The 49676-nt window shown below is 35.8% G+C and carries 50 protein-coding genes, 1 tRNA gene and 1 pseudogene; 15 read left to right on the top strand and 37 right to left on the bottom strand.

What is annotated here, in order from left to right:
- The 8 genes from MP478_RS21315 to MP478_RS21280 all read left to right on the top strand — a co-directional run.
- A partial coding sequence (locus MP478_RS21315; protein ID WP_257201593.1) for a T9SS type A sorting domain-containing protein occupies nt 1–872 on the top strand: 872 nt, incomplete at its 5' end.
- Between the two features lie 205 nt (nt 873–1077).
- A complete protein-coding gene (locus tag MP478_RS21310) occupies nt 1078–1536 on the top strand; it encodes a GtrA family protein (RefSeq protein WP_257192018.1) in 459 nt (152 codons plus the stop codon).
- Between the two features lie 3 nt (nt 1537–1539).
- The gene (locus MP478_RS21305; RefSeq protein WP_257192017.1) at nt 1540–2268 is read left to right on the top strand and encodes a lysophospholipid acyltransferase family protein; all 729 of its coding nucleotides are present in this window, start codon (nt 1540–1542) and stop codon (nt 2266–2268) included.
- 40 nt (nt 2269–2308) lie between these two features.
- Nucleotides 2309–4078 carry an MFS transporter gene (locus tag MP478_RS21300; protein ID WP_257201592.1) on the top strand — a complete coding sequence of 590 codons (1770 nt, stop codon included), beginning with the start codon at nt 2309–2311 and terminating at the stop codon, nt 4076–4078.
- Nucleotides 4079–4169: 91 nt separating this feature from the next.
- Complete coding sequence (locus MP478_RS21295) at nt 4170–5126, top strand: DUF3810 domain-containing protein (protein ID WP_306592960.1); 957 nt, start codon at nt 4170–4172, stop codon at nt 5124–5126.
- A 706-nt stretch (nt 5127–5832) separates the two neighbouring features.
- The gene (locus tag MP478_RS21290) at nt 5833–7341 is read left to right on the top strand and encodes a vitamin K epoxide reductase family protein (RefSeq protein WP_257201591.1); all 1509 of its coding nucleotides are present in this window, start codon (nt 5833–5835) and stop codon (nt 7339–7341) included.
- A gap of 345 nt (nt 7342–7686) precedes the next feature.
- Nucleotides 7687–9879, top strand: coding sequence for a peptidase domain-containing ABC transporter (locus MP478_RS21285; RefSeq protein ID WP_257201590.1), 2193 nt, complete (start codon nt 7687–7689; stop codon nt 9877–9879).
- A gap of 54 nt (nt 9880–9933) precedes the next feature.
- Complete coding sequence (locus tag MP478_RS21280; RefSeq protein ID WP_230041062.1) at nt 9934–11232, top strand: HlyD family secretion protein; 1299 nt, start codon at nt 9934–9936, stop codon at nt 11230–11232.
- 61 nt (nt 11233–11293) lie between these two features.
- Here MP478_RS21280 and MP478_RS21275 read toward each other — a convergent pair whose 3' ends face one another.
- From MP478_RS21275 to greA, 9 genes are all read right to left on the bottom strand, one after another.
- Nucleotides 11294–12667: a hypothetical protein gene (locus tag MP478_RS21275; RefSeq protein ID WP_257201589.1), complete on the bottom strand. Its 1374-nt coding sequence runs from the start codon at nt 12665–12667 to the stop codon at nt 11294–11296.
- Entirely contained in the window at nt 12664–14400 is a 1737-nt protein-coding gene (locus MP478_RS21270; protein WP_257201588.1) for a hypothetical protein, read from the bottom strand. Before MP478_RS21270 ends, MP478_RS21275 begins: the two co-directional genes overlap by 4 nt.
- Nucleotides 14401–15277: 877 nt before the next feature.
- A tRNA-Met gene (locus tag MP478_RS21265) sits at nt 15278–15351 on the bottom strand.
- A gap of 44 nt (nt 15352–15395) precedes the next feature.
- Nucleotides 15396–16688 carry a TlpA disulfide reductase family protein gene (locus tag MP478_RS21260; RefSeq protein ID WP_257192011.1) on the bottom strand — a complete coding sequence of 431 codons (1293 nt, stop codon included), beginning with the start codon at nt 16686–16688 and terminating at the stop codon, nt 15396–15398.
- Nucleotides 16689–16749: 61 nt separating this feature from the next.
- Complete coding sequence (locus MP478_RS21255) at nt 16750–16962, bottom strand: signal peptidase (RefSeq protein WP_257192010.1); 213 nt, start codon at nt 16960–16962, stop codon at nt 16750–16752.
- A 5-nt stretch (nt 16963–16967) separates the two neighbouring features.
- Nucleotides 16968–18929 (bottom strand): T9SS type A sorting domain-containing protein, encoded by a 1962-nt coding sequence (locus MP478_RS21250; protein ID WP_257192009.1) that lies wholly within the window; start codon nt 18927–18929, stop codon nt 16968–16970.
- Nucleotides 18930–19002: 73 nt separating this feature from the next.
- Nucleotides 19003–20190: an ATP-dependent Clp protease ATP-binding subunit ClpX gene (clpX, locus tag MP478_RS21245; protein ID WP_209804660.1), complete on the bottom strand. Its 1188-nt coding sequence runs from the start codon at nt 20188–20190 to the stop codon at nt 19003–19005.
- Between the two features lie 64 nt (nt 20191–20254).
- Nucleotides 20255–20644: an HIT family protein gene (locus MP478_RS21240; RefSeq protein WP_257192007.1), complete on the bottom strand. Its 390-nt coding sequence runs from the start codon at nt 20642–20644 to the stop codon at nt 20255–20257.
- Nucleotides 20645–20700: 56 nt separating this feature from the next.
- The gene (gene greA / locus MP478_RS21235) at nt 20701–21171 is read right to left on the bottom strand and encodes a transcription elongation factor GreA (protein WP_230041068.1); all 471 of its coding nucleotides are present in this window, start codon (nt 21169–21171) and stop codon (nt 20701–20703) included.
- A gap of 110 nt (nt 21172–21281) precedes the next feature.
- On the opposite strand from greA, the gene MP478_RS21230 reads away from it, so the two are divergent.
- Nucleotides 21282–21722 carry a hypothetical protein gene (locus MP478_RS21230; RefSeq protein ID WP_230041069.1) on the top strand — a complete coding sequence of 147 codons (441 nt, stop codon included), beginning with the start codon at nt 21282–21284 and terminating at the stop codon, nt 21720–21722.
- 36 nt (nt 21723–21758) lie between these two features.
- Here MP478_RS21230 and MP478_RS21225 read toward each other — a convergent pair whose 3' ends face one another.
- Nucleotides 21759–22595, bottom strand: coding sequence for a GLPGLI family protein (locus tag MP478_RS21225; RefSeq protein WP_257201587.1), 837 nt, complete (start codon nt 22593–22595; stop codon nt 21759–21761).
- 281 nt (nt 22596–22876) lie between these two features.
- Here MP478_RS21225 and dtd point away from each other — a divergent pair, with 281 nt between their 5' ends.
- From dtd to MP478_RS21210, 3 genes are all read left to right on the top strand, one after another.
- Nucleotides 22877–23326, top strand: coding sequence for a D-aminoacyl-tRNA deacylase (gene dtd, locus MP478_RS21220; protein ID WP_257201586.1), 450 nt, complete (start codon nt 22877–22879; stop codon nt 23324–23326).
- 8 nt (nt 23327–23334) lie between these two features.
- Entirely contained in the window at nt 23335–23931 is a 597-nt protein-coding gene (locus MP478_RS21215) for a hypothetical protein (protein WP_257201585.1), read from the top strand.
- Nucleotides 23932–24191: 260 nt separating this feature from the next.
- A complete protein-coding gene (locus tag MP478_RS21210; RefSeq protein WP_257201584.1) occupies nt 24192–25844 on the top strand; it encodes a S8 family peptidase in 1653 nt (550 codons plus the stop codon).
- 57 nt (nt 25845–25901) lie between these two features.
- Here MP478_RS21210 and MP478_RS21205 read toward each other — a convergent pair whose 3' ends face one another.
- The 9 genes from MP478_RS21205 to MP478_RS21165 all read right to left on the bottom strand — a co-directional run bounded on the left by MP478_RS21205 (nt 25902) and on the right by MP478_RS21165 (nt 31305).
- Nucleotides 25902–26414 (bottom strand): hypothetical protein, encoded by a 513-nt coding sequence (locus MP478_RS21205; protein WP_230041074.1) that lies wholly within the window; start codon nt 26412–26414, stop codon nt 25902–25904.
- Nucleotides 26415–26472: 58 nt separating this feature from the next.
- Entirely contained in the window at nt 26473–26994 is a 522-nt protein-coding gene (locus MP478_RS21200) for a hypothetical protein (RefSeq protein WP_257201583.1), read from the bottom strand.
- 79 nt (nt 26995–27073) lie between these two features.
- Nucleotides 27074–27763, bottom strand: coding sequence for a DUF1361 domain-containing protein (locus tag MP478_RS21195; protein WP_257201582.1), 690 nt, complete (start codon nt 27761–27763; stop codon nt 27074–27076).
- Nucleotides 27764–27770: 7 nt separating this feature from the next.
- Nucleotides 27771–29141, bottom strand: a complete 1371-nt coding sequence (locus tag MP478_RS21190; RefSeq protein ID WP_257201581.1) for a DUF4173 domain-containing protein — start codon at nt 29139–29141, stop codon at nt 27771–27773.
- 37 nt (nt 29142–29178) lie between these two features.
- Nucleotides 29179–29472 carry a hypothetical protein gene (locus MP478_RS21185; RefSeq protein WP_230041078.1) on the bottom strand — a complete coding sequence of 98 codons (294 nt, stop codon included), beginning with the start codon at nt 29470–29472 and terminating at the stop codon, nt 29179–29181.
- An 11-nt stretch (nt 29473–29483) separates the two neighbouring features.
- Nucleotides 29484–29969, bottom strand: a complete 486-nt coding sequence (locus MP478_RS21180; protein WP_230041079.1) for a ubiquinone biosynthesis protein COQ4 — start codon at nt 29967–29969, stop codon at nt 29484–29486.
- 14 nt (nt 29970–29983) lie between these two features.
- Nucleotides 29984–30280: a hypothetical protein gene (locus tag MP478_RS21175; RefSeq protein WP_230041080.1), complete on the bottom strand. Its 297-nt coding sequence runs from the start codon at nt 30278–30280 to the stop codon at nt 29984–29986.
- 71 nt (nt 30281–30351) lie between these two features.
- Complete coding sequence (locus MP478_RS21170; RefSeq protein ID WP_257201580.1) at nt 30352–30642, bottom strand: transcriptional regulator; 291 nt, start codon at nt 30640–30642, stop codon at nt 30352–30354.
- Between the two features lie 45 nt (nt 30643–30687).
- Nucleotides 30688–31305: a hypothetical protein gene (locus MP478_RS21165; RefSeq protein WP_257191998.1), complete on the bottom strand. Its 618-nt coding sequence runs from the start codon at nt 31303–31305 to the stop codon at nt 30688–30690.
- Between the two features lie 140 nt (nt 31306–31445).
- Between MP478_RS21165 and MP478_RS21160 the strand changes: the two genes are divergently transcribed.
- Nucleotides 31446–31970, top strand: coding sequence for a hypothetical protein (locus MP478_RS21160; protein ID WP_257201579.1), 525 nt, complete (start codon nt 31446–31448; stop codon nt 31968–31970).
- Nucleotides 31971–32040: 70 nt separating this feature from the next.
- Here MP478_RS21160 and MP478_RS21155 read toward each other — a convergent pair whose 3' ends face one another.
- On the bottom strand, nt 32041–32805 hold the full coding sequence (locus MP478_RS21155; RefSeq protein WP_257201578.1) for an enoyl-CoA hydratase/isomerase family protein: 765 nt from the start codon (nt 32803–32805) through the stop codon (nt 32041–32043).
- 277 nt (nt 32806–33082) lie between these two features.
- Here MP478_RS21155 and MP478_RS21150 point away from each other — a divergent pair, with 277 nt between their 5' ends.
- Together MP478_RS21150 and MP478_RS21145 are read left to right on the top strand one after the other, a co-directional pair.
- Entirely contained in the window at nt 33083–33628 is a 546-nt protein-coding gene (locus MP478_RS21150) for a phage tail protein (RefSeq protein WP_257191996.1), read from the top strand.
- A gap of 19 nt (nt 33629–33647) precedes the next feature.
- A complete protein-coding gene (locus MP478_RS21145; RefSeq protein ID WP_257191995.1) occupies nt 33648–34469 on the top strand; it encodes a T9SS type A sorting domain-containing protein in 822 nt (273 codons plus the stop codon).
- Nucleotides 34470–34549: 80 nt separating this feature from the next.
- On the opposite strand, the gene MP478_RS21140 is transcribed toward MP478_RS21145, so the two are convergent.
- The 17 genes and pseudogenes from MP478_RS21140 to paaA all read right to left on the bottom strand — a co-directional run bounded on the left by MP478_RS21140 (nt 34550) and on the right by paaA (nt 49568).
- On the bottom strand, nt 34550–35236 hold the full coding sequence (locus tag MP478_RS21140) for an SMUG2 DNA glycosylase family protein (RefSeq protein WP_257201577.1): 687 nt from the start codon (nt 35234–35236) through the stop codon (nt 34550–34552).
- Nucleotides 35237–35243: 7 nt separating this feature from the next.
- Nucleotides 35244–36020, bottom strand: coding sequence for a DUF4241 domain-containing protein (locus MP478_RS21135; protein ID WP_257191993.1), 777 nt, complete (start codon nt 36018–36020; stop codon nt 35244–35246).
- 303 nt (nt 36021–36323) lie between these two features.
- The gene (locus tag MP478_RS21130) at nt 36324–36857 is read right to left on the bottom strand and encodes an SMI1/KNR4 family protein (RefSeq protein ID WP_257201576.1); all 534 of its coding nucleotides are present in this window, start codon (nt 36855–36857) and stop codon (nt 36324–36326) included.
- Nucleotides 36858–36933: 76 nt separating this feature from the next.
- Complete coding sequence (locus MP478_RS21125) at nt 36934–37554, bottom strand: transposase (protein ID WP_257201575.1); 621 nt, start codon at nt 37552–37554, stop codon at nt 36934–36936.
- A 136-nt stretch (nt 37555–37690) separates the two neighbouring features.
- Nucleotides 37691–40186: a phenylacetic acid degradation bifunctional protein PaaZ gene (gene paaZ, locus MP478_RS21120; protein WP_257201574.1), complete on the bottom strand. Its 2496-nt coding sequence runs from the start codon at nt 40184–40186 to the stop codon at nt 37691–37693.
- Nucleotides 40187–40325: 139 nt separating this feature from the next.
- Nucleotides 40326–41153, bottom strand: coding sequence for an alpha/beta hydrolase (locus MP478_RS21115; RefSeq protein WP_257201573.1), 828 nt, complete (start codon nt 41151–41153; stop codon nt 40326–40328).
- Between the two features lie 250 nt (nt 41154–41403).
- Nucleotides 41404–41997, bottom strand: coding sequence for a transferase hexapeptide repeat family protein (locus tag MP478_RS21110; protein ID WP_230041093.1), 594 nt, complete (start codon nt 41995–41997; stop codon nt 41404–41406).
- A gap of 178 nt (nt 41998–42175) precedes the next feature.
- Complete coding sequence (gene pcaF / locus MP478_RS21105; RefSeq protein ID WP_257191986.1) at nt 42176–43381, bottom strand: 3-oxoadipyl-CoA thiolase; 1206 nt, start codon at nt 43379–43381, stop codon at nt 42176–42178.
- 109 nt (nt 43382–43490) lie between these two features.
- Nucleotides 43491–43904, bottom strand: a complete 414-nt coding sequence (locus MP478_RS21100; RefSeq protein ID WP_230041095.1) for a PaaI family thioesterase — start codon at nt 43902–43904, stop codon at nt 43491–43493.
- Between the two features lies 1 nt (nt 43905).
- A complete protein-coding gene (locus MP478_RS21095; RefSeq protein ID WP_257191984.1) occupies nt 43906–44217 on the bottom strand; it encodes a hypothetical protein in 312 nt (103 codons plus the stop codon).
- Between the two features lie 73 nt (nt 44218–44290).
- Nucleotides 44291–45421 (bottom strand): 3-hydroxyacyl-CoA dehydrogenase NAD-binding domain-containing protein, encoded by a 1131-nt coding sequence (locus tag MP478_RS21090; RefSeq protein ID WP_257201572.1) that lies wholly within the window; start codon nt 45419–45421, stop codon nt 44291–44293.
- A 41-nt stretch (nt 45422–45462) separates the two neighbouring features.
- Nucleotides 45463–45815: pseudogene (locus MP478_RS21085) on the bottom strand (four helix bundle protein).
- 36 nt (nt 45816–45851) lie between these two features.
- On the bottom strand, nt 45852–46652 hold the full coding sequence (locus MP478_RS21080; protein ID WP_257201571.1) for an enoyl-CoA hydratase/isomerase family protein: 801 nt from the start codon (nt 46650–46652) through the stop codon (nt 45852–45854).
- Nucleotides 46653–46847: 195 nt separating this feature from the next.
- Complete coding sequence (paaD, locus tag MP478_RS21075) at nt 46848–47312, bottom strand: 1,2-phenylacetyl-CoA epoxidase subunit PaaD (protein WP_257191980.1); 465 nt, start codon at nt 47310–47312, stop codon at nt 46848–46850.
- Nucleotides 47313–47412: 100 nt separating this feature from the next.
- Nucleotides 47413–48162 (bottom strand): 1,2-phenylacetyl-CoA epoxidase subunit PaaC, encoded by a 750-nt coding sequence (gene paaC, locus MP478_RS21070; protein ID WP_257201570.1) that lies wholly within the window; start codon nt 48160–48162, stop codon nt 47413–47415.
- 73 nt (nt 48163–48235) lie between these two features.
- Complete coding sequence (gene paaB / locus MP478_RS21065) at nt 48236–48517, bottom strand: 1,2-phenylacetyl-CoA epoxidase subunit PaaB (RefSeq protein ID WP_123945289.1); 282 nt, start codon at nt 48515–48517, stop codon at nt 48236–48238.
- Between the two features lie 112 nt (nt 48518–48629).
- Nucleotides 48630–49568, bottom strand: coding sequence for a 1,2-phenylacetyl-CoA epoxidase subunit PaaA (paaA, locus tag MP478_RS21060; protein ID WP_230041100.1), 939 nt, complete (start codon nt 49566–49568; stop codon nt 48630–48632).
- Nucleotides 49569–49676 lie beyond the last annotated feature (108 nt).

The following is a 49676-nucleotide window of genomic DNA, read 5'->3' as shown; positions in this document are numbered from 1 at the left end:
ATTCTCATCCTGTTTCTGCGGATTATGATGGTGATGGAATAACAGATTTAAGTGTAAAGACAGACACAGGAAATTGGCTTATTGATTATGCTAAAAATGGATTTAACGGTTGGGACTGGACTGGAACACAAAGAGGCAATGTCAATTCTCATCCTGTTTCTGCTGATTATGATGGCGATGGTGCTGCAGATTTAAGTGTTAAAACTGATGATGGAACTTGGCTCATTGACTACGCAAACAATGGATTCGATGGATGGGAATGGACTGGAACATTAAGAGGAGGGTCGGAAGCCCATCCTGTGCCGGCTGATTATGACGGTGATGGCTTGGCAGATCTAAGTGTTAAAACAGACGCTGGAACTTGGCTTATTGATTATGCCAAGAATGGATTTAACGGATGGGACTGGACTGGAACACAAAGAGGAGGAGGTAATGCGCATCCAGCTCCAGCTGACTATGATGGTGATGGCATGACAGATCTGAGTGTAAAAACTGATGATGGAAAATGGTACATTGACTATGCCTATAACGGTTTCGATGGATGGGACTGGACAGGAACAGATAGAGGAGGCCTTGATACTTCAGTTGCTAGAAAAGCTGTGGCAAATAATATAGAGAACAAACTTTATCAAAACACACCTAATCCTTTTAATACTTCTACAACGATAGAATACTTTCTAGTTGACAGTACTAAAACTGCCGAAATAAATGTTTTCAACCAACAGGGAATACCTGTAAAAAAATATACTCTTGATAAAAAAGGAAAGGAAAGTATTAGATTAGAATCTTCCATGCTTCCTTCCGGAATCTATTATTATAATCTCATCGTTGATGGCCAACAATTGGACACTAAAAAAATGATCATACAATAACATGATTAAGTAAATAGGCTGCCTCGTACAGCCTATTTGCTTAAATTTACTGTTATAAATAATATATAGTTCTCATAGTAAGATATTCAGCCAACTATATATAGGCCTAAAAATCAAAACATTACACTAACCCCTTATTTTAAAATAATCTTTTATTCTTACATTATTAACATATAGTTATAAATTTGCAGCTCATATCTATTGAATGAAAGAATTACTCATACGCCAGAAACAGGTTTTGTTTTTTATCATAGCTGGAGGACTCAGTGCAATTGTAGAAATTGGGAGCTTTAAGGTATTCAGCACCTATCTTCCTCAATTTCTTGCCAGAGAGACCAATTTCCATGGCATTCATTATCCTTTAAGTAATATTTTCTCTACCAGCTGTGGAATTATTACCAATTACTTTCTCAGTATATGGTTTGTTTTTGAAAGAGGAAAACATTCCAAGAAAAAAGAGTTTGCCTATTTCATGGTAGTTTCCTTTATCTCCACTTTATTCAGCTTAGGTTTCTTCCAGGTATTTTACAGCTTTGTCTTTAAGGATAATATCAATTTAATTTTTTATACCTTAAGCCCTGAGATGATCAGTAAGATTGCTGCCATTCTGCTGGTTTCTATTCTCAATTATTCTGTAAAAAAGAAAGTAATTTTTAATGGTTAAACTGTGACAAAAATTTTAAATTATCTCTGGAGGTTCTGGTTGCTGTTACTTGCATTTATCCTAACAGTTACGATGGGAATCCCTGTTTATATTTTATCCTTTAATAAAAAGCATTATAAATACGCTTATAAATTTATAAGGATCTGGTGTTTCGGAATGTTCTATGGAATGGGGTTCAGGTATGACCTCATAAAACTTTCTGAACAGAAGAAAGATAAGAATAAACAGTATGTTTTCATTTCCAACCACACTTCTATTATGGATATTATGCTTACCTGCATTCTTTTTCCGGATCATCCGGTTTGTTTTGTAGGAAAAAAAGAGCTTGTAAAGATCCCTATCTTTGGAACCATCTATAAAAGAATATGCGTCATGGTAGATAGAACCAGCGCAAGAAGCAGGGCCGATGTATACAGGAGATGTGCCGAGAAAATGGGAGAAGGAAACAGCATTGCTATCTTTCCTGAAGGCGGAGTGCCTGATGATACCAGTATTATCCTGGATGAATTTAAGGATGGGGCATTTATGTTGTCTTCAAAATACCATTCTCCCATTGCTGTATACACCTTTATAGGACTTAAAGAAATGTTTCCTTTTGACAGTTCTCAGGGCTACCCTGGAAGAGTGAAGGTCTATTTCAATGGAATTATAGAACCCACAAATTCTCCAAAAGACTCAAAAGCAGAGGCTTACCACGAAATTAAAAAAACCTTATTGGAGCATTCTATTTAAAAGAAATAGTTATATTTGTTTGCGAAATTTTCAATAAAATATGTCAAAAACCAATCAGCCGACTAATTACCCGGCGCTGTACACACTTGTACTTGTATTTTTTTTCTGGGGTTTTATTGCTGCCGGCAATAGTATTTTTATCCCTTTCTGTAAAAACTATTTTTCTCTTGACCAATTTCAGTCTCAGTTAATAGATTTTGCATTTTATACAGCTTATTTCCTGGGAGCATTGGTGCTCTTTATATTCAGTACTATAAAAGGGACTGATATAATTGGTAAATGGGGATATAAAAAGAGTATTGTTTATGGGCTTCTGCTTTCTGCCGTAGGTGCTGCCATTATGATCATTGCCGTTAAAAGCAATGTTTATTACGGGATGCTGATAGGGCTTTTTGTAGTTGCATTAGGATTTTCAATTCAGCAGACTGCCGCCAATCCTTTTGCGGTTCTACTGGGAGATCCTAAAACCGGAGCAAGCAGACAAAACCTTGCAGGGGGGATCAATTCCTTTGGAACATCCATAGGACCTATCATTGTAGGGCTGGCCCTGTTCGGAACTACAGCTACTGTAGATGATGACCAGATTAAACATTTGGCTCTTGATAAAGTTATTTTACTGTATACGGCAGTGGGAGCGCTTTTCTTAATTGCTGCTGGAATTTTTTATTTTTCGAAGAAACTTCCTGACGGAATCTCTACAGAACCTATGGAAAAAGCAGGAAAAGCCAGAAAAACACTGGTTGTAATGACTATACTGGTTATTCTTTTCTTTATTCCTGTGTTCAGCAGTTATAATTCTGCAGAAGCTAAAAATATTGAAATACTGGGTAATGAAATCACGGTATTGGATCAGACTTTAGAAAAAGAAACTGATGCTGCAAAAATTACAGCAGTCAAAAAACAGATCGCTGATAAAAAAACAGAACAGGAAACCATCAAACACCCTTTAGAAAAGAAGAGAATGCTTTATCTTGGAGGAGCTTTACTTGCCGTAGTGGTTTCTCTTTTATTTGCTAATAACAGTGCCAAGAAAAATTCTGAAGGCTGGGGAGCCATGAAGTATCCACAGCTTTTATTAGGAATGATTGCTATTCTGGCCTATGTGGGTGTAGAAGTTGCCATAGGAAGTAACCTTGGAGAACTGTTAAGCATGCCTGAGTTTGGCGGACACCAATCTTCTGATCTTGCCCCTTATATTTCTATGTACTGGGGAAGTTTAATGATTGGACGTTGGACCGGTGCCATTGCTGTTTTCAACCTTAATAAACAACAGCAGACTATTGCCACAATCATTGTTCCTTTTATTGCATTTTCAGTGATTATCGGGATCAATACGATTGCACAGAAAGATATGTCCCATTTATACTATTATGCAATTTGTGTAGCCATTCAGGTTATATTATTCCTGATCAGCAAAAATAAACCAGCCGTTACCCTGATTATTTTCGGTTTATTCGGAACTGCGGCTATGATTACCGGATTACTTACAACGGGTAATTTTGCCATCTATGCATTCCTTTCCGGAGGTCTTGCCTGCAGTATTATGTGGCCATCTATTTTCACCTTAGCCATTACAGGTTTAGGAAAATACACGGCTCAGGGTTCCGCGTTCCTGGTCATGATGATTTTAGGTGGAGGTATTATTCCTCCATTACAGGGGAAACTTGCTGATATTATCGGTATTCACAGCTCGTACATTATTCCTGTGTTATGTTTTGTTTACATTACAATATTTGCTTATTTGGCTAAAAAATCTTTATTTAGACAAGGAATTAATGTTGACGTTTTAGAATCCGAAGGTGCTCATTAAGAATATACATACATATAAGAAAAAGAGATTTTGGGCAAGTTTATTACTTGCCCAATTTCTTTTGTTTTACTGTTTTTCAAAATTGAAACTGATGATTTCTCTTTTTGAAGGATTTTTTGAACTTCAAAAGCCTCTTCATCAGGTTCTTTTCAGCTGGCTCCCTTTCTCTGCAGGAGATGTTATTTATATTGCATTAGGTATCTTTTTTCTGTATCACTTCTCTGCATTATTCAGGAAGAAAACGCGGAATAATTCTATCATCCGGATGCTGGGGGTTATTAATATTTTTTATTTTACATACCAGCTATTCTGGGGAATGCTGTACTTCCAGACCCCTATTATTAAAAAGCTATCAAGTCAGGACGCACCGCACCTGAATAAGGCAAAAACACAGGCTTTAAAGTATCTTGAGAAGTGTAAAATAACCCGGCAGCATGTAAAAGAAGATCATAATGGGGTATTTGTGATTACTGATCTGAAATCTATACAACAGGAAATTCTCTTTCAGCAAACCAGGCTCCCAAAATATATTTCGGGTAAAAAAGCTCCGGAGATTCTCACTATTAAACCAAGCTTATTTAAAAATATAATGAGTTTTACAGGGATTCTGGGCTACTACAATCCCTTCACTGCTGAAGCACAGTATAATTCTGAACTGCCCTCTACCTTGATCCCCTTCACAACTGCTCATGAAAGTTCTCATCAACTTGGATTTGCCAGGGAACAGGAAGCTAATTTTGTGGGATATTTAATAGGAACGCAATCTGACAATACTGATTTGCGCTACAGTACTGAATATTTTACTTTAAAAAGCCTTTTAAGATTCATTGCAGAACAGGATCCTGATTTTGTAAAATCTGCTCTTCTGGGCTACTCTCCTGCCATGAAAAGAGACCGGGCTTATGAAAAGGCATTTATTACCAGTCATCAGGGCTGGCTGGATGATTTTTTTGGGTTCACCAACAATCTATTCTTGCAGAGCAATCAACAGGAAGGCTCCGTTACCTATTCCTATTTTATAGATCTCCTTTTAAATTACGAAAAATAATTGTATAAAAAAAAGAATCGTATCAGGCGATACGATTCTAAAAACACAAATGATGAAAAAAAATTTATTACCTTGACTTGTTCCCTCATTCAAGGCGATGTAAAAGTACAATATATTTTATAAATACAAAAACATTTAATCCCTTTTTTAAAACTTTATGAAAACTTTATGATTTTTTAAGTTTTTTTGAGTCCAAACGCTCTTATTATTAACTTTAAAAATTCCCTTATTTAATAAGAAAACATCATTAAAAGTGGCTACAGGCTATAAAAAATCTATGAAATAAAATATTTGTTTAAAGATAAAACATCCGACTTATTCTCTGTTTTTTATGAACAAAAAAATTAGAGTTATCTATCAAAAAATAAAAGTATTTCAAAAAAAATTATGCTATTTATCCTCGAAAATATTAAACGGAAATTTAACTATTTTGACGTTTAATTTCGGAATTCCGACATTATTTGTTCGATGTAATAATTAAAATGATTAGGAAAAAAATTTACTGTCCGGGCCTAAAAATGTTTTGATCTGATAGATAACAGTCATTTTTAAGATCAAAAACAGTGTAATGACTAAGAAGGCAACCGCATCAACAAAATATTGAAAGTCAAACCAAATCCTATAAGATTAAGTTATATCTCACTAATAAAAGAAAAATATTTTTGTATATTTAAAACATCTATGTATTTTAGATGAAAATATTAATATGATTTTCGACAAACTAATTAACTATCTAAAACTTGATAAACAGGAGTTTATTTTCCAGTTCAATTCCCACCCCAATTACCCTTCAGCACTGGCTTTCAGTGATACTTTAAATTTCATGGGGATAAAAAATGATGCTTATGAGCTGGATAAAGAATATTGGGACGAATTGCCGGAAGAATTTATTGCCATAGTTGAAAATTCTTTTTCATTGGTAAAAAAGTCAGGAAATAGTTATGCTGTCTATTCAGAAAAATCAAAAACGATTGATAAAGATGAGCTTTACAAAAACTCTACGGACTTTGTGCTTTTATTTGAAAAAACTGTAGCTGCAGAAAATAAGCTTACGTTTAATTTTAAACCTATTCTCTATTTTATTTTTGCAACAGTTCTTATATATTCTTTCTTGAGTCAGACCATCTACGAAGCATTATTTAATTTACTTTCTCTTGCCGGGGTATATATATCTTTGGAAATCTTTAACCAGAAATTCGGAAATACTTCTGCTGTTATTGGAAGTATCTGCGGTGGAGCATCTACGGTCCAGACCGCAAATTCATGTGATAAGATTATCAAACAGGATAAAACCAGTATTTTTGGGCTAAAATTTTCGGATTTTTCATTAATATACTTTGCTGGGCTTGCGGTATTAGGACTTTTCCTTCCTTCCACGGCTTATATCGTAAAAGGATTTACCTTTGTTTCAGTAATTGCTATAGCTTATTCCCTGTATATACAGGCTTTTGTAGAGAAAACATTTTGCAGGGTTTGCTTATTGATTATTTCTGTACTGATTGGTCAATTGGTGATCAGCAGCCTACTCTTCCAAAATCTGTCTTTTGGAATAGGAGCACTTTTATTAACCGTTATATTATGGGTTCTTATTTTCTCGGCCATTTTATATTTCAATAATCTTCTTGAACAAAAAGAAAATCTTCAAAAATCAAATGCTAAAAATCTTAGGTTCAAAAGAAATTATGAACTTTTTAAAAGTCAGCTACTGGAAAATGAAAAAATAACATTTCAGGATACACAAACTTTTTCGGTAGGGCAAAAAGATTCAAAGCTTCGTATTTCTATAATTTCCAACCCTTATTGTGGTTTTTGTAAAGATGGCCATAAAATAATGGAAAACCTTCTGGAAAAATATCCAAACGATATTTCCGTACAAATGAGGTTTAATTATACCCCTGAAAGAGCCAATGAAAAATATACTCAGCTTATTTCAGACCTCACTCATATTTACAACAACAAATCGGAAAAAGAATTCCTGCATGCAGTAGAAGAATGGTTTGAAAGCAAAGATGAGAATAAGATCAATCTATTATCCGGAGGAGTTCCTACTTCTGAAAATCTGAATCCTTTAATAGCGATGTCCGCAGAAAATAATAATGCAGGGCTGAACTTTACCCCTATTTTCCTTATCAATGGATATCAGTTCCCGGACAAATATGATCGTGAAGATATTTGGTTCTTCATTGATGAATTAATAGAGGATGAAGACTTTTAAACTAAGAAATACAATTGAATTAAAAATTTCACTATCTTAGGAAAACAAAACAGCGTTCTAAAAACTACATGAGAGCGGCAAAATGAAAACTAGTAATATGAAACATATAAAGAATCTTTCAAGAGAGAATCTAATACCTCCAAAACGAGGAATTGCTCCAGACTGTACTTTAATACAGGCTTTAGCATACTATCACGGATCGAAAACAGAACCATCCAAAGAAGGTACTACAGATACATGCAACAAATGGTGCTATTTCTAGTAATCCATTTTATTGAGTTAGAACATTGAATAAAGTAAAAAATGTCGTCACCTTATGACGGCATTTTATAATGAGTATTAGTTTTGAAGAAATTTCCTTTTTATAAGCAACCAGATGCCAAAGACTGCGGCCCTACCTGCCTCAGGATTGTAAGCAAATATTATGGCAAAAGCATATCGTTACAGCAAATTCGTGCCCTTTCTGAAACCACCCGTGAAGGAAGCAGCCTTCTGGGGCTAAGTGATGCCGCAGAAAACTTAGGATTCCGTTCCTTAGGTGTACAAATAGATTTTAATACCCTTACACAGGAAGTTCCATTTCCCTGTATTGCCCATTGGAACAAAAATCACTTCGTAGTTATTTATAAGATTGATAAAAATAACAAGGTTTATATATCCGATCCCAGCTATGGGCTCATCACCTATGACCGTGATGAGTTTATCAAATTCTGGATTGGTGAAAATGCCAATGAAAACACGGAAGAAGGTATTGTTCTTATTCTGGAAACAACACCCACTTTTTTCCAGACTGAATTTGATACTGACCAAAGTAAGGCCAGCTTTTCTTTTCTTTCCAGGTATTTATTTAAATATAAATCATTGGTCATTCAGCTGGCGGTAGGCCTTCTCGCAGGAAGCTTACTATCCCTGATTTTCCCGTTTCTTACCCAGAGTATTGTAGACGTGGGTATTCAAAATCAGGATATTAATTTTATTTATCTTGTACTTACTGCACAGATTATGCTTTTCCTTGGAAGAATGGGAATAGAAATGATCCGAAGCTGGATCCTGCTCCACCTCTCTGCCAGAATTAACATCTCCATTATCTCAGATTTCTTTATCAAACTGATGAGGCTTCCTATAAGCTTCTTCGATACGAGAATGACTGGAGATATCATGCAGAGAATTAATGACCATCACAGGATAGAACAACTTCTTACAAGTTCTTCATTAAATACCCTGTTCTCATTAGTCAATCTTATCATCTTTAGTATCGTTTTACTTTTGTATGACTACAGATTGTTTCTGGTTTATTTTGTAGGAGCTATCTTATACATAGGCTGGATCAGTTTCTTCCTTAAAAAGAGAAAGGAACTTGATTATAAGCGGTTTTCTCAGGTTTCTCAGGAGCAGAGTAAAGTAATTGAGCTTATCAACGGTATGCAGGAGATTAAAATGCATAATGCCGAAAAACAGAAAAGATGGGATTGGGAGTTTTTACAGGTAAAGCTATTTAAAATAAGAATAAAATCTCTCAGCCTTGAACAGTGGCAGTCTGTAGGAGGAAACTTTATCAACCAGATGAAAGATATCCTGGTCAGCTTCCTTTCTGCAAAATTGGTTTTAAGCGGAAACCTTACTCTAGGGATGATGCTTTCTGTACAGTATATCATCGGACAGCTTAACAGCCCACTGCTTCAGTTGATCGATTTTATAAAACAAACCCAGGACGCTAAGATCTCTTTGGAAAGATTAGGTGAAATTCATGATAAAGATGATGAAGAGGATAAAAATGAACAGTATGCTACGGATATTCCTCATAAAGATATTGAAGTAAAGGATATTTCCTTCAGATATATCGGTTCTGATGTTTCCGTTTTTGAAAATTTAAGTCTTCGTATTCCTTTTCAGAAGACTACTGCCATCGTAGGAGCCAGTGGAAGTGGAAAAACAACGCTGCTTAAACTATTAATGAAGTTTTACGATCCTGATCAGGGAGAGATCAGAATAGGAAGTACCAGTCTGAAAAATATCTCACCAAGACACTGGAGAGACCATTGCGGAGTGGTTATGCAGGAGGGTTATGTATTCAATGATACTATTGCCAACAACATTGCTGTAGGAGAAGACCATATTGATAAGAAAAAACTCAGACGTGCGGTAGAAATTGCCAATATCAAAGACTTTATAGAAAGCCTTCCCCTTAGCTATAATACAAAGATAGGAAATGAAGGAGTTGGGGTAAGTGGAGGCCAAAAGCAGAGGCTTTTTATAGCAAGAGCAGTATACAAGTCACCGGAATATATTTTATTTGATGAAGCAACATCAGCACTGGATGCCAATAATGAGAAGATTATTATGGAAAATCTTGAGCAATTCTTCAAAGGTAAAACTGCAGTAGTGATCGCCCACCGTCTTTCAACCGTAAAACATGCCGACAATATCATTGTATTGGATAAAGGAAAAGTTGTGGAAGAAGGCAGCCATGCCGAGCTTGTAGATATGCGGGGAGAATATTACAGACTTGTTAAAAACCAACTGGAATTAGGAAATTAATAAAACCGTAAAAATTGTTTCTCCCGGAACATTGATGAAATTTTACTTTAAAACATGAAAGAAGACATTTTAGACAATATAGAACTCCGCTCAGAAAGCGTACAGGATATCCTTACCCAGCCGCCACATTGGATGATACGCTGGGGAAATACCATTATTTTTGTTATTCTCCTGCTCATTCTTGTGATGAGCTACATTATAAAATATCCGGAATTTGTTCCGGCTCCCATTATTGTAACTTCTCAAAACCCTCCCGAAAAATTAGAGGCAAGAACGAGTTCCAAAATTGAAAAAATATTTATCAAAGATCATCAGGAAGTAAAGAAAAATGACCTTCTGATGGTGATGCAGTCCGCGGCTAATTATAAAGATGTACTGGAGCTGAAAAAGCTGGTAGATTCTACCGCACCTAATCAACTCTACTCTTTTCCTCTTTCCGTAACTTCAAGATTTAAACTTGGAGAACTTCAGGGGGATTATAATAATTTTGCAAAAGCATTTCAGGATGAGGAGCTTTTTACAAGACTTCAGCCTTATGCACCGGAAAACCTGGCTGCTAATCAGAGCATCTTAGAAAACAGAGGAAGAATATCTACCTTAAGACAGCAAAAAAATCTGGAGCTCGCTAAATATGACCTTACGAAGAAAAACTTCCAGAGATCCCAGGAGCTTTTTAATCAAGGAGTAATTTCTTCTTTGGAGCTTGAAAATGAAAAAATAAAATACATCCAGGCTCAGCAGAACATTGAAAACCTTAACATTTCCATCTCTCAGATGGAAGAAGGCATTTCCAATCTTAATAAAACCAAAAGCGGTACGGCCATTAATACAGAAAAAGATAAGATCACCTATTCTTCTCAAACCCTACAATTGTTTGAGCAATTGCGTAAATCTTTAAAACAATGGGAACAGAATTTTCTTGTGATCTCTTCTACAGATGGTATCGCCAGTTTCCAGCAGTTTTTCGGAGAAAATCAGTTTGTAAAAGTAGGAGACCCTATCCTATCTATTCTTCCTGAGAATAAGGAAAAATTAGTTGGCAGAATGTCTGTTCCTACCGTAAACTCCGGAAAGATTATTCCTGGAGAGAAAGTTCTTATTAAACTTGATAATTATCGTTTCCAAGAGTATGGTATCATAGAAGGTAAAGTTCAGAATATCTCACTCATCCCTGATGATAAAGGTAACTATTACGTGGATGTGGTTTTGCCGAAAGGATTAAAGACAAGCTATAATAAAACGCTTACCTTCGATAAAGAGCTTAGAGGAAGTGCTGAAATTGTCACTCAGGATTTAAGGCTTATTGAAAGGTTCTTCTACCAGATCAGAAAATTACTTGGCTACCAAAGCTAAACATAAAAATAAACCCGCAGATTTGCGGGTTTATTTTTTATAGACTTTGTAAATATTAGATTTATTTTTTAGGTTTCACTTTTAAAAAGATAAAACTATAATCTGTAGGGATATTGGTACCAATCACAGGAGCATTTTTATGACAGTCCATACACTGTTTGCTCTGAGCATAGGTTTCCATGGTTGTATTTGAGATCTGGTTGGGCTTTATTCCTCCTTCCATAAGTGGAGTCTGCTTGTTATTATCTTTATCGGCAACCGGATTTTCCGGCCATTGGATATTCACAAGCTGATAATACTGCCATACTGATTTCGGATTACTGGCCCTGATCAGCTGTTGCATCTGGGCATTCAATTTTTGAACACTCTGGCTTATTTTATTTACCCTTACCACCTGAACAGGTTTATTTAAGCTGTCTTTTCCGGGAACCGGAGACTGATTAGCCGGATCTTTACTGTTTGGATTGTAAAAACTGTACTTTACAGAAGGATCAGCAGGTCCGGGTCCGGGGGCATTATTAACGTGTTCGAAGGTCATCCAGTTCAGCTGAGGAGACTGTGGCGTTTTACGGATAATATGTAAACCTACCAGTCCGAGATATTTTTGTGTATATTTCCCATAGATAGGTTTTTTCCCGTTAAACCCTTTAATTTCCGGCACCATAGCCTGGGATATTTTATAATAATTTTTCAGGGAGTCTAATTGATCATCAGGAATTACACGCCATGCTGCTTTTAATTCCATAGATTCATTCGGCAGCCATACTCCATTATTTTTTGTACCAAAAGCTTTCAGGTTATCATAATCATAAAGTTTATTTTGCCGGATAAAATCACTTTCAAGGTTATTGATCTTAATTTCATACCAGACTATATTTCCATTCTGATCAGTAAGCCAGGCTCCTTCAGCCTGCATGATTTCATCTACATTACTACTGCCTACTGCAGCTCTAAGGGTAGCTTTAGGAAGACTTGAAATGATATCCGTAAATTTATTGATCTCATTAATTCTCTTGATATAGCCTGTTTTACTTTTAAGATTCCATGCCAAAGGCGGCTTAGAAGCAAATACATCATCAATACTTAAAAAACTTTCCCATATTGTAGGACTGTAATCTCCGGGCATCCCATAATTGGCAGCTGTTGCTGTAGTATCCGGAATACCGCGCTGCGCAGAAGCAATCCAATTTAAGGCAATAAAATTTTTCCAGGCAAAACAATTCAGCACTTCCTGGGAACTGTGGGCACAGGTAGAATCTGCAGCCAGTTCATAACTTATTGCAGGTGGATTACAATAAGCTCCACAGAAAATTGTTTCACCGGTTACTTTTTTCGAAAAGCCTGTTGCAGAGTTTAGCTTCTTATCCTTTTTACTGGATTCGCATGAGGCTATACTCACTATGGCAAGTGACCATATTAAAATTAAAGCTTTCATTTCAATATTTTTTTAACCTGTTCTATTTGCTGGCTGGAAAGTAATGTACGGTTTGGAGTACGGTCTGCTTTAGGTAACGAACCTGCTGCAACTACTTCCAATACTCCTGATAATGCAAATTTGGGATCCGAAGCATTATTATACAGGGTAAGCGGTTTTTCTCCCAAAGCCACACCAGTGTCCGTTGTTATGTTAATCAGGAAAAGCTGTGTATATTTATCCAGATTCTGAAAATTCGTTACAGTAGCCGTAATTCCCGGGCCAAAATCAAACCCTGTTTGCTGAGTGGCTCCGTTAGCCAGGACTGCAATCCCTTCTGTGGTTGTTCCGGCCTCAACCTGAGTAATACAGGAAGTCAGGTTTGAAAAAGTATTCAGTTTATTATATAGGCTGGCCTGTAGCAAATTGTTATCCAGCAAATATTGTACACTTGGAAGCGTGGTGGCAGGTATTCCCACCGGAGGAAATTTTTCAGGCTGCTGTCCCTGTGCGGGATTCAATCCCGTGCCGGCAAGCTGTACGAAAAAAGTATCTGCAATTTGGGAACCCCATTTCAGAGGTTTTTTATTGACCAATATATCACTCAGCTTAAAGTTCGCATCAGCAGGTACAGAAAATCTTGTATGAAGCAACATATTGTGAGGATAATAGGTAATTCCTTTGTTTTTCAAAGCTCCCCTTACCACAGTATAACAGTCTTCAATCTTATAATTGGCAGAAGCCGGCATTTCAAATTGATCAAAATGAGGAATCTGTCCATATAATGCAATTGGATTTGTTAAAGATACCTGCACATTATGATTATACACCAATGAATTTACGTTCTGCCCGATGCGGGGATCACTGTTTCTATAGATCTGCCCATACTGAGCTGCACAAATCAATGTATTGGCATCGGTTATTACATGTCCGTTTTGCACTCTGAGTATGGTAGCTGCTGCCCCAAGATATATTTCTGCTCCTAATGAGTTGGGAGGACTTGTAAGATGTACGGCCCCACCTCCTGATGGAGTAGCATCCGGTCCGCTGTTCCATTTATTGATTGGATTATAGGCAGGAAGCCCGGTTTCTCTTACAATAACAGGATTTCCATGACTGTCCAGCAGATATAAATCTTCTTTCTGAACATTTTCATTATTAAGAATTTCCTGGTATAATGAAACTACCGTATCCGGAGAGACTTTCCACATGTGGAACCAATATTCCGGATTTTCATGCGTAAAATTAACGGCAATGATATCTCCATTCTCATCCCTTGTTATGGCCCATTCGCAATATTCATCCTGCCACCCTCTGGGGCCTGCAGGTCCGAAAGCTTTCGTTCCCGTATCAGTAGGATCACAGGGGTTTCTTGGAACCGTAAGAGTCATATTATACTTTTGTCCAAAAGCTATGGGACCGATATCTGCCAGTTCGTGTAATTTATCCTCATAATCCAGCTTACCAAACTTTTCGGTAAAAAGAGTAGTAAAATAGTGATTGATTCTGTTGGGAAAAGCATTCCATTGGATAGGAACCGTATTATTTTCATCAGGGATCGAAGGAGTCTCTAATGGGTTATAATACCAGCTTCTGGGATTATCATATGTACTTGACCATGGATTTCCCATTATCGAATTTACCGTACAGTATTTCACATAATTACTCCATGCATTATGAAGCTGTTCTCTCAAATCCGGATTGTCTTTAAAATCTTTTTCTGCCTGATAGGCTGGGGTGTCAAATGTTTTCATGGTGTTAAGTTTTATTATAGTTTTATCTTGAATAAATTATTTTAATCTAACCCATGCAGATAATACATCGGTAAAACCTTGGATAGGTTTTCTGGAGATCAATCAAAATGGTTATTGCTATTTCAAAGCTAGAAATTATCTGTGGGAATAGATTACGTATTTCTACCCATTTTCTCCAATCCGTGAAAAATACGAAACCCTAAAAAAAATAAGCCAGTTTACCTTTTTAAGTAAACTGAAAAACATGTTTGGAATTATTGAGATTAGCGACCGAAATTTACAGTGATAATATTTTTGAAAGTTGTATGGTAAAGAACTCAGTCAAATGATACGTACTCAATAAGTGAATCGGATTTTGCCTGTAAGTTTTATGCCTTTAAAAAATGTAAAGACTATACATATGGTAAGCAACATTTGGATCAGGTTATAAACTTTGGATTAAGCAAAAACCTCTTGTTGGGATAACATTCAGAAACTCATGCTGCATTGAATAAAATATGTGGTTTTTATATTTTGATTTGAAAATAGGGTGGAAATAACATTTTATTTACGCAAGAGAATAGTAATTCGGATGTACTATTGTAAGAAAGCAAAGAAAAGTGACTTTGTCGCCGAATAAGTGATATAAAAAGTTAGTTTCATCAAAATCGATTCTAATCGATTCATTCTTGGCTAATTTAAAATCAAGCATACTAAAATAGAACTTTGCATCAAAGAGAACGTGCATTGATGTAAGTTTATATTACTCCAGCTTTTGCACCTGGCCAACTTTTTGCCTAGCCCCAACTTTTGTATCTGATCCCGAATACTGAGAAAAAAAGAAGAAAGTATATATAAAAGAAAAACGGAAAAGTAATGATTACTTTTCCGTTTATTGTAGCGAAGACGGGAATTGAACCCGTGACCTCAGGGTTATGAATCCTGCGCTCTAACCGACTGAGCTACCTCGCCTTTTTGGTGGTGCAAATATAGAAAATATTTCTTTACCTCCAAAATTATTTTAGCTTAAAATACTCTAAAACATCGCCAACATGGTCTGGTTTGTTGATTATCTTATTGTTAGCATCTAAAATAAAATACGTTGGTGTTGCATGAATATTGTAAGTATCTACATACGTACTGTTCCATCCTCTCAATTCCGTATCGTTGATCCAAGGAAAAGCAGCAATCTTGGTAGCATAAGAATTCTTATCAACATCTAAAGATAGGGCAACAACCTGAATATTTTTTGCTTTAAGCTCATTGTATTTTTCCAACAGCTTCGGAAGTTCACTTTCACAGTGAGAACATGTGGATGACCAGAAGATAATCACTTTTTTATCTGCTTTTACATCATAAAGTGACTTAGCATTGGTGTTAGCCGGTGCCTGGAATTTATAATTAGGGAAAGCAGCTCCTATTTGAACATTAGCATTAGATTTCAGTGTAGAAGCCAGCCTGTCATTAATGGTACATTTAAGGTTCTTGGCAAGGCCCAGATATTTATCCTTAAACTCGTCCATCTGGTATACATCAAAGATATCTATCAATTCCGACAAAACAGTCTGTCCTCTTGGAGTTTCTACCTTTAAGCGGTCTAAAAGCTTGTCTACAGATCCTCCTACATTGGTATTACCTCCTGAATTCAGATAGGCAACCAGTACAGGTCTCAGCAAAGATGAACTTTCAAGCATATCATTCGATTTATCCAGGAAATTGATAATATCATCAGGATTAACCTTTTTAGCAGGATCAGATGAATTGGACAGGAACTTACTATAATTGCTGTTGTAATAAGAAATAAACGGATGGTTTGCTGCATCAATAGAAGATGAAGTACCGGAAAGTCTGCCAATCTCGGCATTTAAAGCTTTTCCAAACTCCGTATTATCTTTATAATATTCTTTAATCTGAGCTAAAGCAGGAAGAATAAGCTCTTTTTTTTGTGAACCTTCCTGTTGTTTGCTCATCAGCTCATTCGCTTCGTCCAGATAGAAAACATCTTTGATTTTATTATTTTGGATATCCAGTTTTACATTGACATTTTTATTTTCAGAAATAAAATTGATTGTATTATTACTACTGGGGAAGTAAACTTTCATCATTCCCATATAGTTACTGGGATATTTAAAAGTCCATGTATTACTCTTACTTTGTTCTTTGGTAACAATAATATCCTTTGAACCGTTTAATGTATATAGAATAGCATCCTGATCTTTAAAATCTGCCGGTGTCTGCACTGTAACAGTAAATTGTGCCTGCAGAGAAAATGCGGCTAAAACCGCAGATAATATATAAATCTTTTTCATATAGTAAAAATAAAAAAACTCTCTGACTAATCAGAGAGTTTAATATTATTTTAATAAAATTTTATGCTTTTTGATTTTTGTACTTTTTTGTAAAGAATACAATAAATGTAATTGCAATAGCAGAAAGTACAAATACATACATATCAATTGGTGAGGATGGTGCTCCTGTACCATTTCCTCCATTTCCTCCTCCTCCTGGTATCGGGGGAGCAGCGTTCACCAACAATATGGTGAAGAGAAAAAAAGCGGATGCTAGTTTACTAATAGTTTTCATATTGATTATTTTAAGATTTTTGTGTTAACAGTTTCACCCTTGTCAGAGACAATTTTTACTATATAAGAATTTTTAATAGAGTTATTAAGCTCGATTACAAAATCCCTAGATGCATCAACCGCTTTTTTAGAGATTACCAGTTTACCGCTCATATCATAAACTTCAATATCTGCTTTTTTCCAGTTTGGATCAAATCTAACAATATAATTTGTAATTGACGGATCGTATACCACCAACGTTCTTGATGGTGATGCCGTTGTTTTCTTATCTTTAATAGCTAAAGTAGCATCATTAGGCTGTCCATAATATAAATTTGCTTCTTCATTGGTAACAGGAACAATATCTCCCTGTTTAGCCTGTAGTATACTTCCGTTTTCTGCTTTATAGTAGAAACCGATACCTGAAGATAACTGGTGCACTCCTGCAGGAATTAATTCTGCATTTTCTCTCACCTCAAATTTATAAAACTTAACTTTATCCTGATAATAGTTTACTAACTTAACATTTTTACCTTTGAAAGTGTCTTCATTAGCTTCATTGATATATAACCAATAATTCGTATTGTTATTATCATACCCTCCATTTATTGATTCTTCAAAAGTACCGATGATGTTCTTACCGGCTGAAGCCTGTACTGTAGTTGCTACAGAAACCTGATGACCCGTTGTAAATTCCGGAGAAACTACATAATAAGTTCTTGCAATTTCTTTTTGATTGGCATCAAGACCAATAACTCCAAGTTGTTTGATAGTTCCTCTGTCGTTAGCATGTCTTGCTGCTGTTACAGTATAATCAGTACCCGCTGCTCTTGCCGTTTCCTTAAATCTCCTTAATGTATTAAAATTTAAAGTCTGAACATTGTTGTTTCTCAACTTTATTTTAAATGACTGCATAGGTTTGATGACCACTAAATCTACATCTCCAATTGCCGGAGCTACACCATCCCCTGTAGGGAAGAAGGTAACTACTCTTGAATCGGTAGAATAGGTAGAGCCAGTAGAAAGAGTATGAACCGTACCTGGATTGTATTCAACACCCCAGATGTTTGTCACAGCATTCCCGTCAGAACCCGTAGGGCTCTCGGTATATCCTATTTTAGATAAGTCAATGTTCGTTAAGAATGGATTTCCGAATTGGTAGAAATTTTTCCCATATGTTCCAGCCCATGGAGCAATAGTATATTCAAATGAGTCGTCCAGATAAGTATTGTACTTCTCATTATATGCATTGTTTGTACTTCCGTTTATTCCGAAGTTCACATTTCCTGCATTTTGAAGCGTTGTAGTACCAGCAAACTGAGCATACGGTACTCCGTTAATGGTGTACACATTCCCTGTTGCCGGGGCACTTGCGCTCCAGTCATTGTTGGTCACTTTCAACATATAGTATCCAGGACCATCAGTGGTAGTGGTAGCTAAGTTGGTGAAGTGATTAGATACAGCTGCGGTATTATCCCATTTCAAAATTGGATTACCGTATCTTGCTGTATTAAAGGTTTTACCAAGTTCAGTAGATAATGTATTCAACGCTTTACCGTAGAAAGGCAACGCTATTTGTTGATAATAACTCGCAGTAGTAGAACCTCCATGGTTTGTTGTTCTATACTCTTTACTTACAACACCTGTAATATTGGATTGGGATAGTCCATCAATGTACAGTTGTCCATAAGTAGAAGTTGCAAAGGAAGCTGGAGTGTTCATTCTTAAAACAATATTTCCACCATCGGTTTTAGCTGCACCTGCAGCATCAATTGTTTTAAAAGCGTCTCCGGTTGCTCCTACAACCATAATATTCCCGTGTACATCCAAAAGGCCATTACCTCTGGTTTGTACACCACCACCGCTATATACTAGGGTGCCTTCGCTCACATACATATTAGCGTTAGTGTCTACGTGACATAAAACATTCTGCGCCTGAACAGAATAGCTAACGGCTAAAAGACCTATAGCAAATAAACTTTTTCTCATTGTATAAATAATTTGTGTGTTAATACAATCTCACCCGCAAAGGTATATTTTTTTTCTTTAAAAAAAAAACATTTTATCTATTAATCAAAATATTATCTCCTGTTAACACAATATTTTTCTCTTCTCCGATTGAGAACATATAGTCCTCCAAAACCTTTTCGGTTGTTCCTCGAAGCCCTCTTGCTCCCAACCCTTTTTCCATGGTTTCTTCTACAATTTTTTCAATTGCGCTTTCTGTGAAAACCAAATCCGTGCCATCCATCTTAAAAAGCTCCACAAATTGATTCACAATTGAATTTTTAGGCTCATTCATGATTCTTACCAACGTTTCTTTTGTGAGTTTATCAAGGTAAGTGATGATTGGAAATCTTCCTAAAAGTTCGGGAATTAATCCGAAAGAACGAAGATCGACAGCATTAATATTTGTTAATACATACTCATCTTCATCTACTTTATTGATTTTTTCAGAGCTGAAGCCTATGGCTTGCTTGTTCATTCTTCTTTCGATAATCTCCTTGATCCCGTCAAAAGCTCCTCCGGCAATAAACAAGATATTCTGGGTATTTACCTGAATATATTTCTGGTCAGGATGCTTTCTTCCTCCCTGTGGCGGAACATTTACAATACTTCCCTCCAGCAGCTTCAGCAATCCCTGCTGTACTCCTTCTCCGGAAACATCTCTTGTGATACTGGGGTTATCTGATTTTCTTGCAATTTTATCAATCTCGTCGATAAATACAATTCCTTTTTCTGCTTTTTCCACATCATAATCTGCTACCATCAGCAGTCTTGATAAGATACTTTCAACATCTTCCCCTACATATCCCGCTTCTGTAAGAATGGTAGCATCTACGATACAAAACGGAACATTAAGTTCTCTCGCAATAGTTTTTGCAAGAAGTGTTTTCCCTGTACCTGTCTCCCCTATCATAATAATATTGGACTTCTCAAGCTCTACTTCTCTGTTTTCATCCTTAGCATGAAGGAGTCTTTTATAATGGTTGTATACCGCAATGGAAAGTTGTTTTTTTGCCTGATCCTGTCCAATTACATACTGATCAAGAAATACTTTGATTTCTTTTGGCTTTTTAAGCTCCTCCATATTATCCGCAGGTGAATATTCTGTTTTGGAAGCACCGTCTTTTACGATAGTGTGTGCCTGCTCTATACAATTTTCACAAATAAAACCGTTCTGCCCAGAAATCAGCATCTGTACTTCATTTCTTTTTCTACCGCAGAAAGAACACTGGTTTGAATTCATAATATATATATAATGTATATGTTAAAGAAAATCGTAAAAAATTTCTTTTTTACGATTTATGTTTTTAAGAATTAATAATTGAGTTTTGAATCTCTGTATATTCTTCGTTCGTTAATTTTAATCTCTCATTTCTAAAGTTCATATCTTCCATCTTATTCAAAGGGATGAGATGGATGTGGGCGTGAGGTACTTCAAGTCCTACTACCGCTACTCCTACTCTTACACATGGAACTGCAGTTTTGATCTTCTTGGCTACCTCCTGGGTAAATCCCCATAGGTTTTTGTATTCTTCACTTTCAAGATCAAAAATTAAGTCCACTTCTTTTTTCGGAACTACTAAAGTATGTCCTTTCACCAAAGGCATTGCGTCTAAGAATGCTATAAAGTTTTCATCCTCAGCAATTTTATAAGAGGGAATTTCGCCGTTGATGATTTTTGTGAAGATAGTGCTCATTTTGTATGAAGTTAGCGTTATATATGAGAAGTTAGAAATAGAAATTTTATATCAGACTATAGAGAAATGTCTAATACTTCAAAAGACAGTTTGTTTCCGTTTGGTAAAGTAATTTCTGCCGTTTCGCCAATCACTTTTCCTAACAGACCTTTTGCAATAGGTGTGTTTACAGAAATTTTCCCTGTTTTAAGATCGCTTTCATTATCAGGCACTAATTTAAATACCTGTTCTTGGTTTGTAGCGTTGTTCTTAAGCTTCACTGTTGTTAAAATGGAAACTTTTGATGTATCTAGTTGACTTTCGTCTATAATTTTAGAACTTGCTACAGCATCTTTCAGCTTTGAAATTCTCATTTCAAGCATTCCCTGCGCTTCTTTAGCCGCATCATATTCAGCATTTTCAGACAAATCTCCTTTATCTCTTGCTTCTGCGATCTGCTGAGTAATTTTTGGTCTTTCCACAGTTTCCAACTGTTCCAGCTCAGCTTTCATTTTCCCTAGTCCCTCCTTGGTTACATAGCTTGCCATAATTTTCGAAATTTAGTTTTAGTATAAAAAAATAATCCGACATTTGCCGGACAATGTTTTACGTGTTATAATCGTTTAACTTTTACAAATATATAAAAATTTAAATTGAAATGAAAAAAACTTTCTCAATAATATCTATTTTCACCTTATTGATTTTCAGTAATTTATCTATAAACTCATGCGGAAGCACCCAAGATACCGTAAGTTGTTTTCCAACAGTTCCAATTGATGTTACCTTACTGCCTAACCACTATAATGACCTTCTTACCAAACAATGGACCTACGTAGATATAGCCGGCGCCGGGACCCGCGGATTAATAGTAGTGAAGGTAAGCAATGGCTATAAAGCCTACGATAGAAATGCTCCTCATATTTGTCCCGGTGAAAATACAACCCTGAAGGTAGAATACCCTTTGGTGATTTGTCCGAAAGACAATGCAAAATGGAATATTTTAAATGGCGGGCCCACCGATGTTGCTCCTTTACCTCTTAAAAGCTATTTCTGTGAAGTTAATCCCGGAACCAATACCATTAGGGTTTATAACTATTAATCATCAAACCCGCAATCATTGTATTGCGGGTTATATTTAATGGTTAGGATATTTAACGGCTTTATCCAATTCTACCGGATTATTAAAAGACCTTATCTTTTCTCTTTCTCTTTTCTCGGCAGGTTTTAATTCTTCTTTGCCTAAGATCGTTCCATCATCCAGTAACAGCTTTTTTCCTTCCGGAATACTCAGTTTTCCGTTAAAAACATATTTAAAAGGGTCCTTATATAATTCTAATTTTAAGTGATCCAGTTTTTTATAATTTGTTTTTATCGCGTTAGTCTTGCGTGTTTTCAAGGTATGGCTTTGGTAATTATCCGCAATTTTCTCACTTTTAATCAGTTGAAAAAAATAATTTTTACGGGTATCGTATATTTCTATAATCAGCCCTGGTAACCCGTTAAATTTATAAGGTCCATAGGACAATGGGATTTCCGGAGTAAACCAGGCAATCCATTTTCTTCCACCAAAGTTCGTTTCTGCCTGTTGTACCTTTAACTCATTGATACGTTTTGTATGATCGGTAATTTTCCAATCAAGGGTAACAGCCTCTTCTATTTTATAAAAATTAACGTCTCCTATGTATTCATAATTTTCATACAAAGGATTATTGAGTTTTTTAGTAAAAAATGAAGTCAGTTTAAATCCTTTAAAACCATCTTTTCCGGTACTTGCGAATACAGAATCATTAATATAATCAATGCGGTTATAATACGTAAGGTCTTCTTTGGTAATATCTAAAATATAATTCTCTCTGGTCATATCCTGAGATGTTGAGTCTTTTTTGTAGTCGACTGCATAAATAAACCTGTCATTCTGGGCATGCAACCAGCATTGATTAACGAATAATACTAATGCAACAATCTTTTTCATAAATAATTAAAATGTTTAAAAAAATTTCACCCTGGTCAATAGTTTTTAATCCACAGGAGTACGACCTGATAATACTTTCTTTGAGTCACCTCTTGCTTTTCCGTCGTAAGATGTATTCCTTAAATTGAGTATGAAAGGCAATGATATGAATAAAATCCAGTATTTTTACAGATAATATAAAAAAAGAAAGAGGGCAGGTTCTCACATACTGACATCTACTCTCGTGATTAAGATCAGGAATGTTTCTTTCCTACTTTTTTTAAAGCACAATTATAATTAAAATGAAGATCGTTATACAAAGAGTTTCTGAAGCCCGTGTAAAAGTAGATGAGAAAACCGTTGGAGAAATCGGGAAAGGATTAATGCTTTTGGTAGGCATTGATGAAAATGATGAAAAAAAAGACGCCGACTGGCTTGTACAGAAAATCTTACATCTCAGGATTTTTGGTGATGAAGAAGACAAACTTAATCTTTCTGTAAAAGATATTTCAGGAGAAATCCTCTGCATCAGCCAGTTTACATTGATTGCAGATTATAAAAAAGGAAACCGTCCTTCTTTTATCAAAGCTGCAAAACCTGATAAAGCTATTCCTTTATTTGATTATTTTAAAGAAGAAGTAGCAAAATCAGGATTAAAAACGGAAAGCGGAATCTTTGGTGCCGATATGAAAGTTTCTCTGATCAACGATGGTCCTGTTACTATTGTTATGGATTCAATCACAAAAAACTAATGACCTTGATGAAAAGTAAACACCTGCCTATTATTTACGTGGCCATTACTGTTTTATTTGTTATTGAAATCATTTTAGGCTGGAAGCAATATAGTTTCGCTGGTTATTATACTGATAAAGTGATTAACTGGGCCTGGCTTGCGATGACTGTATTTATGATCATCAGATTTTGGAAGAGAAAAACTGCAAAAGCTTATTTTACACTGCTCGTTTCTGTCATTATTTTAAGCATACTTCCTATGATGATTCCTTTCTTTGGGATCGTCTATTATTTTTCAACAATCGATGATTATCAGCAGGTGGAACTTAATGATAGCTACAGAATTGAGAGAACAAGGCCCGGAGCTTTAAGCAAACCCCAAATTTATATTTACCAAAAAAAAGGTATCCTTGAAAAAAAAATCTACAAAACCCCGTATTTAGAAATTGTAGAACATGTTATTCAAAACCCTCTCAAACGTGAACCCGGTCAAAAAGATCCCCAGATTCAACAGGCAAAATTAATCAGCAGCAATAAAGACAGTATTGGAATTGAGTATCAGATTATGGATAAAAAGCACATCTTTTACCATAAAAATCAAGAAGATAATGAGTTTTATAACTGATCACATTATATCTGGAATCTGAGTAGTTTGCTTTGATTCACCAATCTAAAAAACACCTTTCAGTGACACTGGAAGGTATTTTTTTATCATATGATTTAATAAGTCCGGCTAAATATTTTATTACAGCCCAAAGAACCTAACCGTCTGTTTAAAAGGAAGCTCTCTCTTTAAATAAATTCACAATATTGTGATTTTGTTTAGATTTTATTATTATTTTTACTACAAACAAACTTAATTCACAACCATTTAACAAATATTTTATGAAAACAAAAATTAATCTTTTAGCATTACTGCTCTTCTGCTCTCTGTCTTTCGGTCAGCATTCTTCAGGCCGGAATACTGATCTTAATTCAAATATTTATGTATGTTTTTCAAAAGGTATCACCTCAGAGAAAGCGGCATTCGATCAAAATCCGGATTTGGAAAAATTCATCAGTGAAAATAAAATTTCATTTACTTATGATCTTGGCTTCAGTGATGCCAAACTGGATGAAATGGCAAAAAACAGCAGAATGAACGGTTTTTCCGGGGAGTCTGTGGAAAAACTGAAAAGGATTTTTAAAGCCGATGTCCCGGTTCAAAATGAAGACATGGCTAAAAAACTTATTCAGACACTTGAAAGATTTCCTGAAATAGAATATGTATCGGTCATGAGCAGTGAGCCTATTGAACCGCCATCCATTACTACATTTGCAATCACCCCTAATTTAGAAAGTCTGCAGACTTATCTGACCGACAATCCGGGAATCAACGCAACTTATGCATGGTCCAGGGGAATTACGGGGCAAAATATAAGGATCCGTGATGTTGAATATGGTTTTTACAAAACACACGAAATGCTGGCTAACCAAAACTCTATACAACTGGAACCCGGATACAGTCCCAATTCTGGTTTATCAAACAATAACTACCGTGATCACGGAACTGCGGTGGTAAGTATTTTAGGGTCTGTAAAAGACAATATCGGACTTTCCGGAGCTGCCTACAACGCCTCTGAGATAAAGGGATATATGGAATGGACTACTTTAGGCTACAACAGAGCTTCGGCAGTAAGCAGATCGATCAATGCTTCTCAGGCCGGTGATATTATTTTATATGAAATGCAGACAGGAGGAAAAGATAACCAATATTGTCCTGCAGAATATGACAGCGTTATCTGGGATCTTACAAAAGCGGCTACTGATTCCGGAATAATTATCATTGCGGCAGCAGGAAATGGTAATCAAAACCTTGATGATCCTTTCTATGCTACTTATTTGGCAAGAGGAAATAGTGGAGCCATTATTGTAGGAGCAGGTTCTCCCAACACTACCCATTCAAAACTAAGTTTTAGCACCTACGGAAACAGAGTGGATGTACAGGGCTGGGGAAGTAATGTTCTGGCGGCAGGATACGGTTCTTATCAAAAGTATGATAATGACAATAACAGGACTTATACTTATTTTAATGGAACGAGCTCGGCGACTCCGGTAGTAGCCTCCGCAGCAACGCTGATCCAGTCTTATTATTATCAGAATACAGGCCAGTACCTAAGCCCGGCTGCGATGAAAAACCTTTTAATCAGTACAGGAATTCCTCAAGGTGGCACAGTGGCCAACCAAAAAATAGGGCCTCTTCCTAATGTAAAAAATGCCATCTTACAATTGGAAGGTAGTCTTCCGGGCAAAATGAAAAGCCAGCTTCCTTTAGAAATTAAGATTTATCCTAATCCTGCAACAAGCTATATTGCAGTTCAAAGCAAAGAAATTGAGAACCTTGATTTTGAAATTATCAATATGAATGGACGAACTGTTAGCAAAGGTTCCATTGTTCCTGATGAAAAAATCAATATTTCACAACTTCCGCAGGGCCAGTATATCATCAACTTCAATGATGGCCAGCGAAGAGCCGTAGAGAAATTTTCAAAATTATAATAAGCAAAAACGTCTTTCAACTATTTGAAAGACGTTTTTTAATTTGTTTTTATACTCTTATTTTGCAGGAACGCTGCTGAAATTAAGAGCTACTTTTATGTTCATGTCTGAAGTGGTTTGATTTTTCAGCTCATAAACTGTTCTTACGGTAAGCCCTGAACTTTTTACTATTTCATCAAGAAATCCCGTATCATTCAAATCTAAATTTAAGCTGGATGAATTGGAGGATATATTGGAACGTGAAGCAATAAGCCTTTCATTAGATCCTGTAGAAGAAACATATATCTTAACGGACTTGAATGCGCTTAGATTACCTCCAGCAGGAGATATTACAGATACTTTGGCATCAGAAATCCTTACATCTTTAATCCTGGCATTATTATTTCCTCCAAACCACGTTTGTACGTTGGTAGCCGTTGCTGTAGAAGAAACTTCTTTATCGGCTGGCACCCCTGTAGAAACTAAAACATTCGTTGTGTATGGGAAGGTATTCTGAACCAGCGATTGTACGGTTCCGCAGCTTACAAGTACAGCTGAAGCAGCCATTGCGGTTAGAACTATATTTTTCATAATATTAAATTTAAACTTTAAAGTTTAGTTTGCAGAAATTGTACCAAATTGGTTGACCTTAGTCAATACTTACTGTAAAGTTTCCTTTTGTATTTCCTGAAGCCATATTACTTTTTCCAATAATCAGCCACACTTCTCCTTTCCCGGAAATTTCATGGGTAATTTCTCTTCCGAAAGGTCCGTCATAATCTCCGTTTGGAAGTTTAATCTGGTTAAAACGGATATTAAAATCTTTTTGTTTGGTGGTAATTACTGCCTTGATAGCAGGTTTCTCATAATTGGTAATCTTTAAGACCAGTTCCTGACCCTCTTTCGTAAATTCTTCTCCCAATGTAAAAGGAAGCTGGGAAGCATCTGCAGTTCTGATGATCTGTCCGTCTTTTTCACTTCTCATTACACCTTTACGCAGTACTTCTTTTGTAGCAGGCGCATTGTTAATGATTGAATCTTTTTTTCTCAATGCTGCAGAATCCGGCATTTCTGTTACCACCGCAGAATCTTTATCTGATATTGCCGGTACATTGGCTTCTTTTTTACAGGAGATAATAATCAATGGTATTAACAATAAGCTTTTTTTCATAATAATTAATTTTAAGAATGTCTGCAATCAGCATTCTGTTAGATATTGTCCATTGTAAATGCTAAAACTGTTCCAACTCTTATAGATTGTTTATATTTTCCGGCTGTACAATTCTTTCATTATTATTTTTCACAAGCTTAAACGTGAAGTACATGAAATTGAGCAAAACACCCATTAAAATGGTAACACCCCAGGTTTTTGTATATTCCAGAGGGTAAATAAATCTTACCACAATATCATTGAATAATCCAAAAGGATTATTGAGAATATCCCAGCTGTTCCATCTGAGAAATCTTCCCAGATAAACTCCGAAACTGCTCATAAAAAGGAAACTAATAACAATACCGTTGACCACAGTTCCCTGGCAATACTCTGAAAGCCGTTTTTCGATATCGTTGAGGCTTATAAAACCACAAACTAATCCTGTCCAGGCATATGAAAGGATAACAATAAGATCATACCATATAGGAATGGTACTTCTTACTTTTAAATGAAAAAGGTCGGTCAGAATATAGGGTGAGTTGGGGAAAAACAAGATCCACACTACTATAATCAATGATAATGAAATTTTACTTCTAATCGTAAAGGCGACGAGAAAGCTACTTAAAGCCAAAGGGATCCATGCAAGGAATAAATTCCAGTTCAGGAAAAAAAACACTTTAGTTTCACTGATATAATACCTGAAAACAGACAGGCTAAGACAAAATAAAGTCATGGATATGAGCAATAAGGTTATTTTAAACCTTGGAGATTCAGTGAGCTGTTTCATATTAAAATTATTCTATGGTTTGATAATAGATGATCTTTGAAAGAAAAGTTTTTGACTCTTCATTTTTAATCCTCTGCTCCAGCTTCTTTTTGAGCTTGATATCATTCTTTTCTTTTGCATATTTCCATAGTCCTTTCTCACTGAAATTTACAGAGTTAAAATGATAATTAACAGCAAAGTCTTTGCGTTTCATATTCTGAGAAGTAATAAAGCCACCCCAGTTGATAGAACTACAAACCAAAATTATCCCATAGATGTACCAAACCATAGTATTGAACAGAAAAGCATTCCTTTTTTTCTTCTGAATTTTAATATAGGTAAATGCCAGCCCGATCAGTGATAAAAGCAGAAAGGCAAAGACCCCCAATCTTTTATAAGTAAAGGCATAACTGACAATATATTCATAATTTTTCACTGCAGCTGACAATACCAGAACAGCATTCAGGAAGATCCATATTTTGGCTAAAACTTTCATCATACCAGCTTTGGGATCAAAATTAAAACCACCTTTAAAGTAAAACATGATCACCAAAATAGCCATGATAATGGACATGATAACAGCATTTACTCTCTCATGGGTTTCTTCTGAAAGCTGTACGGGAGTTTTGGTCACTTCATAAAACTGTTCGTAATTGTAGGTAATAATAAAAAAGACCAACAGTATATTAAGTAAAAGTAAAGACATCACTCCGCTTATCCTTTCAGAATTAAGGTCGAGAAAAGAATAGGTAGATTTCGGGACCTGGGAATCTTTCTGAAATTCGTCATTCAGGATATGATGGTTTTTATAGATCAGTCTTTCCACAGCATAATTCCAGTAATTAAAGGCTATAAAAAATCCTAACGCAGAAAGACAGAATATCTGCCAAAGGTTTATGTCCAGCTCATAGTCTGTAAAAAGAGCGGCAAAATGATCACTTCCTGCTGAGTAAACCCAAAAAAATACAGAGAGTAATACGAGGGGAATTAGGATAAAAGACAATATTTTCTGCCATAAGCCGGAAATATTCCTTTGAGGCAGCCATGCATCAAAACTGAAAAACCGGCAGAATGAGGTACAGCTGTTCACAATAAAGACAGGAATGAGGAAAAGTATTTTCATTGTTCTGTTCTTCGATTTATAGGACAGCAGTAAAAGTGAACTTACAACTGCCAGGAAAGACGGAAAATCTCCATACCATGCAAAAGCTATGCTTGAGAGAATACTTGCTCCGAACAGCAGATACAAAGTTCTGGTTTTATTTTTTTCTGCTGTTTTAAATAGAGTTAAGACGGCATATACTGTTCCCAGAATTCCGAGGTTCAGTCCCATGTCCTGATCATAAAATACAAAGACAAATAAGGCAGTTGTAAGAAATATATAATGATGTGTTTTCATAATAATAAATATTTAAGGATTAAAAAGTCATCAATAACTACAAGGATTCATAGACTACAAAGAAATATCCTATTGTAACCGGAATATTGATTAATAATAACAGCACAGCGTTTCCGGAACTTTTATTTTCAGCCGCATTGTTGGCATATTCTATCAATTCATACAGAAGGATAAGCAGGTTTACGACTGCTGCACCTACCACATAATAAAAGCCTGTTATAAGCAGAAAGTCTAGTCTTGTGAAAAGAAAGGATATGAGTAAAAAGGTCCCGCAAAGGAAGGATATAAGGAACGTTCGCCTTCCCAGCTGACTGAATATTCTGTTTTTCATAAGAATAATTTTTAATGAAGTACAACATGATCTTTCTGGTGAATAAAATCTTTCAGATGGTCAAAATTTTGCCAAAGCAGGCCTTCAAAGTCCCATGTATGGAAAGCTTTCATACGCTGTCCCTTCTTATAGGCTTTGATATAAATTTTCACATATTCCGGTAAAATAAATGTTCCCAATACGATTGCTGCCAAAAGATGGGCATTGAGTTTACCATTCCCCAACAAAAGGTACTGCATGGCGATTTCATCCTCGAAATTGGTTCCGCAACCGGTGATCAGGTGATGAACATCGTGGTTTTCCATTTTTGGGATCATTGAGAATCCGTACTTTTTATAGAATTCCCCAAGTTTTCTCCCTAAGGAATCTTCCTGAAATTCCAGCAGTTGTTTTTCTGTAAACTGCCACTGTCTTTTTTTCTTTTTAAAATATTTCCTGTATAGCTTTTGAGTTTTATCATACACAAAAAGCAGGAACTGAACGCGCATTTTTTTCATACTATGTTGTTTGTTTATTTTAAATGGGTAATTCCTATCATCGTATAAATAATGGCAATCGGTATATTGATCAGAAGGATGCCGACAGATTGAAAACACGTTGTACGTTTAGCTTTTCTGATCGCTCCATAGATCAATAATCCAGATACGATCATGAGGTTGACAACGGTTCCATACACCAGCAACAAGAATCCTGAATCGGCAAACCAAAAATTTTTCGTTATCAGATATCCAAACAGGCAGGTATTTCCTGCCAGAAAAGACAGTCCGAATCCAGCTTTGCCGAGTTTTAAAATGTTTTGATCTTTCATTATTTATCCTAAATTAAATTTTAATACAAAGAACTTTGGATTACAAAGTATAATTTCAAAAAAATATAGGATCATCGTCCCAATAATTTTTCCAGTGCGTCCAGATGTTCGGTAAAAGCCTGTCTCCCACTTTGTGTAACACGGTAAGATGTTTTTGGTTTCTTTCCCACAAATTCTTTTTTCACTTCAATATAACCGTTTTTCTCCAAGGCACTGCTATGGCTGGCCAGGTTACCGTCTGTAATCTCCAGTATCCCTTTCATTTCAGAAAAATCAACCCAGTCATTAACCATAAGAACAGACATAATGCCCAATCTTACACGACTTTCAAATTCTTTGTTGAGTTGATTTATTTTTATCATAATAAATAGATTGCAGATGCATTCGACGAACTGCAAATTTAGTTTTTATTTATATTTTTTATGCATAATAAGGCCATACACAATATGCAGAACTCCAAAACCAACAGACCAGAAAACTAATCCCCAACCGAGAAAAAATAATGAAAACAACCCTAAGATGATTTCGCAATATCCAAGGTATTTTACATCAGTCAAAGTATATCTTTCTGCACTTACCAACGCCAAACCATAAAAGATCAGGGTAGTAGGGGCAATCCAGACAAAAAGGTGGTGAAAAAGCAGTGCTAAACAGAAAACCCCACCAGCCAATAATGGCACTGCAAAAGTAATCAAAAGCCTTTTGGTAGTGGCATCCCAAATCTTCAGTCCCTTCTTTTTGCTTTTATGAGCTGTAAAAATATAGCCACTAAAAACTGCTGCCAATAAAATTATGGTTCCAATAAGGGTCAATTCTTTAACTAATGCCGGAGCAAAAAAGTTTCTCTCCCCCTGAAAGTAATCAATTCCTTCTCTTTTAAAAACAAAGTATACATATGTTGCCCCAATAAGAGCTGTAAACCCAGCAACAACACCAGAAAGTCCACTTAGTGAAATGAATCTGGAAGACCGCTCCATCATGGAACGGATATGAGATAAGTCTTCGTGATAGTTTTTTGTCTCCATAAAAGAACTTTGAATTACAAAGTTATAATTTATTTTGAATGTGCAAAATATTTTTAAAAATTTAATCGCTTTTTCTCACCGGGTCTTTTAATGTCTTATCTTTAAGAAAGCTGAGATAAGTGCTAATATTATTGAACCTTATGGAAAAAATACTAGTTGATTATTCACAAATTCATTTACAAGAGAATATTCCCTTACATGAGGAAGAGATCAACAATATTGCCACTCAGAAAAAAGATTTTTTCAAAAATACTCCAGCTTCCCTATTAGTAGCGCTCATTATCATGGTACTTATTGCCTGCTACTTTTTGCAGAATGATTTTAAGAATTTCAAATACTACCATTATCTTTTATTTATCGGTATCGTATTGGCATTGTACGCATTCTTCTATTTCCTGATATGGCTGACCTATAAGTATTATCTACGAAACTGGAAAAAAGATATTGAAACTGGAAAAAATCAACTGACCAGTATTGTTATTTCCCGTCACAAAACTGAAAATGATGAATACATGATGACCTTTGCAGGACGTAGCCAACATGAGAAAATAAGGCTTCCCGCTGAAAAAGAAGATTACTACCGCTATGAAACAGGAACAAAAGTAGTCGTAAGCTATTTAAAATACAGCAAAGTAATACTCTCCATTCATGAGCTGGATACATAATAAAACCGAAATACAAATTCATGGCGAAAAAAAACCACTGAATTAATCAGTGGCTTTTGGTTTTGCTTATCTATTTTGCTCTTAACCTTTCTTTAATGCTTTCTATATTTTTCTTTGCGGAATCTTCCAAGATAAGGCTTGCGCTCATATGGATTCTTGCCGGCATCAATTCATTGAAATGATCTGTTCCTTCCCAGGAAACTTTTTTGATTAATCCTAAGGCATCGCTGCTCCTTGAAGCTAGGGTCTGTAAGAATTTCTCAAGCTTTTCATCCATTTCCTGAATCGTATCTGACACAGAATGATAAACATTATGCTGTTCTGCCCATTCTGCTGATCTGAAATCTGCATCAATCGCCATAGCAGAGAACTGTGATTTTCCTATTTTTCTTTCCACATATGGGCCTATTACAAATGGGCCTATTCCCAGATTAACTTCAGTAAGTGCCAATGCAGAATCTTTTGTGGCAAAGCAATAATCTGCTCCGCAAGCAATTCCTACTCCTCCGCCTGTTGTTTTTCCCTGAACTCTTACCACCACAATTTTACCACAGTTTCTCATTGCATTTAAAACCTTAGCAAACCCTCCAAAAAACTTTGTAGAAGCTTCCAGTTCTTCAATAGCCAATAATTCATCAAAGCTTGCTCCTGCACAAAATGCTTTTTCACCTTCACTCTTCACTACAATTGCTTTTACCTCATCTTTTGCCGCTTCATCTAAGATCGTTTGAGCCAGTTTTTCTAAAATGGCACCGGGAAGTGAGTTACTTTTTGGAGTTCCGAATGTAATTTCGGCAATATTGTTTTTAATTTCTGACGCTACAAATTCGTTCATTTTTACTTTTATTGGATTCTTACAAAAATACTAAATAGAAGGCTTTTAACGAAAATTAAATGACAGAAATTACGTATTAATGATCATTTCAAATTATTCTGCTTCCCTGGTAAACCAAAACAAATTACGTATAAATACGTACTGTGAAATTTGGTATTTTCTACTCTAGTCTTGCCTTATCATTAATTGTTCCTTTGGCTTAGAAAATAAACAATCAATGGCCGAATCCGAAAAGCCAGGAAGAGAGTAGGAAATTTAAAATTGAAAAACTATTATTATGGAAGAATACATGGGAATTGTAAAATTATTTGCAGGAAGTTTTGTACCTAGAGGCTGGATGCTTTGTGACGGCAGGCTTCTGAGTATTGCTCAGAATTCAGCGCTGTTTTCTCTGTTAGGAACCATATATGGCGGTGATGGTGTTACCTCTTTTGCACTGCCCAATTTAATTGGACGTATGGCTTTAGGAGCAGGATCACAGACTGGAAAATCATACCCGGTAGGGATTGTTTCGGGAACTGATAAAAATACGATCTTAGCACAGAATTTACCTAGTATTGGAAGCGGATTTCAATTAAAGATATCGAATGCTAATGCAACTACCTCTACTCCATCCATTAGCACATCCATTGCAGTAACAGGAAATCAGATAGGAAGAGATTTCACTGCTGTACCAAGTTTTGTACAGGCAGAACCCAATACAACAATTGACCCAAGAGCAATTTCATTTACAGGGCAAAACCTTCCGATGAATAATATGCCTCCTTATTTAGGACTTAACTATATCATCTGTGTAGAGGGGATTTATCCTCCCCGAGATTAATCTCATTAAAACCTAAATCATGAAAAGAACTATCTTTTTTATCATCTGCTGTCTGTTCACTTCTCTATTGTCTTTCGGACAGACAAGCACAGAAACATTTGAAACAGAATCACACGGAAGCTCCAGTTTCATTGATAACGGCGTGATTTTTAATCTCATTTCCCATATAGGAATTTTTGATGTTCAAGCCAATTATCCTTCAACAGGCTGGAACGGCACCAGTATTGACAACAAATATATTGATAACTCTAATGATACTGCTTCACCACCATCATTCAGTATTAAAACAACCTCCAATTTATTTAAAGTAAACAGGTTCTGGATGTATCTTTCAAAATTAAACCTGGATCTCAATGCAGCAGGAACCCTTACAGTCGCAGGAAAATTGAGTGGAGTAACAAAATTTATCCAAACTAAAACGACAGGGTTTGCTACTTCTATGGTTCCTTCAAACGGATATACATTGATTGATCTTACCAATCTGAATGGGCAAAATTACAGTAATATTATCATTGATGAACTTCAAATTACCCTGGGAGGTGAATTCAGATATGCAGGTTTTGATGCTTTTACCTGGGTAAAAGATTCTGGCATAGTACTAAGTACGGCAGAAACTAAAACCGCCAAACAAAAGATGACCATTTATCCTAATCCTACCAACGGTCCGCTTACGATATATGCAGGGAAAGCTACCGATGCCCAGGTTTATAGTGCAGACGGAAAACTGGTAAAAACACTTCCGATAAGTAAAGGAGCTAACGACATCAATATTTCAGAGCTTCCAAAAGGAACCTATTTTATAAAAACATCCACAGAAAGCACTAAAATCATTAAAAACTAACAGTTCAGACACAGTCATCCCCCGATAAAGATTCTAATACATGAATGACAATCCCTTGATCAAAACTGATTGAGGGATTTTTACTTTTTCAGAGCCAGGATATATTTGTCAATATACAATTGTTTCTCTTTTGATTTATATTGTTGGATATACCTGGGATGTTCAAGGACGGTCATTGTATCAAACAGCTTTTCTTCTTTATTTAATTTTGAAATAAACTCAGCATTCTTTTTTCCTAAAACAAAAACTTCTGAGGTATCCAGGTTCAGACTGATATGTTTTTTCAATGAATCAATCATAAAGTCTTTGACTGCTTCAAACAGTTTTTTATCATCATAATAATTGGCATTAACCCATCCATTTTTTGCCTTTTTTACGATAGCCAGAGGAAATGGGGAATTGATATAAATATCTTTATAGAATAGATCTGCTCCACCATAGTTTTCAATCATATCATATATAAAAACAGAAGATACTTCATGAGTGCGGGCCGATTTCATTTTTATACCACATACAGCTTCCAGTCTTTTGGTATCTGTAAACGGAACCCCCGTTACCCCTGCGCCGTGACGGCTGGGATTAATCCCTATGATAAACTTTCTTTTATCGGAATCATTATAGTACTTGTGATAAAACTTTTGCATGACCTCTATTGTTTCCGGATTATCAAGATACGGATTCAAAGCTTCAAAACCTTCCGGAAGCTCTCCGGAAAAAGTAAGGTGTTCATTGAATGTAATAACCAGATCAGCAAAAGTTTTATTCATTGTGAAATTATTTTAAAAACACGAAATTATCCGGCTGATCTGAAATTTCATCTTCGTCATCATCGTCCTCTTCTACTTCGGATAATTCCATTTCGATATCAATAAAATGAATATAAAGACTGCAGATTTCTTCGTTAGCATCATATCCAAAGTATACAGGATATACCCCATCTCCCAAACCACTTGCAAATATTGGAATATGATATTCTGTCTCCGGTACTTTCCAATTGATCCAATCTCCTAAATCTCTCTGATTTGTTGGATTTTCTTTGTAGTTTTTAGCAAAAAGTTCTGCGAAATAATCATCATAAATATTCTCTACATCGAGTTCTGAAATAAACTGATCCACATAAGGTACTATCTGTGTATCTGTAATACATGCCAACCCCGCGTCTACTACAAAGCCAAAATAATCTTCTTCTTCAGAATCCCCAAGTTCTTCTTCACCTATTAATGCCTCTCTGTATACAACAGCCTTTTCTTTTGTAAATTCTACTTTTACGGCAGCATAACGGTTTCCCCAATCTTCTAATTTTGCCACAGCAATCTTAACGGGAAAATTACCTTTGGGTACATCAACAAAATAGGGTTTTTCCCTTGTATTTAAATAGACTAAAGGATCTCTTACAATTACTTTTCCGGAAGGCAGGGAAACATTTCCTATTTCCATCACTTCCATTTTCTGATCCATAATTTCATCAGCAGTAAAATAGGTTTCAATATCTACAGGGGATATAAGTCTATCTTTTACCTCTTCCCATTTTTGCATCCATGCCTCATTCATAATTTTATGTTTATAGTTGTATTAAAATTTAAAAATACTTTTTTATGTAAAGCCTGTTTAAACTAATTAGAAATTGAATCACAAAAGCTGAGTAAAACACTATAAACACTTTAGTTTATTTTAAGTTTAAACTGATTGAAAATAAAAAGTACACTTAAGCAAAAAATCTTTGATTTTTTTAAAACTTACGTGAGCTTATTTTCACAGCTTTATTAAGCTTAAGTGTTCAAGAAACTTTGTGACTTTTGACTACGTCCAATCTTCGATTTGTGGTTAAAATAAAAAGTGTAAACAAGTTCGTAATCAATTGTCAAAATCATCTTCATCTTTCAGTCCTTTAATAAAGGTCTCAAAATCTTTAGCCAGAAATGTTTTCCTGTAATCATCTTCCTGATCAACATGTACCACTTCCGGTTCCCCGGTTTTTCCACATTTTGTATAATCGAGAAGAATCATATCATGGCCTGCTGAAGGGCAATCTCCAATATAAACTCCATCATCAGGATAACCCCATTCTTCCATCATAAACCGACTTCCCAGTTCTCCACAAACAGAATAGGTCTTTTCTCTTCCAATCCCCATAATTCCGGTAACAGCAATATGATCATCAGCCCAGGAATTAGGTTCTGTGGTGGGAAAGCAACATCTGTCTACCATTCCTCCATTCTGAATTTTCATCAATTCGATATATGAAGCAGGAAGTTTATATCCCAGTTCTTCTTCTATTGAAGCTATCATTTCGTCTTTGGGAAAATCTTCGATATAATCTCTTTGTGAATAAGTACTTTGATCCCAGAAGCCTGTAAAGTCAAAGTCCTTGAAAAATTGTAATTCCATATTGTTTCAATAAGTGATATTGTAATATAAAGGTAAGTATTATCCGTGTAAAGTTTTAAGCCTTCACGGATAAAAACTAAAACTCTTCTTTAAGGTTAATTGTCCTTTGATGGGACAGCTTAAAATTTTCTACACCATCAAATAATTCAATAACCTCATCTCTTTTTAAAAGAGTGCGCGACGTACTCAAAATGGATTGATAAGAGGAAAAATTATATTTTGAAAACTGATGCACGATAGAGTGATTTTGCGGATTTTGATGAATATAAATTATCATATTAATTAAATATTTATCCGAAGTAATCAATTTCCTTTTAAATGGAGATTCAATAAGAGCGCCATGTCTTTTGTATTCCTTATTAAAAGATTGGGAGTAAGAATTGAAAAGTCGGGCAAATTGTTTTGAGAAAATATTCTGGGGAGAATGAAGTCCTGTTTGAGTAGCCTTGTCAAGGTTTTGAACCTTGACAAGGCTACTCAATTCAAGATCAGATTTAATCTTAACTAAAAGATGAAAATGATTAGGCATAAGGCAATATGCATATACATCACAGGTGGGAATAAGAAATTCAACTACTTTATTCAAAAAGAATGAATAATTTCGATCAGATTTAAAAATATTTTCTCCGTTAATACCACGATTATAAATATGGTAAAAACAGTCTGCTTCAATTGGAGTAGTTCTGATATCTGCCATCTTTGTGTTTTTAATTTAATCTTAGAAAGATAAAAAAAACTTTTAAATTTAACCGTGTCAAGGTTTTGAACCTTGACACGGTTAAAAAAATCCCTTTAAGTAAAAACCTAAAGGGACTATAAATTTATATTTTGAATTAAATTAATCCGAACTGCTCAAAATGATGGGTAAAATGTTTTTTATGCATCAGTTCCCACATTTCCCTGTTCAGCTTACCAAACACAAAATTCAGATGTTCTGCCTGGGGATTTTCTTTGTAGTAGATCACAAATCGCTTCAGGTTATCAATGAATGACTGTTTTGCTGCATCCAGATTCTTATGTGTGAGCGCCGGAAGTGAGCCATTCTGTGGTAAGAACGGAGCAATAAATTCTTTCGGCATTTTTCTGTGGTTGTAAAGAGAGTCCTGGTATTTTTCAATATTCTCCTCCGGAGTGAAGCATTTTTCAGCTTCCGGTTCTCCAAGACTTACTAAAATTCCGTGTTCCAAATGCTCAATCATCTGTTGTGGAGACATTTTTCCCCATTGAGACGGAGTATTTTCGGTTAAGCCATTCAGTATTTTCTGAACATTTTTCACATTAAGATCAATGAAAGGAGATTGTTTCGCTACTAATGTTAAAATTGTAGCTACACATACGATCTCATCTCTTTGGTTTACCACCTCAACCAGCCATTTAACAACTCCTGAAGGAATGTTTCTGCCTTTTACTCCTCTGTTGATTTTTTCTTTTGCTGTTAGGTAAACAGTAATGGTATCACCAGCATATACAGGTTTAAAGAAACTGCATTCTTCTAATCCGTAGTTGGCAATAACAGGTCCTTTTTTACCGGAAACAAACAATCCTGCTGCTGCTGAAAGGATGAAATATCCATGGGCAACAGTTTTATCAAAAATAGTTCCTGTTAAGCTCGTAGCATCCGTATGAGCATAGAAGTGATCCCATGAAACATTGGAGAAGTTAACGATATCTGCATCGGTAACGGTTCTGCCAGCTGTTTCTAGAGAATCTCCCACTTCAACTTCTTCAAAATATTTCTGGAAAGGATGTTTGTCTGAGAATTTCTTCTCAGCACCCTGCTGATAAATCTTGGTAATTGCTTTCAGTACATCCGGAGATCCCTGAATTGCTGTTTTCTGCAAGAAGAAATGAAGACCGCTCAAACCTCCCATTTCCTCACCTCCGCCTGCTCTGCCAGGCCCTCCGTGCATCAGCGTAGGAAGTGGTGAACCGTGCCCTGTGCTTTCTTTAGCATTATCTCTGTTCAGGACAAAGATTCTTCCGTGTTGGGAAGCCATTTTCCATGACGTTTCTGCAATAAAGTTCTCATCATGAGAAATGATGGATCCCACTAAACTTCCTTTTCCTCTCTTTGCCAGTGCAGCGGCTTCTTCAGCATCTTTATACGGCATTAATGTAGATACCGGCCCGAAAGCTTCTACATCATGAGAGATATTTTTTTCAAAAGGCTTATCATTCAGGAATAGTTTAGGACTCATAAATGCTCCGTTTTCATAGTCTGCATCTACCAGTTCATGCTTTCCGTCATACACAAGCTCTGTTTCTGTTTTTAAAATATTTACTTTTCTTACTACTTCTTCGTATTGCTGTCTTCCCACCAAAGAACCCATTTTGGTATCTCTGCTTAAGGGATTTCCTATTTTTGTCTGATCCAAAGCTTTAGACAAAGCATTCTGAACATCACCGATTAAATGTTCCGGAACAATAATTCTTCTGATAGCCGTACATTTCTGTCCTGCTTTCGTGGTCATTTCGTTACGAACTTCTTTGATAAACAAATCAAATTCAGGAGTTCCCGGCTTTGCTTCCAATCCAAGGATTGAACAGTTCAGAGAATCCGCCTCCATATTGAAACGTACTGCATTCCCAGCGATAGAAGGCATTGATTTTAATTTTCGGCCTGTATGAGCTGAACCTGTAAATAATACAGAGTCTCCGTCTTTAATATAGTCCAGGATATTTCCAGGTTCCCCACATACCAACTGAACGGCTCCTTCAGGAAGCACTCCACTCTCAATCATATCCTGAAAAACAGCATTTGTCAAATAAGAACCAAAAGGAGAAGGTTTTACAATAGAAGGAACACCCGCCAATAATGATGTTGATAGTTTCTCCAGCATTCCCCAAACAGGAAAGTTATAGGCATTGATCTGTACTGAAACCCCTTCACTTGGAGTCAGAATATGAGTTCCTAAGAAAGTTCCGTTTGCTGAAATTTTCTGTGTATCTCCGTCTACCCAAAACGGAGTATTGGGTAGCATTCTTTTTGCCAGTCCCGAATAGGTAAAGAAGGTACCGAAACCTCCTTCAATATCTACCCATGAATCTACATGCGTAGCTCCTGTTTTATATGATAATTCGTAATATTTTTTCTTTCTTTCCAACAGATACAACGCTACTTTTTTCAGCATTTCCCCACGATCATAGAAAGTCATGGAAGAAAGGTTTTTGTATCCTACTGTTCTTCCATAATCAAGAGCCTGTTCAAAATTAAGTCCTTCCGTATCTGAAACAGCTACCTGCTCTCCTGTAACGGCATTGTATAAAGGGATGCCGTTTCCGGATCCTTCTACCCATTCTCCGTAGATATAGTTTTTTAGTTTTTCCATATTTATTTTTACTTTATTTTTTGCTTCTGTTGAAACCTTATAGGTTTTAAAAACCTATAAGGTTTGAGTCCGTACATATATGATTAAAATATCAATACTAAAAGCCATTATTTTAGAATTTTGATCAATTGAAACTAATTTACTTCTGTTCCTGATATGGAAACAGTTTCACTAATCCTTCATACAAACTTCTGTGAAGAATGGTTGCATGATTATCCGTTTCCATCATTTTATACTCTAATGTCCAGTTTTTCTTATTTGATTTTTTAAGAATATCATAGAACGTTTCTGCATCTTTAATCATGACAGGATGTTCTCCTTTTCCCACAGAAACATAAACAAATTTCTTAGTATCGGGAGACTTTGCAAGCAGTTGACCAGCCTGTTTTAGCAAACTTTCATCATCCCACCATAAGCTTGGACTAATGATAAAATAATTGTTAAACATTTCCGGTTTCTTTAAAAGAATTTCTGTTGCTAAAAGTCCACCTAATGACTGTCCGAACAGATATTTGTCCGTCGTTTTAAACTGGCTTTCAACGTAAGGCTTTAATTCTTTTTCAAGGAACGTTATAAACTTATCAGAATGCCCTGTGGTAGGATAATCTTTCTGCAAATCCTTTAAATTTGTATAAAATGTGAAATCTCTTTTTCTGTCAACATTAGCAATTCCTACTACAATTGTTTCCGGCATCGAGTACATTTGATTAAAGAACTGCACTAATCCTGAAACATGGATAAAGTCTTCATTCATACTTCCGTCCAACAAATAGATCACCGGATATGACTTAGCTTTATCAAAACCTTGAGGCAGGTAGATATTTAGAGTTCTTTCTTCATTCAGAGTTTTAGATTTAATGGTCCTTACCTCTCCCATCGTAAGCGGTTTTACTGTTGCAGTTTGCGCTGATACCGTAAAATTGGCAGCAAGCAGTATACTGCAGATAATAAAAGCTTTTTTAATCATATTTAATTTTTGTCTTCTCGTTTATTCTTAGAAATTTTTATTCTAAATCCATACAATCATATTCTACATTAGAAAACTGATAAATTTCATCTTCACGGAAAATCAAATCTTTTTCATTAGCTTGGGAATATATATGATAGATATACCCTCATTCAAAACTTTCTGTATTATTAACCATTTATTTCTCATTTTGTGTTTTTTTACTGAATTCAAACCTTATAGGTTTTAAAAACCTATAAGGTTTAGACAATTATTTTACATCATCCCAAATGCTGTAATCAACAATTTTTGTTGGGATCTGCTGTACGTATTCTGTAAAGGGCTCGCAAGGTAAAATCGCTTCTTTCCCTTCTCTGGCCAATTCCTGATATAATTTTGTACCTTCTGTTTTCCAGTGGATCATTTCATCAGAAACATCACGGATGATTTTTGCGGGGCTTCCTACAATTAATTTTCTCGGTTCGCATCTGAAATTAGCAGGAACAAAAGCTAAAGCACCGACAATACTTTCGTCACCGATATAAGCTTTATCCATTATTACAGAATTCATTCCTATTAAACAATTCTTCCCGATATGCCCGGAATGAATAATTGCCCCATGACCGATATGTGCAGATTCTTCTAAGATGGTTTCTATATTTGGGAAAACATGAAGCGTACAGTTTTCCTGTACATTAGCCCCATCCTTAATGATAATTTTCCCCCAGTCGCCGCGAATTACCGCATTGGGCCCAATATAGACTTCTTCACCTATTTCTACATTCCCGATAATGACTGCTTGCGGATGAATGTAAGCAGAGGGTTTTATAATGGGACGGATACCATGGTATGAGTAGATATTCATATTTATTAATTTGAAAATTTGAAAATGAGATAATTTGAAAATCAATTAAATAATGTTTCTGTTTTTCGATGTTTGTCTTTTGACTATACTGTCCAAAGTTCTACAAAGCAGCTGCTCTTTCCGGAGTATCTTCCAATAAACATTTTCACATTCTCAGATTATCCCATTTTCAAATTGATTATACTTTTTCAATGATCATTGCATAGCCTTGTCCAACACCGATACAAAGGGTACACAATGCATATTTTTTATCCTGCTTCTGTAATTCTATAGCCGCAGAACCCACAATTCTTGCTCCGGAAACACCCAGTGGGTGACCAATGGCAATAGCACCTCCGTTCGGGTTTATTCTTGCATCGTCATCTTTTAAACCTAAGCTTCTTGTTACCGCCAGGGCCTGTGCAGCAAATGCTTCATTGAGTTCAATAATATCCATATCTTCCAGTGAAAGATTCAGTCTTTTCAATAGTTTCTGAGTAGCTTCTACCGGTCCTATTCCCATAATTCTTGGTTCAACACCTGCTACGGAAGATCCTAATATTTTTGCTTTTGGTTTTAATCCATATTTTTTAACGGCTTCTTCACTTGCTAAAATAAGTGCAGCAGCTCCATCATTCATTCCCGATGCATTTCCGGCTGTTACCGTTCCTTCTTTCCTGAAAGCCGGACGAAGTTTCCCCAGACCTTCCATGGATGATGTAGGTTTAATGAATTCATCTTTTTCAAAAATGACAGGATCACCTTTTCTCTGAGGGATTTCTACTTTTACAATTTCTTCTGCCAGTCTTCCATTTTCCTGTGCTTTGGTAGCTTTCTGCTGAGACCAAAGAGCAAATTTATCCTGATCTTCTCTGCTGATCTGATGCATATCTGCTAAATTTTCTGCAGTTTCTCCCATCCCATCAACGCCATACATTTCTTTCATTTTCGGGTTCACAAAACGCCATCCGAAAGTAGTATCAAATAGCTGACTGTCTCTGCCAAACGCCGCACTTGGTTTTGACATTACATACGGAGAACGCGTCATATGCTCTACTCCACCTGCAATATAAATTTCACCTTCTCCTGCAGCAATGGAACGAAAAGCATTCGCTACAGCCGACATCCCGGAAGCACAAAGTCTGTTTACCGTTTCACCTCCAATTTTATAAGGAAGACCTGCCAATAAAAGCCCCATTCTTGCCACATTTCTGTTATCTTCCCCTGCCTGATTGGCACATCCGAAAATCACATCTTCAATTTCATGTACGGGAACGTCAGGATTCCTTGCCACCACTTCTTTGATAACAATAGCAGCCAAATCATCTGCTCTTACTTCTGATAATCCTCCCTGTAGTTTTGAAATAGGAGTTCTGACATAGTCTATGATGTATACGTTGTTCATATTTTTAATTTGAAAATGAGTCAATTTGAGAATTTGAAAATTTAAGGGAAGTAAAATTAAAGGTGTTCGATAATTTTCAAATTACCTCATCTTCAAATTTTCAAATTCTTTATAATTCTGTTACTTTTTTTCCGATTTTGTAAACTGTTCCTACAAATTTTGCTATCAGCTCCTGATTTTGATTGGTAATCTGAATATCATAAACAGCTGTTTTTCTGGTATCATTCACCAAGATACTTTCTGCTCTGAAAACATCGCCTTCTTTTCCGGCTTTGGTAAAGTTGATAATACAATTCAAAGCTACAGCAGCATCCCCTGTATTATTGGATGAAAATGCCAGTGCTGAATCTGCAAAAGCAAATGTAACCCCACCATGAACTGTTTTAAGCCCATTGATCATATCTTTCTTAATGGGCATTTCTATTAAACAATAATTTTCTTTTACTTCAATCATTTTGATATTCATCCACTGGGAAAAATAATCCTGATTGAACATATAATCTGCTACCTGTCTTGGATTCATTTTACTGTACGTTTGTTATTTCTTCATATAATTCATCCGATAATCTATCGTAAACACTCATCGTTTTACCAAGAATGATTTGCTCATAGGAGAGATTTGATGAACCTGATGAATTTTCAGTTGGATAAGAAGCACTTAAATCAATTCCGTTTTCATTGGCCAATCTTTTGATCAGCTCTTTATATTTCTCATTAAACTTTCCCAATAATTCAAGCCTTTCCTGATCTTCAATAGAAGCAGCCTCCTGAATCAAATAATCTTTCTCTATTGAAAGCCTCACTCCCAATTCGGCTCTGAATTCATCTATATTCATTAATTCTTCACTATCATAATTGAGCAATGCACCAGTTGCTGTTATTATACAACGGATACATGGCCGTATTTCTTTATATTTTACGAAGCAAAGGGCTCTGTCTGTACCTTTCTTCCCGATATTCTTCGTAAAGGTTCTGTAGGGTTTCCGAAACTTTTGCATATCCAATTTCTTTACCCCAGCTTAACAGTCCTTTTGGATAATTAACACCTTTCTGCATCGCTAGTTCAAGATCATCATCATTGGCAACACCTAATCTTTTAGCTTCAACAGCTTCATTGATCAACATTGAAATAATTCTTAAGAAAATCTGCTCATACAATGCATCATCTTTTTGAGCAACCGGTTTTTGTGCCCCCTCATTATAATCATAGAATCCTTTTCCTGTTTTCCGGCCATGGAGCTTAGCTTCAGACATTCTTTGCTGAAGTAAAGAAGGCTTATACTTTGGATCATAGAAATAATCTTTGTAAACCGTTGTCGTTACTGAAAAATTGACATCAATACCAATAAGATCCATGAGTTCAAAAGGCCCCATTTTGAAGTTACCCAATGTTTTCATTGCCTCATCTACCTGTTCCGGTGTGGCTATATTTTCTTCAACAATTCTTAACCCTTCCCCATAATAGGGACGGGCAATTCTGTTCACAATGAACCCCGGAATATCTTTGGCGATAACAGGTATTTTGCCCCATTCTTTCATGAGGTTATATATTTTTTCAGCTAACGTTTGTTCTGTTAATAAAGAAGGAATAACTTCCACTAAAGGCATCAATGGAGCAGGATTGAAAAAGTGAATTCCGATGAAACGTTCCGGTTTCTTGAGCTCTGCCCCGAGGGAAGTGATGGAAATGGATGAGGTATTGGAACCGATGATACAGTCTTCTGAAACATAATTTTCAAGCTCTGTAAAAACCTTAGTCTTAATTTCTTTGTTTTCAATAATCGCTTCAATAACCAGATTTGAATCTTTTAAATCCTGAAGGACTTCTCCTTTTACGATGTTGTTTCTGATTTCAGAGGCTTTTTCCTGAGAAATTTTACCTTTTTCAACCAGTTTCTGAAGTGTTTTTTCTAAGCCTGAAAGTGCTTTGTCTATTTGTGGAGCATTAGCGTCGAATAAAACAACTTTGCATCCTGCTGTGGCAGCTATCTGAGCTATTCCTACGCCCATAGTTCCTGCCCCAATAATTCCAATATTCATAGTTTTAATTTGAAAATTTGAAAAATGAGTTAATTTGAAAATTATTTAAATTTTGATGTAGAAATAATTTTAGACAGAATTAATATGATTTCTCTTAAATCTTTAAATAACTTCTCATCAGGCGAACACAAATATTCTGATTGCAAACACAATGATAACCAATATTCTGTTTCATCAGCTTCTTTAGCTGCAATTTTACTTTATGAATAAAATCGGCCCTGCTTTCTGCATTTTGAGCTTCTCTTACATTAGCTCCGATTGAAGTTCCTGATTTAAAAATCTGATTCGCAAGTGGAAATTTATTAACCTTATACAGTTTTTCTGAAAATTCAATAATGTTCAATGCAAAATCAAAAGTTTTATTTACTATAATATTTTCTTTGTCATTTCTCATTTTCAAATTCTCAAATTAACCCATTTTCAAATTGATTTATTTTCCTTTATAATTAGGTTTTCTTTTCTGTAAAAAGGCATTTACCCCTTCGATGAAGTCTTCTGTTTCTGCAGCTTCCTGCTGTAAATCTCCTTCTAACTCCAATTGTTCTTTTAAGGTATTATGGTAAGACTGAGCAAAAGCTTTTTTGGTAAGCTTAAGCGCTGCCGTTGGCATATTTGACATTTGCCCAAGAATTTCCATAGATTTTGGAGCAAATTCTTCTTCATTGAAAACCTCAGCAACAAGACCATATGATTTAGATTCTTCAGCAGATAGCTTTTTACCTGTAAAAGCTAAATAATTAGCCAATTGTCTACCTAAAAGCTTCGGTAAGAAATAAGTTCCTCCTGTATCAGGAATCAATCCGATATTGGAAAATGCCTGAGCAAAATATGATTTATCAACTGCTAACACAAAGTCACAAATTAGGGCCAGCATTGCTCCTGCTCCTACTGCAGGTCCATTTACCAATGCCACCACAGGTTTTTTGCAATGTGTAATTTCTGTAACTAAAGGATTATAGTAATCTACTACAATTTTTCTAATGATGTCATTATCATGGTGTTCATTACCTTGTACAAAGGCATCATCTAAATTTTGACCTGAGCAGAACGCTCTTCCTCTACCTGAGATCGCTACACATCTTACCGTGTCATCTTCATTACATTCTTTAATGAAATCTTTCAAATCCGACAGAGAAGGTTTTGTAAGGGCATTCATCGTTTCAGGTTGATTAAGATATGCGATTTTAAGCTTCCCGTCAAAATGCGTTTCAATATCAAGTTGTGTATACATAGTTTTTTTTTATTTATTATTTAACAATGCTCTAATTTAACAATATAAATTAACCTAACAATCTACTATAACGTAACAATCTAACAGTTTAACAATGCAACAAATAAAATAGTTCTGATAAAACTGATCACACCTTATAAACTATGATGCACAAAGCATTTTATGGGTATATTGATTGCTAAATTGATTCATTAATTAATGGCATTTAAAATAATCAAAAGGTTCAAGACAGTCTAAACACTGGTAAGAAGCCTTACACAGGGTAGACCCGAATCTGCTGATCTGTTTGGTATGTTCAGAACCACAACGCGGACATTTTTTCGGCTTCCCAATATGATGTTCATCTGCCCCTTTTTCAGGAGGTGTAATTCCGTAAACACGGAGTTTTTCTCTCGCTTCATCCGTTATCCAGTCTGTTGTCCATATCGGAAACATTTTGGTAACCACCGTCGCATCCCAGCCGTTTTCCTTCATCATTTTAATGATATCCTCTTCAATGGTAAACATTGCAGGGCAGGCAGAATAAGTAGGCGTGATCGTCACTTCACAGGTATTTTCACCTGTAATGCTGGCCTCCCGCACAATTCCTAATTCCACAATATCAATGACCGGAATTTCCGGATCGGGGATTGTTTTTAATAAGCTTAATAAATCGTTCATTATTAATTTTGAGCATTAGATCATTTGAAAATTTAAAAAATGAAAGGTACGAACAGCTCATTTCCAAATTAACTCATTTTCAAATTGCCTCATTGTTTTTTTACCACGTACATCCCGGATATGCACGCTGCATATACTGAAGTTCACAAAGAATATAACCGAAATATTCTGTATGATATCCTGTTCTTGATTTTGGCTGCATGAAAGGATTCGTAGGATATTCTAAACCATATTCTGCAAAATCTTTTTGTGTAATGGAAAGAAAATTCTCATAAAGCACATCAACATTGGGAACAATATTTAAAATAACTAAATCATCCTCCCCTTCTACTTTTGCAAATAATCCTTTTGAATATTCCCAAATATTTCCAATCGCTTTTTCCAAACGGGTTTTACTTTCTTCTGTTCCCTGAGCAAAAATTTTCATCCAGGAAGCAGCGTGGGTATAGTGGTATCTTACTTCTTTCAAAGATTTCTGAGCAATTGCAGAAAGCTCTTCATCCGCAGAATGAGACAGGGCCTCATACATTAGTTTTTGATATACTGCAAAAACGTAAACTTTAAGAATGGTCTGGGCATAATCTTCATTAGGAAGCTCAGTCCAGTGGGCATTTAGATATTCATGCTCATATCTTAAAAATGCCAGATCATCTTCACTTTTACCGTTATCAATCACTTTTGATGCATAAACATAAAAGTTATTGGCCTGACCCAGCTCATCCAATGCAATATTTGTCAATGCAATATCTTCCTCCAAATAAGGACCTTCACCACACCACGCAGACAATCTCTGCCCCATGATGAAACTGTCGTCTGCCAGTTTTAATAAATAATTATATAATGGGTTCATTGTTTTTTATTTTTGTAAAATGTAAAATGTCGGTTGTACAGTGTACTTTTTACCGCTGACATTTTACAGAAAATTACATATTCTTTACATCATTAGGAATGTCATAAAAAGTCGGGTGACGGTATAATTTATCATCAGCCGGATCGAAGAAAGCTTCTTTATCTACTCCTTCAGAAGTGATGATATATTTGCTTGGAACTACCCAAACAGAAGTTCCTTCTTTTCTTCTGGTATAAACGTCTCTTGCATTCTGCAAAGCCATTTCTGCTGTTGGTGCCTGTACTATTCCAACATGTTTGTGAGATAATCCCGGTTTAGTCTGAATAAACACTTCCCACATATCTAAATTTGCCATAGTCAAATTAATTTAACAATGTATCAATGTACCAGTTTACCAATATGAATCTTCGTTTTACTCAGAATGACAATTGATTGTTACATTTTTACATTGGTATATTGTTACATTATTATATTACTTCTTTTTGTTGTTTTTTTGCGAAAGCTGCAGCTGCTTCTTTTACCCAAAGGTTTTCCTGCTGAGCTTTTACTTTGGTATCCAGCCTCTTTCTGTTGCAAGGGCCATTACCTTTTAAGATTTCCATAAATTCACCCCAGGGAAGTTCTCCGAAATCATAATGCTGTCTTTCCTCATTCCATTTCAGATCTTTATCAGGAATCGTTAATCCTAAGAATTCAGCCTGAGAAACAGTAACGTCAATAAATCTCTGACGAAGACTGTCATTACTTTCACGTTTTACTCTGTAATTCATAGAAATTTTAGAGTTGGGTGAACTGTCATCATTAGGTCCGAACATCATTAAAGCCGGCCACCAGAAACGGTTTAACGAAGCCTGGGCCATTTCTTTCTGCTGTTTGGTACCACGGCAAAGGGCCATTAAGATTTCATACCCCTGTCTTTGGTGAAAAGATTCTTCTTTACAGATCTTCACCATAGCTCTTGAATAGGGACCATAAGAATTTCCCATCAGCATTACCTGATTCATGATGGCTGCACCATCTACCAGCCAGCCGATGGCTCCAATATCTGCCCAGCTCAATGTAGGATAATTAAAAATACTTGAGTATTTTGCTTTCCCTTCCAACATATCTTCATAGGTGGCGTCCCTGTCCGCCCTGATCGTTCCGTTTCCTAATGTTTCCGTGGCAGAATACAGGTATAAACCGTGTCCCGCTTCATCCTGAACTTTAGCCAAAAGAGCCATTTTTCGCCTCAATGAAGGTGCTCTGGAAATCCAGTTGGCTTCCGGTAACATTCCAACAATCTCAGAATGGGCATGCTGTGAAATCTGACGAACCAATAACTTCCTGTAATCATCTGGCATTACATCTTTGGGTTCTACTTTATTTTCGTCGTGAACGTATTGAACAAATTTTTCTAAGTCCATAATCTTTTAATTTGAGAATTTGAGAATTAGTTAATTTGAAAATTATTTAGAGAAACTGAGAATAAACTATTACCCATTTTCAAATTTCCAAATTAGCGCATTTTCAAA

This window comes from Chryseobacterium sp. WG14 (assembly GCF_024586945.1).
Classification (GTDB): Bacteria; Bacteroidota; Bacteroidia; order Flavobacteriales; family Weeksellaceae; genus Chryseobacterium.
This window is presented reverse-complemented; position numbering and strand designations above follow the sequence as displayed.

Excerpts from the sequence above, each read along its gene's own strand:
- MP478_RS21310 (WP_257192018.1), top strand. The coding sequence starts at position 1,078 with ATGAAAGAATTACTCATACGCCAGAAACAGGTTTTGTTTTTTATCATA.
- MP478_RS21300 (WP_257201592.1), top strand. The coding sequence starts at position 2,309 with ATGTCAAAAACCAATCAGCCGACTAATTACCCGGCGCTGTACACACTT.
- MP478_RS21295 (WP_306592960.1), top strand. The coding sequence starts at position 4,170 with ATGATTTCTCTTTTTGAAGGATTTTTTGAACTTCAAAAGCCTCTTCAT.
- MP478_RS21290 (WP_257201591.1), top strand. The coding sequence starts at position 5,833 with ATGATTTTCGACAAACTAATTAACTATCTAAAACTTGATAAACAGGAG.
- MP478_RS21280 (WP_230041062.1), top strand. The coding sequence starts at position 9,934 with ATGAAAGAAGACATTTTAGACAATATAGAACTCCGCTCAGAAAGCGTA.
- MP478_RS21275 (WP_257201589.1), bottom strand. The coding sequence starts at position 12,667 with ATGAAAGCTTTAATTTTAATATGGTCACTTGCCATAGTGAGTATAGCC.
- MP478_RS21270 (WP_257201588.1), bottom strand. The coding sequence starts at position 14,400 with ATGAAAACATTTGACACCCCAGCCTATCAGGCAGAAAAAGATTTTAAA.
- MP478_RS21260 (WP_257192011.1), bottom strand. The coding sequence starts at position 16,688 with ATGAAAAAGATTTATATATTATCTGCGGTTTTAGCCGCATTTTCTCTG.
- MP478_RS21255 (WP_257192010.1), bottom strand. The coding sequence starts at position 16,962 with ATGAAAACTATTAGTAAACTAGCATCCGCTTTTTTTCTCTTCACCATA.
- MP478_RS21250 (WP_257192009.1), bottom strand. The coding sequence starts at position 18,929 with ATGAGAAAAAGTTTATTTGCTATAGGTCTTTTAGCCGTTAGCTATTCT.
- clpX (WP_209804660.1), bottom strand. The coding sequence starts at position 20,190 with ATGAATTCAAACCAGTGTTCTTTCTGCGGTAGAAAAAGAAATGAAGTA.
- MP478_RS21240 (WP_257192007.1), bottom strand. The coding sequence starts at position 20,644 with ATGAGCACTATCTTCACAAAAATCATCAACGGCGAAATTCCCTCTTAT.
- greA (WP_230041068.1), bottom strand. The coding sequence starts at position 21,171 with ATGGCAAGCTATGTAACCAAGGAGGGACTAGGGAAAATGAAAGCTGAG.
- MP478_RS21230 (WP_230041069.1), top strand. The coding sequence starts at position 21,282 with ATGAAAAAAACTTTCTCAATAATATCTATTTTCACCTTATTGATTTTC.
- MP478_RS21225 (WP_257201587.1), bottom strand. The coding sequence starts at position 22,595 with ATGAAAAAGATTGTTGCATTAGTATTATTCGTTAATCAATGCTGGTTG.
- dtd (WP_257201586.1), top strand. The coding sequence starts at position 22,877 with ATGAAGATCGTTATACAAAGAGTTTCTGAAGCCCGTGTAAAAGTAGAT.
- MP478_RS21215 (WP_257201585.1), top strand. The coding sequence starts at position 23,335 with ATGAAAAGTAAACACCTGCCTATTATTTACGTGGCCATTACTGTTTTA.
- MP478_RS21210 (WP_257201584.1), top strand. The coding sequence starts at position 24,192 with ATGAAAACAAAAATTAATCTTTTAGCATTACTGCTCTTCTGCTCTCTG.
- MP478_RS21205 (WP_230041074.1), bottom strand. The coding sequence starts at position 26,414 with ATGAAAAATATAGTTCTAACCGCAATGGCTGCTTCAGCTGTACTTGTA.
- MP478_RS21200 (WP_257201583.1), bottom strand. The coding sequence starts at position 26,994 with ATGAAAAAAAGCTTATTGTTAATACCATTGATTATTATCTCCTGTAAA.
- MP478_RS21195 (WP_257201582.1), bottom strand. The coding sequence starts at position 27,763 with ATGAAACAGCTCACTGAATCTCCAAGGTTTAAAATAACCTTATTGCTC.
- MP478_RS21190 (WP_257201581.1), bottom strand. The coding sequence starts at position 29,141 with ATGAAAACACATCATTATATATTTCTTACAACTGCCTTATTTGTCTTT.
- MP478_RS21185 (WP_230041078.1), bottom strand. The coding sequence starts at position 29,472 with ATGAAAAACAGAATATTCAGTCAGCTGGGAAGGCGAACGTTCCTTATA.
- MP478_RS21180 (WP_230041079.1), bottom strand. The coding sequence starts at position 29,969 with ATGAAAAAAATGCGCGTTCAGTTCCTGCTTTTTGTGTATGATAAAACT.
- MP478_RS21175 (WP_230041080.1), bottom strand. The coding sequence starts at position 30,280 with ATGAAAGATCAAAACATTTTAAAACTCGGCAAAGCTGGATTCGGACTG.
- MP478_RS21170 (WP_257201580.1), bottom strand. The coding sequence starts at position 30,642 with ATGATAAAAATAAATCAACTCAACAAAGAATTTGAAAGTCGTGTAAGA.
- MP478_RS21165 (WP_257191998.1), bottom strand. The coding sequence starts at position 31,305 with ATGGAGACAAAAAACTATCACGAAGACTTATCTCATATCCGTTCCATG.
- MP478_RS21160 (WP_257201579.1), top strand. The coding sequence starts at position 31,446 with ATGGAAAAAATACTAGTTGATTATTCACAAATTCATTTACAAGAGAAT.
- MP478_RS21155 (WP_257201578.1), bottom strand. The coding sequence starts at position 32,805 with ATGAACGAATTTGTAGCGTCAGAAATTAAAAACAATATTGCCGAAATT.
- MP478_RS21150 (WP_257191996.1), top strand. The coding sequence starts at position 33,083 with ATGGAAGAATACATGGGAATTGTAAAATTATTTGCAGGAAGTTTTGTA.
- MP478_RS21145 (WP_257191995.1), top strand. The coding sequence starts at position 33,648 with ATGAAAAGAACTATCTTTTTTATCATCTGCTGTCTGTTCACTTCTCTA.
- MP478_RS21140 (WP_257201577.1), bottom strand. The coding sequence starts at position 35,236 with ATGAATAAAACTTTTGCTGATCTGGTTATTACATTCAATGAACACCTT.
- MP478_RS21135 (WP_257191993.1), bottom strand. The coding sequence starts at position 36,020 with ATGAATGAGGCATGGATGCAAAAATGGGAAGAGGTAAAAGATAGACTT.
- MP478_RS21130 (WP_257201576.1), bottom strand. The coding sequence starts at position 36,857 with ATGGAATTACAATTTTTCAAGGACTTTGACTTTACAGGCTTCTGGGAT.
- MP478_RS21125 (WP_257201575.1), bottom strand. The coding sequence starts at position 37,554 with ATGGCAGATATCAGAACTACTCCAATTGAAGCAGACTGTTTTTACCAT.
- paaZ (WP_257201574.1), bottom strand. The coding sequence starts at position 40,186 with ATGGAAAAACTAAAAAACTATATCTACGGAGAATGGGTAGAAGGATCC.
- MP478_RS21115 (WP_257201573.1), bottom strand. The coding sequence starts at position 41,153 with ATGATTAAAAAAGCTTTTATTATCTGCAGTATACTGCTTGCTGCCAAT.
- MP478_RS21110 (WP_230041093.1), bottom strand. The coding sequence starts at position 41,997 with ATGAATATCTACTCATACCATGGTATCCGTCCCATTATAAAACCCTCT.
- pcaF (WP_257191986.1), bottom strand. The coding sequence starts at position 43,381 with ATGAACAACGTATACATCATAGACTATGTCAGAACTCCTATTTCAAAA.
- MP478_RS21100 (WP_230041095.1), bottom strand. The coding sequence starts at position 43,904 with ATGAATCCAAGACAGGTAGCAGATTATATGTTCAATCAGGATTATTTT.
- MP478_RS21095 (WP_257191984.1), bottom strand. The coding sequence starts at position 44,217 with ATGAATATAGATGAATTCAGAGCCGAATTGGGAGTGAGGCTTTCAATA.
- MP478_RS21090 (WP_257201572.1), bottom strand. The coding sequence starts at position 45,421 with ATGAATATTGGAATTATTGGGGCAGGAACTATGGGCGTAGGAATAGCT.
- MP478_RS21080 (WP_257201571.1), bottom strand. The coding sequence starts at position 46,652 with ATGTATACACAACTTGATATTGAAACGCATTTTGACGGGAAGCTTAAA.
- paaD (WP_257191980.1), bottom strand. The coding sequence starts at position 47,312 with ATGAACGATTTATTAAGCTTATTAAAAACAATCCCCGATCCGGAAATT.
- paaC (WP_257201570.1), bottom strand. The coding sequence starts at position 48,162 with ATGAACCCATTATATAATTATTTATTAAAACTGGCAGACGACAGTTTC.
- paaB (WP_123945289.1), bottom strand. The coding sequence starts at position 48,517 with ATGGCAAATTTAGATATGTGGGAAGTGTTTATTCAGACTAAACCGGGA.
- paaA (WP_230041100.1), bottom strand. The coding sequence starts at position 49,568 with ATGGACTTAGAAAAATTTGTTCAATACGTTCACGACGAAAATAAAGTA.